This is a genomic window from Dyella lipolytica, from assembly GCF_030160075.1.
In the GTDB taxonomy this organism is placed as follows: Bacteria; Pseudomonadota; Gammaproteobacteria; order Xanthomonadales; family Rhodanobacteraceae; genus Dyella_B; species Dyella_B lipolytica.
Genome location: NZ_BSNQ01000001.1, coordinates 57,379 through 115,049, shown reverse-complemented (window position 1 = coordinate 115,049; position 57,671 = coordinate 57,379). Strand labels below are relative to the sequence as shown.

Below are 57,671 nucleotides of genomic sequence, written 5' to 3'. Positions count from 1 at the left end.
TAAGAAGGTCGCGGCCTAGCCGCGCGCGGTCAGCTGCGTGGCCCGAGGCGGTCGCAAAGCAGCAGGAAGCCAAGCGTCGCCGCGGCCAGCACGAAGCCGAAAATTAGATAGATAACGTCCATGGAGGCACTCAATGTCGTACAGGTGCGCACTTTAAGGACACGGACATAAGAAGCGGGTAGCGAAAATGCCGCTCCGCGTATAGAACGCGTAAAATTTTTACGGGTGGGCGGAACTTAGTGGTTGGCGTGGCGCATGCGACGGCGTAGGGGCTCAGGAATCCAACGTGGAATCACCCAGCAGGCGCGCTTCCAGCCAATGCGCCAACCGGGTCACTAGCAGCGCACTGGCAATGCCCAGCGTGACTTCACCCAGGCGAGTGAGAGCGATGGTCCAGAAGGGGCCCGCGTGGGGCACGAGCATCACGATGGTGACAGTGGTGGCGCTGAGCTTGCCGGCGCTGCCGACGTTGAAGCACCAGCACAGCACGATCGCCACGGCCATCGTCAGCGCGTAGACGGGGTAATTATCCTGCGCCAGGTAAGCACCGGTCAGTGCGACGGTGGCGCCGATCGCTGCGCCGATCACCTGATCGAGCGAGGATTTGCGCGTGTCCACATACGTCTGTTGCGTCACGGCGATGGCGGTGAGCGCACCCCAGAACGCCTGCTGGGTGTGCAACAGCAAACCCAGGCCATAGCCGAGACTGCCTGCGGCTAGTGCTTGTGCAGCCATGAACAGGCCGTCTGCCAGACGATGCCCCCAGGGCAGTCGCTGATACATCAGGTCCAGATGGCGATGGACGTAGCCCAGCTCGCGTCGGTTGTCGCGAATGCGTTGTTCTACCATCGGCGCAACCTCCCTAGAGCGGCGTGAGATTGGCGTAGGCCGCCACCAACCACTTGCTGCCGGCGCCTTCGAAATTCACTTGCAGCCGCGTATGCGCGCCGCTGCCTTCGGCGCTCACCACCACACCTTCGCCGAAGCTCGGGTGATTGACGCGTTGGCCTAGCTTCACCGGCAAGTCTTCTTTCAGCGACGGCGGCGGTTCGGCGAAGCGGCCGGCATATAACGGACGGCTTACCTGTACCCGCGGCCGCACCTCGTCGATCAATGAAGGCGGTACTTCGCCAAGAAAGCGCGATGGCCGCGCCAGCATCTCGCTGCCATGCATCCGGCGCGATTCGGCGTGCGTGATGACCAGGCGTTCGCGCGCACGGGTGATGCCGACGTAGGCGAGGCGGCGTTCCTCTTCCAGCCGCCCTTCGTCTTCGACGGAGCGCTGGCTGGGAAACAGGCCTTCTTCCAGGCCGACCAGAAAGACCAGCGGAAACTCAAGACCTTTGGCCGAATGCAACGTCATCAGCTGTACGCAGTCGTCCCATGATTCTCCCTGACCCTCGCCCGCTTCCAGTGCGGCATGCGAGAGAAACGCGGGCAGTTCGCTCAATCCTGCTTCGATGTCGTCGGGTGTCAGTTCGAAACGGCTAGCCACATTGACCAGCTCGTCGAGGTTTTCCACGCGCGATTCGGCATTGCCGCGGCTGTCTTTCTCATAGAAGTCGCGCAGGCCCGATTGCACGATGGCGTGGTCGATCTGTTCGGCCAGGGGCAGTGCGGATGTAGCCCTCTCCCCTTCGGGGAGAGGGTTGGGTGAGGGGCTGTTCGGAGCGGAGGTTTCCAGCGAGCCCGGCCCCTCACCCCAGCCCTCTCCTCGCTCCTCAAAGCCGAGCACATCCATGTGCTCTCCCCGCGTGCCCCGAAGGGGAGAGGAGGTAAAGGCGCGGGTCATTTCGTCGATCATGACGAGGAAACTCTTCACCGCATTTTTCGCCCGCCCTGCGAGCTCACTGCCGCCGCTGAGTTCGTTCAACGCGGCTTCCCACATCGACGTGTTTTCGCCACGTGCACGGCGACGCAGTGCATCCAGCGTGCGATCGCCAATACCGCGCGGCGGCGTATTCACTGCACGCTCGAACGCTGCATCGTCGTGGCGATTGGCGGTGAGGCGCAGATAGGCCAGCGCGTCCTTGATTTCCGCGCGCTCGAAGAAGCGCTGGCCGCCATACACGCGATACGGAATATCGTGTTGGATCAGTTGTTCTTCGAAGTTGCGCGATTGCGCGTTGGAGCGATACAGAATCGCGCAATCCTTCGCGTCGCCATGCTCGGCGATGTATTCGCGGATGCGCTCGATCACGAAGCGTGCTTCGTCCTGTTCGTTATAGGCGGCGTACACGGCAATGCGTTCGCCTTCTTCGCCCGCCGTCCACAGTTGCTTGCCGAGCCGGCTGCCGTTGCGTTCGATGACGCTGTTGGCGGCTTTCAGGATGTTCGACGTGGAACGGTAGTTCTGTTCCAGCTTGATTGTGCGGGCGCCGGGAAAATCGCGCAGGAACTGTTGCACATTCTCTACCTTGGCACCGCGCCAGCCATAGATCGCCTGGTCGTCGTCGCCCACCACGAACACTTGCCCGGTCTGACCGGCCAGCACGCGGATCCACGCGTATTGCAGCGCATTGGTGTCCTGGAATTCGTCGATCAGCAGATAGCGCCAACGTTGCTGGTAGTGCTCCAGGATCGCCGGTTGCTTGAGCCACAGCTCGTGCGCGCGCAGCAGCAGTTCGGCGAAGTCCACCAGCCCGGCGCGGCGACAGGCATCCTCATACGCTTGATAGATCTGCACCAGCGTGCGCGTCACCGGGTGTTGTCCGTGCTCGATGTTCTCCGCGCGCTTGCCTTCGTCTTTCCAGCTATTGATCTGCCACGCGGCCTGACGCGGCGGAAAGCGCGCTTCGTCCAGGCCAAGGCCGGCGACCACGCGCTTCACCAAACGCTGCTGATCGTCAGCGTCGAGAATCTGGAAACTTTCCGGCAACTCCGCTTCGCGCCAATGACGGCGCAACAGGCGATGGGCGATGCCATGGAAGGTACCGACCGTCAGGCCTTGTGTGCCGCCGGGGATCAGGTGGTCGAGGCGCGCACGCATTTCGCCGGCGGCCTTGTTAGTGAACGTAACGGCGAGAATCGCCCATGGCGGCACGCGTTCGACCTGCGTAAGCCAGCCGATGCGATGGGTGAGTACGCGCGTCTTGCCGGAGCCGGCGCCAGCGAGGACCAAATAGTGGCCGGGCGGTGCGCAGACGGCTTCGCGTTGCGCGTCGTTGAGCGAATCGATCAGGTGCGAGACATCCATCGCGCCATTGTAACCGCCCTTGCGAAAACCGCCGCGAACGCGGCGGTTTATGCGGTCGAAAGACAGCGGACTCAGCCCTTCTTGATCAGTCCGCCCAAGGCAAGCAACGCACCGACCACGATGCCGGAGATGCCCAGCCATGATGGGATGGCCTTTTCGTGGGTCGCCGTCAGCTTGGCCGAGCCTAGCTGCACCAAGGTCTCGGTCTGCGTATAGCTGCCGTGACCGAACACGGCCCATAGGCCGCCGATCAACAACACGATACCGATGATGATCAGGATGGCTCGCATGATTCGCTCCGCATGGATGACCGGCCGATCATAGGTGGCGCGCGAGTGCGAAGGAAGTCGACGCGCCGCGTATTCGTCGCCGGCGCGTCAGCGTCGTTTCATGAAACGTCTGCGATCAGAATTTGTAGTCGATCATCAGGCGGTTGTAGACGAACGTCTGGTTGGTCGGATTGAGGTTGTCGATGCCGCCGTTGGACAGTTCCCAACGGTCACGCAGGGTCAGTCCGCGCAGGTAGCCGTCCAGGTGATAGATCACGTCGAAGTAAAGATCGTGGCTTTTGCCACGAAAATCGGTCATGTATTTGGCGTAGGCCGCGGTGAGTTCCAACTTTTTGTCGAACAGGTCGTAGGTGAACTTGCCTTTCCAGGCACGACCGGGACCGGCTTCGACCAGACCACGGATCATCGAGGTGGTGAACAGCGGATCCGTGCCGTAGTTCGTCGTGTAGGGCGAAATCAGCGCGCCGCCTCCCACCGCGCCGTCCTCGCGCGCCACCTTGTTGTAGAAAATATCGAAGCGGCCGTCAGGTATCACGACACCGATATCGCCGCCGATAGCCTGGCTTTTGACGCGATCACCGGCGACACCGAACAATTTAGTGTCGTTCTCCGTGAAGCGGTTGTCCGAGCCGTCGTTCTGCGTGAGGTACTGAGCGCCGATGACGGGATTAAAACCCGTATCGGTGTCGATAACGTAGCTACCCGCTGCATAAACAGTGCGCGCAAAGTTCAGGAAATCGTAATACCGCAGCTGTGCGTTGAGTCCGCCTTTGACATAGGTGGTACCGCCCTCCCAGGTGCCGGGCGCGGATCGCGAATGGAGCGGCAGCGAACCATTGTTACCGTACATCGAATCGCCGTCGTACTTGGACGGGTAGTACAGGTTGTCCGAATACATGCCAAATGACGTGCGGCTCTTCCAGCTGTACTCGCGAATCCCAAAGAGATTCCATCCGGTCAGCGGTGTGACTTGCACCAGCAGTGCGTTGTACGACGACGGGATGATGCGCGAATCGTTGTTACCCATCCACGGATCGTTGGCGAGATATTGATAACCGCCGCGAAACAGGAACATGTTGTTCTGGTATTGCAGATACGCTTGGCTGAATGTACCGATGGAGTTGGTCGGCCCGGCGAGCGTGGTGTCGATTTTCGTCAGCGTATCGGAATGCGTACCGAACGAGTTGGCGGTCGCGAACGACCCGCCGATGCTGAAGCCGCCGAAGAACGTTCCCGTTTGCGCATTGATCAGCGCCGCGACGGAAAACGCGCTCGCGTTAGGTGTGGTCTTGCTCTCGTAAAGGCGATTGAAGTTGTAGAGGCGAAGATCGCCATCCACGTGACCGTTCGTGAAGATGTCATTCAAGCCATAGTCGTCCGCTTGCGCGGCAACGCTGGCTACGGCGAGCCCCAGTGTCGCGGCGGCCATCATGCATTTCTTCATCATGCGGATTTTTCCCCGTGAGTGAACCCCGTGCGCCGCTTCCGAAAAGCAGCGGATCCAGCAACGCCCACGTCTGTTCTGAGCGTTATAAGTTCGAGTATATGACGGTTTGCCGCGAAGAATAGGGCCGAGGCCGTTTCCAAAGGTAGGTTTGCCCGCGATGCTTTAGCGGGTCGTGCCGAGGATGACGCTGGACGCCTTGACGATCGCGACGACCGCCACCCCTTCCTCCAACCCCAGCGAGGACGCGCTTTCCACCGTCACGATGGCGGTCATCACGCTGCCGCCCGCAAGGCGGATACGCACATCCGCATTCACCGCTCCCAGTGTCACCTGGGTCACCGTGCCGGCAAACTGGTTACGTGCTGACAGCCGCATGCCGTTGTCGGGAAGACCTACCAGTACCGACGAGGCTTTGATCAGCGCAATGGCCTCGGTGCCGACTTCCAGCCCCAGATCTTGCGTGCTTTCGCTGGTGAGCATGGCGACCACGCGCTCGCCGCCGGGCAGTTCCAGCTCGACGGTGTCGTTGACGGCGCCCTTGTGAATCACGACCACGCGGCCGGAGAGCTGATTGCGTGCACTGGTTCGGAACATAAGGCTCCTTAACAGTTTGATGTCGGTGGCCGAGGCATCGGCCAAGGTCTCGAATTGTTCGAGGAAACGCAGCTGAATATCTTCCAGTGCGGCAAACGCTTCGACCAGGCGTTGACCGCGTTCGGTCAGATGCGTGCCGCCACCGCCTTTGCCGCCGGTCACGCGCGTCACCAAGGGTTCGTCCGCCAAGTTATTCATGGCGTCGATAGCATCCCATGCGCCCTTGTAACTCATGCCCATGGCACGCGCGGCGGCGGTAATCGATCCCGTTTCACCGATCTTGGACAGCAGCGCGATGCGATCCGCGCCGCCTAGTGCGTGGCCATCGGCTTGAAGCGAAAGGACACCCTTGAGCTTGAACATGGTCGCCGCCGCCCCGTGGTTTTGCCATCACGACGGGACGAGTCTAGCGAGTGCCGGCGTCAAAGTGTCTGGCGGCACGATGGAGGCAACGCAAGGCTGCCCCATCGCCCCTGGATCAACCTACGAAGTCGTAGTAATCGACACCGAGATCCTGGAAGCTCACCTCATACGTGCTGCCGGTGCGTGCGATGACGAACTGGTCGCGCGGCGGGCAGTCGAGTTCGATGTGCTTGCCGTCGTGCAGGGCTTCGTATTGCTGGCGGGAGAGGTCGGTCGAGGCGGCGAGCGCATCGCGGAAGCCGATCTTGCCGGCCGCTTCGCGCCATTCAGGCACTACCTTGAGCGGAATGGCTTCGGCGGCGTCGCCGCTGCCATAGCCGATGGCGACCAGTGTGGCATTCGACAGCTCGGTGCCCTGGTCCAGCGCCTGTTCGAAGCCGGCGGCAATCCACGCCGGCAACGCGGCGGTGTACAGGTTGCCCAGTTCCATCGCCCAATCGGTGCCCAGCTTCACGCGAGTGGACAGCAGGGTCTGGAACGCGGGGCTCTTGCGCACGATGCCGGCGAGCTTGGTGGTGAGCGGATGCGGTTCTTGCGCGGCATCGGCGTTGCTGCCGAGGCGGATGAATTCGCCGAACAAATCCGGCTCGTTGCGGCACTCTTCGATGACGCCTTCCGCCGAGATGCCGGCCTGTTCGCACAGCGCCTGGAATTCGGCATTCGGTTGCGGTGCGTGCGCCAGTGCGCGCGCATAGATAAAGGCCAGCGCTTGCAGCGGCATCATGTGGTACGGGCGATGGAAGAACATGCCATCCACAGAGGCAAGGAAGTCGCTACCGGAGACGCCGAGGCGTTCGAGCATCGCCTCGAAAGCCTGCCCTGTTTCGTCGAGGTAGGCGAAGGTGGAGTACTTGCCGCTGAAGATCGGAAAGTCGTGCAGGCGCTTGCCGCGCTCGGCGTATTCCTGATCGAAATGGCGCGCGAAGGGTTTGCGGAAATCCGGGCCGCGATAGTCGGACGCGCTACCGGCGTGGGCCAGATCCACTTCGAACAGTTTCGGATCGGCGTCCACCAGCATGGCGACGGCGCCGGCGCCTTGGGTCTGCTCACCGGTGGAGCCGCGTTCGTATTCGGCGATATCGCTGCACACCACGATGGCCTGCCGGCCCTGGGCGTCGAAGGCGACATAGCGCAGCGCGCTCTTCAGCGCGTAGACGCCGCCGAGGCAGGCGTGCTTGAACTCCGGCACTTCGAGCTGGCGAGAGAGGCGCGGCAGCCCCAGTCGTTCCAGCTCGCGGTCGACCATGCCGCGCACTATCACGGCGCCGGCGGAATTGTCCTTGCTGCTCTCGGTGCCGAGCGCGAGCTGGCCGATCTGGCGCGGGTCGATGTTGTAGTTACGGATCAGCCGCAGCACCGCGGTGGCGGCCATGGTGTAGACGTCTTCATACGGCGCGGGGCGACGGAAGCTGCGGCCGACGACGGCTTGGACTTTGTCCCAGGAGTTGCCGGTCCACTCGCACCAGTCGCGCAGTGGCACGCGGGGCTGGGGTACGTACAGGCTCATGCCGCTCACGCCAGGGTTACGCCGCTGTGCTGCCGTCTCGTTCGCTGTCTTCAAAACAAGTATTCCTCGGTCAATTCGGGGCCCATGCCGACGCGATATTCATTCACGTACTAAGCGCAAGGGAATGCCGCCTGCGTCGCGACGGGGCGTGGTACGTGTGGGGGTGCACAGTACATGGACAGGGCGGGCGCGTCATTATCGCGCAGATTTCGGCCTTGTTCTCGGGCCTGGAGCATGACTTACGCCATGCGGGCCGTTTTTTGCTGCTAAAACGAGGGGTTGTCGGAGGAGACCGGACGCGTCGCCAGGGACTTTTGATCAGTCAACAAGCCGTGCAAACAGCACGCTATGGCCGGGCATGCTTAGTCGATGGCCATCGATCGAGCCCTGCAGCAGGCCGTGGCTAGCGAGCGGACGCGCGGCGTCGAGCTTCGGCAGCGCCAGGTCGAGATCGATCGCGTGCTTGCCTAGGTTGAACACGGCCAACACTTTTTCGCCCTCGTGGCTGCGGACGAAGGCGAGCACTGGCTCGGGCGTGTCGAGGAAACGGATATCGCCCCAGCGCAATGCCGGCTGCGCAGAGCGCCATTGCATGAAGCGGCGAAAGCCTTGCAGCACGGAATCCGGGTTGGCTTCCTGATGGGCGACCGCGCGCGCCTTGTGCGTCTCGTCGATCGGCAGCCACGGATCGGCCTGGCTGAAACCGGCGAATGTGCCATCGTCCCACGGCATGGGTGTGCGGCATCCGTCGCGTCCCTTGAAATTCGGCCAGAACGCGATGCCGTAGGGATCGCGCAGCGATTCGAAAGGCACCTCGGCTTCGGTCAGTCCCAGTTCTTCGCCCTGGTACACACACACCGAGCCGCGCAGCGAGCACACCATGGCAGTCAGCAGGTTTGCGAGGTGCGGCGAGGCGTTGCCGTTACCCCAGCGGGTGAGTACGCGCTCCACGTCGTGATTGGAAATGGCCCAGCATGGCCACCCTTCGTGCATCTGCGTTTCGAGCTGTTCCACCGTGTGACGGATGTACGCGGCGCTGAAATCGCTGCTGAGCAATTCGAAGCTGTAGCCCATGTGCAAACGATGGCTGCGCGTGTACTCGGCCATCGTTGCCAGCGAATCCTCCGAGGAGATTTCGCCCAGCGTTACGGCTGTCGGATAGCGATCGAGCAGATGGCGTAATTCGCCGAGAAAATCCAGGTTTTCCGGCTGCGTGTTGTTGTACAGGTGGTACTGAAATGCGTACGGATTGTCGGCGCTGAAGCCGCGGCCAACGCGTTTTTCCTTCGGTTTGGGCGGGTTGTCGCGCAGCTGCCGATCGTGGAAGCAGAAGTTGATCGCATCCAGGCGCAAGCCATCCACGCCTTTCTCCAACCAGAAGCGCACGTTATCGAGCACCGCCGCGCGTACGTCCGGGTTGTGGAAATTGAGATCCGGTTGCGAGGAAAGAAAATTGTGCAGGTAGTACTGGCCGCGACGCGGCTCCCATTTCCAGGCCGAGCCGCCGAAGATCGACAGCCAGTTGTTCGGTGCGCTGCCATCGGGTTTGGCATCGGCCCATACGTACCAGTCGGACTTGGCGTTGTCCTGACTCTCGCGGCTGGCCTTGAACCAGGCGTGCTGGTCGGAGGTGTGGCTGAGCACCTGATCGATCATTACCTTCAGGCCCAGGCTGTGCGCCTTGGCGAGCAGTCGGTCGAAGTCCTCGAGCGTGCCGAACAGCGGGTCCACGTCGCGGTAATCGGCGATGTCGTAGCCGAAATCCGCCATCGGCGAGCGGAAGAACGGCGCAATCCAGATCGCGTCCACGCCCAGGCTCGCCACGTAGTCCAGGCGCTGGATGATGCCCGGCAGATCGCCCACCCCGTCGCCGTTGGTGTCGAGAAAGCTACGTGGATAGATCTGGTAGATGACGGCGCCGCGCCACCAGGATGCATCGATCATCGAAAACCCCACTGTAAGCGGACAGCTTCCATAGCCCTCCGCAGCGAACGGTGTGCAGCTTAGCCGTAGGCTTGCGCCGGATCGCAGGGGTTTGCATACGTATTCATTCGTGCTGCGGTTGCGTCATAAGAAATTCATTTGCCGATTTGCTGCGCTGTGTTTGCAGCGACGCGCCTACGGGAAAAATGCGATAATTGAGCGTTTTCCCCCTGGGTTTTCGGGTGTGCGGCGATGTCGCGTGAACATCATGCTGCACTGCGATGCATGCGCCAGGGGGGTTGTTATGAATACGTATGCAAGATGTGGTCTGCTTTGAAAAACGCGCCCTACCATCCGCTCACGCCGCCGGCCTTAATCCGTCCGCGTGCGAAGTTGCCAGGTTCTGTCGAACGACCGTCCCATGGCGACCAGCGATGAAAAACGACGCGACTACAAAAATTTTTGGGGGAGGGGAACACGTGATACTCAAGCGCAATCTGCTGGTGATGGCTCTGGCTTCGACCGGTCTGTGCATGGCCTTTGGCGTGCAAGCTCAGACAACAACGACGAGCGCTGCGCCGTCGAGCGGTCCGAGCAGTTCCAGCACATCGACGGCTGATACCGGCCAGACAGGCAATCAGAAAAACGAAAAACAGCTCGCCAAGAGCCTGTCGGCAATCACGGTGACCGGCTACAACGCGACGGTGGAGAAGTCCATCGACTATCAGCGTTACGCCGACACCATCCAGAACGTGATCACGTCGGACGATATCGGCGGTCTGCCGGATCAGTCGATCGCTGACTCGCTGACTCGTCTTCCCGGTGTTTCCGCCGAGCGCATTGCGGGCCAGGCATCGCAGATCAACATCCGCGGTCTTTCCGGCAACTTCATCCAGACCACGTTGGATGGTCGCGAACAGCCGTCGACCAGCGGCAGCAACTACATTCAGTTCGATCAGTATCCGTCCGAGCTGATCAACATGGCGACGGTATACAAGTCTTCGCAGGCGTCGCTGATCGAAGGCGGCGTGGCCGGCACCATCGCGATGGAAACGGCGAATCCGCTGGAGGCCACCAAAGACACGACGCTCAATGTCGACATGCGCGGCAGCTATGACGGCCAGGCGCACGATGTGTCGGGCGCCAATGCGATGGGCTATCGCCTGAGCGCCGCTTACCAGGGCAAGTTCCTCGACAACACGTTGGGCGTTGGTCTTGGCTTTGCGGATATGTATCAGCCGCACGTGGCCGAGCAGTTCGTGGGCGAAGCGTCCGACGGCAGTCTGTACCAGTTGAATCAAAACACTACGCAGAAAGCCTATCTGCCGGAGGGCGTCCAGCTGCAGCAGAACGGCGGTGAAGAACGTCGTCGCGGCTATCTGGGCACGGTGGTGTGGCGTCCTACCGATGAGCTGCAGCTTACGGCGGACAGCTTCTTCTCCAAGTTCAACAATTCCTCGTTCGGTTATGGTTTCCGTTCGCAGAACTTCTACGGCAACAACGCGCAGATCACCAATCCGGTGCTCAGCTCGCTGGGCACGGTGATCGGTGGCACGGCGAGCAGCAATCCGGCTGGCGTTGGCGGTAATCAGTTCTCCAACGAAACCACCGCCGACAACTACACGACGAACACCAACGTGTTCTCGGGTGGCTTGAATATGAAGTGGAACCACGACAACTGGCACGTCGAAACCGATGTGTCGCTGTCGCACGCTTCGAGCAACGAGATCAACGTCGACACTACGGCCGATGCGTACACCGGTCTGGGCACGAACAACCCGCAGCTGATACCGCAGTCCTCGACCTTCCTGCTCAAGGGCACCAACATCGGCAACTTCTCCGTCGCCAACCCGGGCCTCTATACCAATCTCAACGACATGGGCCTGTCGCGCTACGGTGTGTATCCGTATATCTATCACGACAAGAACAAAGCCTTCCGTACCAGCGTGAAGTACGACCTGCCGAACAATCCCGTGCTGTCGGGGCTGGAAGCGGGCGTGTATGTCAATAACCACAACTACAACGCAGATCGCGAGGTCTACGTCTACGGTTCGGAGTGGAACACGTCGCCCATTCCAGGCCAGCCGCCGTTGAGCATTCCGGCGGCCGACGCGAAGGTCACCTGCTGGAAGGGCAACTTCAGTGGCTTCCCCTGCTTCCTCACCCTCAATGGTCCGGGGATCCTTGCCGCGCACGGCATCGTGGCGAACCCGGTCAAGAACATCAACGATCAGAGTTGGTCGGAAATCCAGAGCGGCTCCGTCAACGAAAAGACCCGCGACCTGTTCGTCATGGCCGACATCGATTCGCAGCTGTTCGGCCATGAGCTGACCGGCAATGCGGGCATCCGCGTGTCGCGCCAATCGCAGTACAGCTATGGTCTGCAGGAAGTGGGCAACAATGCCGGCGTTCCGATCACCGACGGCAACGGCTTCACCAGCTACAACTACGCCCCGATCAAGCTCGGTAAGACGTATACCGACTACTTGCCCTCGATGAACCTGATCTACCACTGGACCGATCAAGATCAGACCCGTTTGTCGGCATCGAAGGTGCTGTCGCGCCCGCCGATCGACACCATGCTCGCAGGCGCCGGTTCGTGGGTTTCCAGCGGCCAGTACAACGTGTGGGGCAGCACGAGCCCGCTGCTGAATCCGCTGCGTGCGCAGCAGTACGATCTGGACTACGAGCACTACTTCGACGATTCCACCGGTGCGGTGACCGCCGGCGTCTTCTTCAAGCACGTAGACTCGTTCGTTCAGCAGGTGACCTACAACAACTTCGACTTCGCCTCCGTCGGCATCGTGGTGCCGACCAATCCGGCGACCGGCGTGCCGTATCAGAACGGTGAATACCAGACCGCCTACAACGCCAAGGGTGGCGACATCCGCGGTTTCGAAGCGTCGTTCACCAAGACCCACTTCCTGCCGGGTATCTGGTCGGGTATCGGTTTCGATGCCAACGTGGCTGTGACGTCGAGCACGGTGCGCAACCCGACCAACCTCGGTGGCCCGACGACCTATGTCGGTCTGCCTGGACTCTCGCGTCGTGTGGCAAGTGCGGCGGTGTTCTACGACAACGGTACGTTCTCGGCGCGCTTCTCCGCGAACCATCGCTCGTCGTTCCTCTCCGATACGCAGATCGCGGTGAACAACCAGTTGGTGACGTTCGCTTCCGAGACCGTGTATGACTTCCAGGCCTCGTACAACATCACCAGTCAGTTCAGCGTCGTTTATCAGATGCTGAACATGAACAATGAGCCGACCCGTACCTACTTCGGCGGCAACCCTCAGCAGACCGGTACGATCCAGTACTTCGGACGCACCAACTATCTGGGCTTCAACTTCAAGCTCTAAACCAACCGCGCCGGGCATCGCTGTCGCGATGTCCGGCCGGGTCCCCCCAGCCCGGTTCTATTTGACGATTGTGGAACCGGGTCTTTTTTCGAGGCGATGCCCGGTTCGCCATAGTCGCTACGCGTTCTGCGCCGTGACATCGTTGCGCAGCCGACGCCATGACGACGATATTCTTGACCCGGGAGATCACCATGCCAAGGTTCTATGCGGTCGTTCGCACCGTCGTGATTGCTGCGATGGTGTTTTTGTCGACCATTCCCGCTTATGCCGGGCAAGCCGCTTCGGCGACGCAAGCTGCCGTGCAACCATCCGGCGTTTACTACGAGATCTTCGTCCGTGCCTTCTACGACAGCAAAGGCAACGGTGTAGGAGATCTCAACGGCATCACCGCCAAGCTCGATTACATCAAGTCGCTGGGCGTCAGCGGCATCTGGCTGATGCCGATCAACCCCTCGCCGAGTTATCACGGCTACGACATCACCGATTACGAAGGCATCAATCCGCAATACGGCACGATGCAGGATTTCAAAAAGCTGGTCGATGAAGCGCACAAGCGCGGCATCAAGGTGGTGATCGACATGGTGATCAACCACACCAGCGATCGGCATCCGTGGTTCAAGGCCGCACTGAATCCCAAGGATCCGCATCACGACTGGTATGTGTGGGCCAAGCCCGATAGCGATCTGCAGGCGATCAGCGCCACTGGCGGCCCCGCCTGGCATCGTGCACCGAACGGTCAGTACTACGTGGGCGTGTTTACCAGCGCCATGCCGGATCTCAACTACGACAACCCGGACGTGCGCAAAGCCATGATCGATGTGGGCACGTTCTGGTTGCATCAGGGCGTCGATGGTTTCCGGCTCGACGCTGCGCAGCATATCTACGACGATCTGCGCTCCGACATGGACAGCCCTGTCGCGCTAAAGAAGAACGTGGTGTGGTGGGCCGAATACCGCCATGCGCTCCAAGCGGTGGATCCGAACGTTTGGCTGGTCGGCGAAGTGGCGCGGCAGAATCCGGACGATTTGACGCCGTACATGGGCCCCTTGAACACGGTGTTCAATTTCCCGCTCGCCACGCAGCTGATCGATAGCGTGAGGCAAGAGCGCAATCTCGGTATCGGCCGCGGGCTCGAATATACGTATGTCGCATATCGCACCCATGCCGACGGCCAATTTGACGATGCCCCCTTCCTGAGCAACCACGATCAGGAGCGCGTGATGAGTCAGCTCGACGGCGATATGTCGCATATGCGCCTCGCCGCCGCGCTGCTGCTTACCCTGCCGGGCCACCCCTTCATCTACTACGGCGAAGAGCTGGGCATGCAGGGCACCAAGCCCGACGAAAACATCCGCGAGCCGATGCGCTGGTACCGCCATGGTGCCGGTCCCGGCGTCGCCAGCTGGAAATCGTGGAGTACCAGCGATGGCCCGCAGGTCTCCGTCGAGGCCGAGCAGGCCGATCCGAATTCGCTGCTCAACCTTTACCGCAAGCTGATCGGCTGGCGCGAGCGAGTCAGCGCGCTGCGTGATGGCGCATTGCACAATGTGCCGGTTGCCGATCCCCATGTGCTGGCCTATACGCTGCAGGACGCGCAATCTCACGTGCTGGTAGTGCACAACCTATCGCGCGAGACACGGACCGTGGCGCTGGACAGCGGAGCCGGCTCGAAGGTCGCCGCCGTCCTCTTGCAAAGCAAACCGGGTATCTTGTTCGCCCACGGGCAGTTGAGCTTGCCGCCCTACGCCACAGCGATCCTGCGTTGACGCTTCTGCCTGAAGGGATGGTTGGATGACAACACTGCGTAATCTGGCCCTGTGCGGCCTGCTACTGACGGTCGCATTACCCATCCACGCGGCACCCGCCAATCCTGGCGGCTCCTCATTCCAGCTAGAGGATGCAGGCCCTCAAGGCATCGATCTGGTGCGCGGTAAGGATCGCATCACTTTGCGCTTTGTGGCGCCGAATGTGCTGCAGGTTCACGCGATGCCCGCCGGCCTGAACACGCCACCGGGCATCGTGATCGATCCGCCCGGTATCCACGGGACGTTATCGAACCTGCGAGTCAGCACTACCGCAGACAGCGCGGCGGTGTCGACCAGCGACGTAGTTGTCACGTGGGACAAACACGCGAAAACGCTGACGATTGCCGATGCGCAAGGGCATACCTTGTTGCAGACCGACCCCTCCGCCCTGATGGACGGCCATATCGATCTGCAGCACGACGCGGCCGATACGTTGTACGGCATCGGCAGCTACGACGCCTTCGAGCCCGCCAAAAACGGGATGATGCGCAGCGGTGTGCAGATTGCCAAGGCAGGCGAGCAGGGTTATGCCGGCGCGCCCTTCGTGTGGAGCACCCGTGGTTACGGCGTGCTGGTGGATGCCGTGGGCGCCAAATTCGATCTGCTGGCCGGAAATATCCAGATCAGCGGGATCACGCGCGACGACGTCAGCTATGACGTGATGGTGGGAACGCCGCCGCAAATCTTCGCCGCGCTTGCCGATCTCAGCGGCCCACCGCCGATGTTCCCGAAGTGGGCGATGGGCTTTACCAACAGCCAGTGGGGTATCGATCAGCCGGAATTCGAAGCCATCGTCCATGGCTATCGCAGCCGGCATATTCCGATCGACAACTTCACCTTCGACTTCGACTGGAAAGCCTGGGGCGATGACAACTACGGCGAGTTTCGCTGGAACGCCACGAAATTTCCGGATGGTCCGAGCGGCGCGCTGAAAGCCGCGATGAGCCAACTCGGCATGCATATGACCGGCATCATGAAACCGCGCATCCATGTCGATACTGTCGAAGGCCGTTATGCCCAGGAGCACGGTTTCTGGATGACCAGCCGGCCGCAGAGCATGGACTACTTCTCGCTCAAGACGGTGGGTGAGCTGGATTTCGATCAGGCGCGTGTACGCAGATGGTTCTTCACGCCGGCCCTGAAGCAAGCCTTCGACACCGGCATCGTTGGCTGGTGGAACGACGAAGCGGACGATACGAACAGCAACACCCAGTTTCTCAACATGCAGCGTGCCCTGTACGACGGGCAGCGTGCGTTCACACCGATCCGCGTGTGGTCGATCAATCGCGATTTCTATCTCGGCGCGCAGCGCTATGCCTATGGTTTGTGGTCGGGCGATATCGATACCGGTTTCGATAGCATGGCGTCGCAACGCCAACGCATGCTCAGCGCCATCAATGTCGGTGAAATGAAATGGGGCATGGATGGCGGCGGCTTCAAAGGCCATCCGGACGATGAGAACTACGCGCGCTGGATCGAATTCGGTGCATTCGTGCCGATTTTCCGCGTGCACGGTGCCCTGGGTGAAAAGCGTCAACCGTGGCTGTATGGGCCGGTGGCCGAGCAGGCTGCGGTCAATGCGATTCGCCTGCGCTATGCGTTGATTCCCTACATCTACAGCTACGAGCGTGCGGCGACCGCCGAAGGCGTGGGACTGGTGCGCCCCTTGCTGTTCGATTATCCCGGCGATCCACAAGTGCGCGATGACGTCGACGCCTGGATGTTCGGCGATAGCTTGCTGGTAGCGCCGATTGTCGCCAAAGGACAAACGTCAAAGGACATCTATCTGCCGGCAGGGCAGTGGATCGATTATTTCAAAGGCACGGTGTATCAGGGTGGACAGACCATCCACTACGGCGTCGATAGCAAAACGTGGAGCGACATACCGCTATTCATTCGTGAAGGGGCGATCATCCCTACGCAGCCGGTCATGGACTACGTCGGCGAGCATCCGGTGACCGAGTTGTCGGTCGATGTATTCCCTGCAGCGCAAGCCAGCCATTTCGACTATTACGATGATGACGGCAAAACCTATGCCTACGAGCACGGCGCTTTCTTTTCGCAGCGATTGACCGCGCAGCGCAGCAGTGACGGCGTTGTGTTCGGCATCGATGCGCCGCATGGCACATTCAAACCGGCATTGAAGTACTACCTGGTGAAAGTTCATGGCGACACACCGCGCACCGTCGGCACCAATGGCGGCACGCTGAAGCACTATGCCGATCTGGCCGAGTTGCACGCTGCCAAGACAGGCGAGGGATGGGCGACCGGCAGCGACCGCTACGGTCCGGTTACCTGGCTAAAGCTCGCCGCCGGCAAGGTGAGGCAGGTGACACTTGGTCGATAGCCATCCGATTCGACGGTACGTGGAACGCACATGCTGAGTGTAGTAATGACGGTGGCGTTGGCTGCGGCAGGCAGCGCAGACGCATGGCACGACGAGATTCTCTGGCGTGGCGCGCAAGTGCGCATGAATGCCACTACCCATGAAAGCTACACGTTGACCGGGCCCTTCGGACGGCGCGATATCGAAGGCCAGCCCCTGCGCGTAGATACGGCCAGCGCCATGTTCAACGGACTCTTTGCCATGGCGCAGGACGAGTTGAAGCAGGACTCCGTCAGCGCGATCCGCGATGGCGCGTTCGATCATGGCCAACCCATTCCGTGCACCTGTTTCGAGACCGGTGCCAAATGGCCGTATGTCTGGACGCGGGATCTGTCTTATTCGATCGACCTGGGCTTGTGGGCATTCGACCCTTTGCGTGCGCGCAACGGCTTGCATTTCAAGTTGTCGGACGTGCGCGATTCCTCGCTGCGGCAAGGCCTATATGTGATGCAGGATACCGGCTCGGGCGGCAGCTGGCCGATCAGTACCGACCGTATCGTGTGGTTCCTTGGCGCGCAGCATCTGCTCGATGACAAGGCATTTGCCGACGATGTGTATCGCGCTTTGGGCGATACGTTGGCGCAGGATCGTCAATACGTCTTCGATGCGAATGTTGGTTTATATCGCGGCGAGACATCCTTCCTCGACTGGCGCGAGCAAACCTATCCGGCCTGGACGGCCAACAATGTCATGTTCATCGCGCAGTCGTACGCGCTGTCGACTAACGTGCTGCATTACCAGGCGTTACAGCTAGCGGCGCATCTGGCGGATGCGCGCGGCGATACCCTCAAGGCAACGGACTACAGGGAACAGGCCGCCGCCTTGAAGACTGCAATCAATGCGCGCTTCTGGCGTGCGGATCGCGGCATGTACATGAGCTACATCGGCGGCGACGGTACGCCTTATGACACCTACGACCTGCTCGGTACCGCGCTGACCATTACCAGTGGCGTAGCCGAAGGCGATCGTGCGCGACAGGCGCTTGCTCACTATCCGACGTGGCCGGCGGGCAGTCCGGTGATCTGGCCGGAGCGTGCCGACCAGCCGATCTATCACAACCGGGCGATCTGGCCATTCGTCAGCGCGTATGCATTGCGCGCCGCGCGAGCGGTGGACGATTCCGAGCGCATCGCACACGAGTTGCGCTCGATCGTGCGTGGTGCAGCGTTGTCCGGTTCGAACATGGAGAACTACGAGCTGACGACGCAATCGACGCATGTCGACGAAGGCAAGCTCAGCGGTCCGGTGGTCGATTCGCCGCGTCAGTTGTGGTCGGTTGCTGCCTACCTCGACATGGTGAGCGAAGGCGTGTTCGGCCTCACGCAAGATGGCCGCGTGGAACCCAAGCTGCCGGTATCGCTGGTGCCGATGCTGTTCGGCGATCGCGACCGTATCAGCCTGAAGACGGCCGATCGCACGATCACGTTGCGTCGTCCGCGCGCGTTGCACGGCAATCTTTTGGTGGCGGATGGGGTGACCCAGCATGGTACTGAGACAGTGGTCATGCTGAAGGCCATCAACGCGCCCTCGATGCCGTTGCGACTCGATGCGCCACTTTATGCGCCTGCATCGCCCGCTACGCCGACGGTGACAGCCGACAACAAGGGTTGGCGCGTGCAGGTGGATGACAAGGTAGTGCTCTATGCCGATGGGCAGCGCATCGGCGCTGTCGATGGCAGCACGTACATCGCTCAAGTTGCGACGCCACCTTGTGTCAGCGCTACGCGCATCGCTCCAAATGGCCTCGAATCGTTGCACAGTCCGACGATCTGCGCAGGCGAACCTACGCGTCTTGCAGAAAATTGGCCGCGACAATGGACTCCACCGGTTTCCGGCCGTTATCGCGTAGCGCTCAGTTACGCGAACAATCATGGTCCGATCAACACCGGCATTACCGCGGCGGTGAAAATACTAGTGATGGACTGCGATGGCAGTGCAGCGCAACGGGTTCCCATCGTGATGCCGCACAGCCTTGGCGAGCAACGGTCCACTTACGGCGTCGTAACAGCCAAGGCCGGCAAGGTATGTCGCTTCGAGCTGGAGCAGGGATTCAATATGAGCGATCTCAGCCACTTTGCGCACTACACCGGTGGCAAAGGCGGTGTCGACGGCCCGCTCAACGATGCGCGCATCGGCGATCTGCTGATTGAACCGACAGCAGGTGCGCCATGAATCGCAAACCCGACATGTCGTTCTGGCAGATCTGGAACATGTGCTTTGGCTTTCTAGGCATCCAGTTTGCGTTCGCCTTGCAGAATGCCAATGTCAGTCGCATTTTCCAGACACTCGGTGCGAGCGTGGCGGATATTCCGGTGCTGTGGATTGCCGCGCCGCTGACCGGACTGATCGTGCAGCCTTTAATCGGCTATGCCTCCGATCGTACCTGGGGACGGTTGGGGCGTCGTCGCCCTTACTTTCTGGCAGGTGCAGTGCTCACCACACTGGCACTGTTGTGGATGCCCAATTCAGGTGCGCTGTGGATCGCCGCGACGCTGCTGTGGATGATGGACGCGTCGATCAACGTGTCGATGGAGCCCTTCCGCGCGTTCGTCGGCGATCAATTGCCGACCGGCCAGCGGCCGTTGGGTTACGCCATGCAGAGTTTCTTCATCGGCGTAGGCGCCGTCGTCGCGTCGTCGCTGCCGTATCTTCTGGCGCGTTGCGGCGTGAGTAACGTGGCAGGGCCGAGCGGCATTCCTGCCACGGTGCGCGATGCGTTCTATATCGGTGGTGCGGTATTGCTCGCTTCGGTGTTGTGGACGGTGTTTTCTACCCGGGAATATCCGCCAGAACAGCTGCGCGACTTTGCCGACGAGCCTGCGCCGACGCACGCGACCGTGGATCGAACGAGCGCATTGCGCTATGGCCTGCTGTGGTTAGCCGTCGGCATCGTCGGTGCGTGGCTGGTGCATACCTACCATCTGGAGCATGAGCTGTATCTGCTGGCGGGCGGTGTCATAGCCTTCGGGTTGTCCCAGCTGTGGCTCTGCGTGACACATGGTGACGGCGTGTTCACGCAAGTGATGACCGATCTGCACACCATGCCCGATGCGATGCGTCGCCTGGCGGTGGTGCAGTTTTTCTCCTGGTTCGCGATGTTCGCGATGTGGATCTACACCACCGCCGGTGTGGCCCAGGTGCACTTCGGTAGCACCGATCCGCATTCGGAGGCCTACAACAATGGCGCCAATTGGGTAGGCGTGTTGTTTGCCGCTTACAACGGTTTTGCCGCGCTGGCAGCGCTGGTGATTCCGTTGATGGTGCGCCGTTGGGGATTGCGGATGAGCCATCTGATCAATCTGTGGCTCGGCGGCGCGGGTCTGGTCGCTTTTCTGCTGATTCGCGATCCGCATTGGCTGCTGTTACCGATGGTTGGCGTGGGCATTGCGTGGGCATCGATTCTTTCATTGCCCTACGCGTTGCTGTCGGACAATCTGCCGGCGGAGAAGATGGGCGTGTACATGGGCATCTTCAATTTCTTCGTGGTGATTCCACAACTCCTCGCCGCCAGCGTGCTGGGCGTACTGTTGCGCGTGTTCTTTCACGGTCAGCCGATCTGGGCGCTTGTGCTCGGCGGCGCGAGCCTGCTGGTGGCGGGATTGTGCGTGTTGTGGGTAAGTGAGCCGGTGGTCGCTGCGGGTGCTGCTCAGGCTTGAGACCGCGCGGCATCGGCGCAGGCGGCGGCGCGTTGTTGCAAAAAGCTGCGCTCGCGTGTGTTACGCGCCAGCGATGCGGCACGCTCGAACTCATCGCGTGCTTCGTCATGGCGTTGCAGGCGACTAAGCAGATCGCCACGCACGCTAGGTAATAAATGATAGTTGCGCAGCAGTGGTTCGTCGGCCAGCGCGTCGACCAGTGCGAGGCCGGCTTCAGGGCCGGATGCCATGGCCACGGCGACGGCGCGATTGAGTTCGACGACCGGCGAGGGCATCACAAGCGCTAGTGCGGCATAGAGCGCGGCAATGCGCGGCCAGTCGGTGGCATCGGCGGTGCGCGCGCGCGCGTGGCAGGCGGCGATGGCGGCTTGTAGTGCGTAAGGGCCGGTGGTGCCACCGAGTTTTTCGATGCGTTCCAACGCGGCCAATCCGCGCCGGATCAGCAGAGGATCCCAGCGACTGCGGTCCTGGTCCGGCAGCAGAATAGGCTCGCCGTTGGATGTGGTGCGCGCGCGCAAACGTGAGGCCTGTATTTCCATCAATGCCAGCAGGCCCAGCACCTCCGGTTCTTGCGGCGCGAGGCCGGTGAGTACGCGGCCCAGGCGCATGGCTTCGCTGCAGAGTTCCGGGCGCATCCAGTCGTCGCCGGACGTGGCGGCGTAGCCTTCGTTGAAGATCAGGTACAGCACTTCCAGGACGGAGGCGAGTCGTTCGTCGCGCTCTTCGCCGCGCGGCACTTCGAACGGAATCTGCTTGTCGGCAAGCGTGCGCTTGGCACGCACAATGCGTTGCGCGATGGTGGGTTCGGGCACCAGAAAAGCACGTGCGATTTCGTCGGTCGTCAAGCCACCCATCAGTCGCAGCGTGAGCGCGGCGCGGGATTCGGCGGATAGCACCGGGTGGCAGGCGGTGAAGATCAACCGCAGCAGGTCGTCGCCAATGTCGTCATCGAGCATGGCTTCCAACTCCAGCCCTCCGTCCGCGGGTGCGAACTCTGGTTCGTGAGCGAGCGCTTCGTGCTTGCGTTCGATCAGTTTTTTGCGACGCAGCTGATCGATGGCTCGATGCTTGGCGGTGGTCATCAACCACGCACCGGGGTTGTCCGGTACGCCGCTCTCCGGCCAACGCTCGAGTGCAGCGACCAATGCATCCTGCGCCAGTTCCTCGGCCAGTCCGACGTCGCGCACCATACGCGCGAGACCGGCGATAAGCCGCGGCGATTCGATGCGCCATACCGCTTCGACCGTGCGATGGATGTCGGTGGCCATCATGGCCGCCGATCACAGCACTTGCATCGATGCGGTGCAAACGGAGCGCAACGCATCATGCCGCGGTTTGTCGCGGATCTTGGAAACCGTCGGCTGCTTTCTGCACTTCCGCCGGGAAATCCGCCATTTCGAAAACCTGACGGATTTCGATGGTGTCGCCGGCAGCCAGTGGACAGCGCGACGCCCATGCAATCGCCTCGTCGCGCGAGCTCACGTCGATCATCCAATAACCGCCAACGACTTCCTTGGCTTCGGCGAAGGGGCCATCGTTGACTTTTACCTTGCCGTCGACGGTGGTCACACGCGCACCGGCCGATGCGGGATGCAAACCATCCAGCGCAAGCAACACACCAGCCTGCTGCAGCGACTTGTTGTACACCATCATTTTTGCAACGGCGTCGGGATCGGGTCGGGTATCCGGCGTGGCCTTGGCGTAGCCGGCGGGAAGCATCAGCATCATGAAACGCATTGTGGTGTCTCCTGAATATCGATAACGGTTACTGCTGAGGAATGATCACCATCCAGCTCATGCCGAAGCGATCGACCACCATGCCGAAATAGGGGGAGAAGAAGGTCTTGCTCAGCGGTACACACGCTTTGCCGCCATCGGCAAGCGCGGCGTACACACGGTCGGCTTCTGCGGTATCGCTCACCGAGAGCGACAGCGAAAAGCCTTGGAACTTGGTATCCGAATTGACGCAATCATCGGAAGCCATCAGCACGGAATCGCCGATGGTGATGTTGCTGTACATGATTTTTTCGCCGTCGTAGTTTGCGGCCGGACCATCGCCAGGAGGCGCTTCCTTGTAGCGCATCTGCATGTTGACCTTGGCGCCGAGGTGCTTCTGGTAATACTGGATGGCTTCCTCGCAACGACCACCGAAAAACAGATAGGGCTGGGTGTACATGTGAATTCTCCGTGACGAATAAAAGCTAAGGAGGCCCGGTGTACGGCTTAGTTTTCCGGGTCACTGGAATGGAGACGAACCAGGAATGCCGGAATCGACATGAGATCACGATTTTTAGGGACGTAAGTTTAGCGCTGCGTAGAGCGACGTACGACCAGCTTCACTGGCAGCAGCTGCGTCTCGACCGGTTCGCGGCGGATCAGTTGCAGCAGATTATCGACCAGCGTCTCGCCGGCGAGCTTGGTGTCCTGCAGCACGGTAGTCAGCGGCGGGTTGAGGAAGCGCGCCATCGGAATATCATCGAAGCCCGCAACGGCGACCTGCTCAGGCACCTTGATGCCGTGGTTGGCGAGCGCGCGCATGGCGCCGATGGCGATAAGGTCGCTGGCGGCAAATACGGCATCGAACGGCACGTCGCGTTCGAGCAGCGTCTCCATGGCGGCATAGCCGGATTGTTCGGTGCTTTCTGCAGCATCGACCTGCAAAGCCGAGTCGGCTGCTAAACCCACTTCCTGCAAGGCAGCGGCATAACCGCGGTAGCGTTCGAAGAATTCCGGATAGTGGCTGGATGCGTCGCCGAGGAAGGCGATGCGCCGACAACCCTGTTCGAATAGATGCGTGGCCACCGCGTGGCCGCCCTGGAAATTGTCGCAGCCGATGGAGACATCCGGCTGATCCGGCAACACGGCGCCCCAGCGCACGGAGCGGGTGCCCTGGGCGGCCAGCTTCTGCAGCTTGTCGATATAGGCGAGGTAGTCGCCGTAGCCGAGCAGGATGATGCCGTCGGCCTTTTTGGTATCGGCGTAGTCGGCATGCCAGTCATAGGACAGCTGCTGAAAGGAAATCAGCAGATCGTAACCGCGCAAGGCGCAGGCGCGGGTGATCGACCCGAGCATGGAAAGAAAGAACGGGTTGATGTGCGAGTCGTCTGCGGTGGGATCTTCGAACAACAGCAACGCCAGCGTGCCCGAATGCTGCGAGCGCAGGTTCGAGGCGTTCTTGTCCACCTTGTAATTGAGCTGATCCGCCGCCGCTTTGATGCGTTGGCGTGTTTCCTCGCTGACCAACGGGCTGCCACGCAACGCACGCGAGACCGTGGATTGCGAAACCCCGGTCAGGTGGGCGATGTCGAAAGAGGTGGCTTTCCCTTTGATTTGCACTGCTGGGCAACTCTTTGCTTGGACGGCTGGCGAGCGGCAGCTGTCCCATAACGCCATCCTAACGGTTGGCCTGTCATCTGTCCTGACGCGGAGCAAGAAAAAGCCCCGAGAACTTAGGGGGAGTCCTCGGGGCCGGTGGAATCGGAACCCAGGGGAGAGGTCCGATTCCGGATGGCTACCCAGGGAGGTGGGCGCCACGGGGATGCCGTTGCGTGCATCCGTAGTCTTGGAACACGGCTTAGCGCGAAAGTTGCATGTGACAGGCCGAAACGCCGGGTTTGGTCAGCCGCGATTCATGTGCAAATCACCGATGACGATCCTTTGCCTAGGTATTCAGCCGGCAAGATCAGCCATCCCGTCAGTGCGCCTCGTCCCAATTTTGGCCCACTCCCACATCCACGATCAGCGGCACGCGTAATTCCGCGGCGCCGGACATGCGTGCCCGGACCGCTTCGCGCACCTCGTCGACGGCATCGGCGCGAACTTCGAACACCAGTTCGTCGTGCACCTGCATCAGCATGTGGGCATCGTCGCGATCCTTCAGCCACGCGGCGACGGTGATCATGGCGCGCTTGATGATATCGGCGGCGGTGCCCTGCATCGGCGCGTTGACGGCGGCGCGTTCGGCACCGGCGCGCAGGGCCTGATTGCGGGAGCTGAGGTTCTCCAGATACAGGCGGCGGCCGAACAGGGTTTCGACATAACCGTCGCGGTGCGCACGTTCGCGCGTGGCTTCCATGAAGGCGTGCACACCGGGATAGCGCGAGAAATAGCGTGCCATGTAGTCGCTGGCTTCGCCGCGGTCCACGCCAAGCTGACGAGCGAGGCCAAAGGCGCTCATGCCGTACATCAGGCCGAAGTTGATCGCCTTGGCCGCGCGGCGTTGGTTGCTGGTTACCGCCTCGGGTTCGAGACCGAATACTTCGGCCGCGGTGGCGCGGTGAATATCGCCGCCTTCCTGAAACGCGCGTACCAGACCCTCGTCTCCGGAGAGGTGCGCCATGATGCGCAGCTCGATCTGCGAGTAGTCCGCCGCCATCACCAGCCAGCCCTTTGGCGCGATAAAGGCCTGGCGGATGCGCCGGCCTTCTTCGGTGCGCACGGGGATGTTCTGCAAGTTCGGATCGTTGGAGGAGATGCGCCCCGTGGCCACCGCGCCCTGGTGGTAGCTGGTATGCACGCGTCCCGTGCGCGGATTGACGATCTCGGCGAGCTTCTCGGTATACGTCGAGCGTAACTTGGCCAGCCCGCGGTATTCGAGAATCAGGCGCGGCAGTGCGTGATCGTCGGCGATGGCTTCCAGCGCTTCCTCGTTGGTGGAGGGCTGCCCGGTGGGTGTTTTCAGTTTTGCCGGCAGGCCGAGTTCGTCGAACAGAATCGCTTGCAGCTGCTTGGGCGAATCGAGGTTGAATTCCCGACCGGCCGATTGCCATGCTTCCTTCTGCAATTCATGCATGCGCTTGCCGAGTTGCTGGCTCTGCATACGTAGTTCGTTGACGTCGATCAGCACGCCACGCTGCTCCATGGCAGCCAGCACCGGAACCAGCGGTATCTCGATATCTTCGTAGACTTTCAGCAGCTTCGGCTCGCCTTCCAGCAACGGCCACAGTGCGTGATGCAAGCGCAGAGTGACATCGGCATCTTCGGCGGCGTAGCGGCAGGCGGTGTCCAGGTCCACTTGCGAGAACGAAATCTGCTTCGCACCCTTGCCGGCGACTTCTTCGTATTTCACGGTGTCGTAGTCGAGGTATTTCTTCGCCAGCGAATCCATGTCGTGACGCGTGGCGGTGGCGTTCCACACGTACGATTCGAGCATGGTGTCGTGCTTGAGACCCTGCACTGCGATGCCGTAGTGCGACAGGATGTTCATGTCGTACTTGGCGTGTTGTCCCACTTTGGGTCGGCGGGTGTCTTCCAGTATCGGCTTGAGCGCGGCGAGTACCTGGTCGCGCGGCAATTGCGCAGGTGCGCCGGGATAATCGTGCGCTAGCGGGATGTAACAAGCGTGACCGGGCTGAATGGAAAGACTTAGGCCCACGATATCCGCGCGCATCGCATCGAGACTGGTGGTTTCCGTATCGAACGCGATCAAAGGAGCGTTTTGCAGACGCGACATCCAATTGTCGAATTGTGCCTGCGTAGTGACCAGCTCGTAGTGACCCTGGCCGCTGAGTTCCACGGGCGGTGACGTTTCGATGCGAGCAGGCGCGGCGGGAGCCGGACTGGCGACATTCGCTTGCGGCGGCGCCTCTGCGGCGGCGTTGTCCAGGTCTTTGAGCGCAGCCTTGAATTCGTAGCGGGTGAACAATTCGCGCAGCGCGTCGGTGTCGCGGTCGCGCAAGTTGAGCTGCTTGACCGTGGTATCCAGCGGCACATCGGTCTTGATGGTGACCAGCTCGCGTGACAAAGGCAGCGACGGCAGCGCTTCGCGCAGATACTCGCCGATCTTGCCGCCGATGTGGTCGGCATGGGCGATCACGCCATCGAGCGAACCGTATTCGGCCAACCACTTCGCGGCGGTTTTCGGGCCGCACTTGGTAACGCCGGGCACGTTGTCGACGGTGTCGCCGGTGAGGCTGAGGAAGTCGACGATCTGTTCGGGTTTCACGCCGAATTTGTCCACCACGCCGGCGCTGTCCATCGTGGTGTTGGTCATCGTGTTGATCAGCGTGATGCCGGGGCGCACCAGCTGCGCGAGGTCCTTGTCGCCGGTGGAAATCAGCACGTCGATGCCGTGTTTGTGCGCCTCGGTGGCGAGAGTGCCGATCACATCGTCCGCTTCCACGCCGCTCACGCGAAGGATCGGGAAACCCAGCGCACTGACGATCGCCAGCATCGGTTCGATCTGCGCGCGCAGCTCGTCGGGCATGGGCGGACGGTTTGCCTTGTACTTGTCGTAAAGCACGTTGCGGAACGTCGGCCCCGAGGCGTCGCTGACGAAGGCCACGTAATCGGGCTTGGCCTTGAGCGTGGTGCGCAGCATGTTGACCACGCCGAACAGGGCGCCGGTGGGTTCGCCCTTGGCGTTGCTCAGTGGCGGCAGCGCATGGAAGGCCCGGTAAAGGTACGAGGAGCCGTCTATCAGCGTAAGGTTTGGCATGGGTGGCATTCTCGCACGGGGCTTAAAGGGACGGTTCACGGGGGCTGAGCCGCGCGCTGTTATGATCCGATCCCCTATCGAGGTGCTTGTCATGAAACACGCTGCCTGCTTGTTCGCTCTTGCTGTCCTGGCCGCGTCGCCGGCTTTTGCTCAGACATCCTCGTCCACCGCGGCTCCGCATTTTGCGCCTGCGCCGCCTCCGCCGGGCATGAACGATCCGGGAGTGAATCCCTCGAGGCAGCCGATCTCCTCCAGCACGTCTGCGGCGCCGGCGTCCACGCCCGCCGAGCTCGAACCGAGCCACATGCCGAGCAAGCCGATCCCGATGCCGAAGATGCCGGGTGCACCGTCAGGCCACGACGCCAACGGTCAGCCGCCGCCGGAAGTGACCGTGCACCAGGAAGGCGAAAACACGGTCCAGGAATATCGCCAGAACGGTCACGTCTACATGGTGGTGGTCACGCCGAAGCACGGGCCGCAGCAGGTCTATACGGTCGACCCAGATGGCCACATGCTCGATCCGCACGGCCAGCCGCCGGTGAAGCCGGTGATGTACAGGATCATGCAATGGGGTACCAGCAAGCCGGCCACGGCTTCGTCGTCGGAAGACAACGGGTCCTGAGTTCGTTTCGTTTCCTCGCCCTGGAGCGTGCATGAATCTGCGCGAGAGCTGGCTACTGTTCGCCCTAGGGTCGGCGTTTTTTGCCGCACTCACGGCGCTGTTCGGCAAGCTGGGCGTCGCGGGCATCAACTCCAACCTCGCGACGTTTATCCGCACGCTGGTGATACTTGCGGTGACCGCAGGCATTCTCAGTTTGCGTGCGGAGTGGGCGAAGCCTTCGGGCTTGCCGTGGCATAGCTGGCTGTTTCTGGTGTTGTCCGGCATTGCCACCGGGCTTTCGTGGCTGTGTTACTACCGCGCGCTGCAACTGGGACCGATCAGCAAGGTAGCGCCGATCGACAAGCTCAGCGTGGCCATCGCCATCGTGCTTGGCTTGGTGGTGTTGGGCGAACGGCCTAGTTGGCCGATGCTGGTGGGCGGTGTACTGATCGTGGCGGGATCGCTGGTCATCGCTTTGTTTTAGGCGGCGGACTCAGCGTTTCGGGTCCAGTTCGGGATAGTGGCGGAAGACGCCGTCTTCGTTGAACGGGATGCGCCGAGGCGATTGCAGATAGGCGGCAATGTTGGGACGTTCGGCGATGCGTTCGGCCAGTGCGCGCAAACGCGGGATTCGCTTTTGCATGCGGCGCATCGCATGCGGAAACGCGTAATCGAGCCCGCTAACGACTTGGAACAGTGACAGATCGACATACGAGTGGCGACTCAACGCCTGTCTCCCGTTGCCGCGTTCGATGACAGTTTCGAAGTAGTCGAGGAATTTGGGCAGGCGTTCGTCGCGAAACGCCTTGGCACGTTTGCGCGCTGCTGCGCGTTGTTGCTCGTAGTACTGGCTCGACGCGATGGGATGATGCGTGTCGTGGGTTTCCACCACGAAATCGGTGATGGTCTGTTGCAGTTGCTGCGCGTAGATCTCGGCGGACTGTCCCCCAGGAACGAGACCCAGACGTGGCCCGAGATAGGCAAGAATGGTTGCTGTCTGTGCGATGACCAGGCGTCCTGCCTTGAGGAAGGGTGGTGCAAACGGCAGCGCACCGTCGTGTTTGCCATGCAGGAAGGGCATCATCGCGTTGTCACCGCGCTGGCGTGCCACATCGACATAATCGGCACCTGCATCCTCCAGCGCTAGACGCACGAATTCGCCGCGGCCCTGGATGCCGGTCCAGTAGTACAGCTCATAACGCATGACGGATCCTCCGAATGGCGTAGCGCGGCTGGAAAGGCGTGTAACGGTCCAGCCTGATATTCATATGCATAGCGAATCGTTAGATACGTTAAAACGATTTGATTTATCCGTGGGCAGACGGTGAAATGGCAACCTCTCTCCCTGCCTGTCGCCGGGCTCCAGGCGTCTCCCAGTTATGTTCTTGCGCCGTGTCCTGCCGGACAACTTCACGCTATGCCTGATCGTGACGGTCATTGCAGCCAGCCTGCTGCCTTGCCGTGGCACCACGGCGAACGTATTCGAAATACTGACCGACATGGCCATCGCTCTGCTGTTTTTCATGCATGGCGCAAAGTTGTCGCGTGAGGCTGTGATATCGGGGCTGACCAACTGGCGGCTGCATCTGACCGTGCTGGCGAGCACCTTCGTGCTGTTTCCGCTACTGGGTCTGCTGCTGAAGCCCGTACTGTCGCCGCTGGTCACGCCGGCGCTCTACGCGGGTATCTTGTTTTTGTGTACGTTGCCGTCGACGGTGCAGTCATCGATCGCGTTTACCTCCATCGCACACGGCAATATCTCCGCGGCGGTCTGCGCCGCATCGGCATCGAGCCTGATCGGTATCGTGATCACGCCATTGGTGGTCGGGTTGCTGCTAGAGGTGCACGGGCAGGGCGGGATGTCATGGCATGCGGTGGGCGATATCGTGCTGCAGCTATTCGTGCCGTTCGTGGCCGGGCAGGTGGCGCAACGCTGGATCGGCGGTTGGGTGCAGCGTCATCGTCCGTTGGTCGGGCTGATCGATCAAGGTTCGATCCTGCTGGTGGTGTACACCGCTTTCAGTGCCGCGGTTCTGCAAGGTTTGTGGAAGCAGTTGCCATTGCCGGTGATGGGCGGCCTGCTGATCGTCAATGCAGTACTGCTCGCTATTGCGTTGCTGGCGACGCGTTATGGCGCCCGCGCACTGGGCTTCGATCGCGAGGATGAGATCACCATCGTGTTCTGCGGCTCGAAGAAAAGCCTGGCCAGCGGCGTGCCGATGGCGAAGGTGCTGTTCCCGGCGCATGCGCTGGGCATGATCGTGTTGCCGCTCATGCTGTTTCATCAGATGCAACTGATGACATGCGCGGTGCTGGCGCGCCGCTATGCGGAGCGCGCGGGTGTCAAGAAGCGCGACGTGCCAGTAACAACGGAAGCCCCCGCCGACTAAGCGGCGGGGCCGGTATCAATGCCGGAAGTGACGCATGCCGGTAAACACCATCGCCATGTCGTGTTCGTCGGCGGCGGCGATGACTTCGGCATCGCGCATCGAACCGCCCGGCTGGATCACGGCGCGAATGCCCGCCACGGCAGCGGCATCGATGCCGTCGCGGAACGGGAAGAAAGCATCGGAAGCCATCACCGAGCCGCGCACTTCCAGTTTCTCATCGGCGGCCTTGATGCCGGCGATGCGTGCGCTGTAAACGCGGCTCATCTGGCCGGCACCGATGCCGATGGTCTGGCGATCGCGGGCATAGACGATGGCGTTGCTTTTGACGTATTTGGCCACTTTCCAGGCGAAAATCAGATCGTGGATCTCCGCTTCGGTCGGTGCGCGACGCGTGACGATTTTGAGATCGTCTGCCGTCACCATGCCGCGGTCGGCGGTCTGGATCAGCAAGCCCGAACCGACGCGGCGCGAGTCGTTGCCCGGATGAGCGCGTGCGAGGTCGCCATGGGGCGGTGCAGGAATCTGCAGCACGCGTACGTTGGTCTTCTTGGCAAACGCTTTCAGCGCGTCATCCGCATAGCCGGGTGCCAGCACTACTTCGACGAACTGACGTTCGACGATGGCGCGTGCCGTGGCGGCGTCCACCTCGCGGTTGAAGGCAATGATGCCGCCGAAGGCGGACGTGGGGTCGGTCTGATACGCGAGGTCGTAAGCGCGGCCGATGCCATCCAGGCTCACCGCCACGCCGCACGGATTGGCGTGTTTGACGATCACGCAAGCAGGCTTGGTGAAGCTGCGCACGCATTCCCACGCAGCGTCGGAATCGGCGATGTTGTTGAACGACAGTTCTTTGCCCTGCAACTGGCGAAACGTAGCCAGCGTGCCGGGTTCCGGATACAGGTCGCGGTAGAACGCGGCGTGCTGATGCGGGTTCTCGCCGTAGCGCAGGTCCATCAATTTCACGAAGCGGCTGTTGACCTGCGCAGGGAACGTGTCATGGCCGGCGATCGCGTCCTGCGCATCGTTGAGCTGCAGGCCCGAAAGATAGTCGCTGATCGCACCGTCATAGTTCGATACGCGATTGAACGCGGCGACGGAGAGTTTGAAGCGTGTCGCGCGGCTGAGACCACCATGCTGCTCGATCTCGGCGAGCGCTGCCTCGTATTGGTCGGGCGAGGTGAGCACGCCGACGTCGTTCCAGTTCTTCGCGGCAGAACGCAGCATGGCCGGTCCGCCGATATCGATGTTCTCGATGGCCTGTTCCAGCGTGCAATCGGCCTTGGCCACCGTGGCCTCGAACGGATAGAGATTCAGCACCAGTAGGTCGATGGGCGCAATGCCCAGCTCGGCCATCACGGCGTCATCGGTGCCGCGACGGCCCAGCAGACCGCCGTGGACCTTAGGGTGCAGGGTCTTCACGCGGCCATCCATAATTTCCGGGAAGCCTGTGATTTCACTGACATCTTTCACCGCGACACCGGCTTCGCGCAGGGCTTTGGCGCTACCGCCGGTGGAAAGTAGCTCGACCTTTGCGGCAGCCAGGCGGCGCCCCAGTTCGACCAGCCCGGTCTTGTCCGAAACGCTGATCAGGGCGCGGCGGATAGGGGTGATGGCAGGTGCGGACATGGCGGTTTCCGAAGCGGTAAAGCCATGCATTATAGCGCGACCCGGCGGGGTTGCGGCGATGGGTGCAAGTCGCGTTTGGACGGCTAAACGACGAGACGATTCAGAGCAATCCGTGAGCCGCGAGCTTCTTGCGCAGCGTGGCGCGATTGATGCCGAGCACGACTGCTGCGCGGCTCTGGTTGCCGTCGTGGAACGCCAGTACTTCACGCAGCAACGGACCTTCGACTTCGCGAATCACCAGCGCATGCAAACCTTCGTCGCACGACGTATCACCGATGTCCGCAAGGTAGCGGCGCACGGTGCGGCTGACGCATTCACTCAGTGCGCTCTGCGACGAGGATTCACGAACAGCCTCGTTGGCAGGCAGTCTGACGGCGTTCAAGGACATTTCCCCTCACGTACTCACGCAACGGCTGCATGGGCCGTCGCCATGTTTATGGCAGTTACCGCATTCGCGGCGGGTCGGCAGTCGCGCTTTCTTTTGCGCGAGGGGTCGAGTGTACTCGCGACTGGCGACAAAATTAAGGGCCTGCCGACAAGAAAAAGCATAAGCCTATGCCGGACAGGCACTAAGCGAGCCTTATTCAAATCCAAGGTCAAAGGCGACGGCTTGTCGGCCCGGATCTTCCACCTCGAAGATCAGTGCGGTGCTTGCACCGGGCGCCAGGCCGTGTCGTAACTGTTCGATGTCATCGAGGTATTCGTATGGGTTCAGGCGGCGCATGGCGAGTACTTTGCCATTGGCATCGGACAAGCGAATCATGACAACCGGCCAGGGTTGCGTGAATGCCGCGTCATTGCGCAGGGTGGCGCTAATCAGCAAGGCATTGGGAACGGTGGGATGCGTTTGCACGTCGCGTGCCAGCAGATGCAGCTTGTCCACATCGCGTACCGGCGGCAATGTGCACCGCAATATCGTGCAAGCCTGCTGCAGCAAAGGACCCGTGTTCGCATCGGCAATCAAGGTATCGCGCAAGGCCCATGCGAGCTGCGCGGCCAGGCCGAGCAGCAACAATACACAGGCCATCGTCCACGGCCAGCGACGTGGTCTTTCAATGCGCTGATCGCGCGCGAAGCGCGGTGCAACAATGAGATTTGCGAAATCGTCATGTGGCCCGGATACCGGGTTGGCAACTGCAGCTTGTGCGGTTTTCGGCTGTGGTCGATAGACTACCAAGTCGACCCGTGGCGGTTCCACGCCAGGTTCGTGCGAGGGCAATTCGGTGAACGGTTCTGGCGGCAACTGGTCGGCCAGCGTGCCGATGCAGTCGAAGCCCGCGCCGCAATGTCCGCACATGACAAAGCCATGTGCTTGCGCGAGCGTGCGCGCATCCACTGAAAACACGGACAGGCATTCAGGGCATTGCGTATACATGCGTGAGGATGGCTCTTTGCGTTCGCCTCCTCTCCCCGTTGGGGAGAGGATTGAGGTGAGGGGCCGGGGCTTGCGCTGATCTATATCGAAGCGTACTTCGAATCACCATCAACGCAAGAATGTCCCCTCACCCCAGCCCTCTCCCCATGGGGGAGAGGGAGTTAGTTGCGGCGATGGCCGCTGATGCGTACCCAATCTTCGCGTGTATCCACGCGCAACGCATCGAACCATTCGGCATAACGTGCCAGCAGATCATCCTGCTGGCCTTGCAGGATGCCGGAAATCGCAAAGGGTGCGCCGGGCTTCGCGGCTGCGGCAAACGTCGGAGCCAGTTCGCCGAGTGGGCCGGCGAGAATATTGGCGACGAAGACGTCGGCCGGCTCGCCGGCGAAATCCTCGGGCAGAAACAGGGCCAATCGATCCGCGACGTTGTTGCGTTCGGCGTTGTCTGCCGATGCCGTCAACGCCTGAGGGTCGTTGTCCACACCCACAGCCGCCGCGGCACCCAGCTTGAGTGCCGCGATGGCAAGGATGCCGGAACCGCAACCGAAGTCGATCACGCGCTTGCCGGCGAGGTCGAGGCTGTCCAGCCATTCCAGGCATAACGCGGTGGTCGGATGGGTGCCGCTGCCGAAGGCGAGGCCGGGATCCAGCCGTACGATCACGCTGTCATCTTCCGGCGGCTCGATGTTCCACGGATAGATCCACAGTCGACGCCCGAACGGCATCGGCTTGAACTGGTCCATCCAGGCGCGCTCCCAGTCTTCGTCGGCGACGTCGCGGAAGGTGAGCTGGTCGGGTTCCAGCCAGGGCAGCAGTTCGCTCAGGGCCTCGATAAGCCCCCTTCGATCGGTGCCTGCATCGAATAGCGCGTTCAAGGTAATCGTGGGCCACAGCGGCAGCTCGCCGACGCCGGGCTCGAAGATCGCCTGTTCGTCCGGTGTTTCGGCGTCGGCGTCCTGCAGCGTGATCGACAGCGCACCGAGATCGTCCAGTGCTTCTTCCACGCGGGGTTGCTGTTCGGCGCGGGCGATCAGGGAGAGTTCGAGCCAGGGCATCGTGGGTCCGTGATGAAGCGGAAGGTTGCCATGATTGTCCCTCTCCCCTTTGGGGAGAGGGTAGGGTGAGGGGACAATCTTGCGATGCGGTTCACTCGAAGCATGCTTCGATGAAGTTCAATCGCGAGCGTGGCACCTCACCTCAATCCTCTCCCCGGAGGGGAGAGGAGGCAGAATCAAAAGAGCGATGCTCAATGACCGCTATGCGGATGTTCCTTGCTTTCCGCCATACGCTTTTCCAGGTAGTGGATGTTCTGTCCACCCTGCTGGAAACCGACGTCGGCCATGATGCGTTGCTGTAGCGGGATATTGCACTTCACGCCTTCGATCACCGTCTCGGCGAGCGCCAGCCGCATGCGCGCAATCGCCGTTTCACGGTCGGGGCCGTGCACGATCAGCTTGCCGATCATCGAATCGTAGTTCGGTGGAATGCGGTAGCCGTCGTACAGGTGCGTGTCTACGCGCACACCGGGTCCGCCCGGCGCTTCGAAGCGCTTCACCGTGCCGGGCGAGGGCATGAAGGTGTCGGGATCTTCGGCGTTGATGCGACATTCGATCGCATGACCGTGAATAACGATGTCTTCCTGCTTGATCGACAGTTTTTCGCCGGACGCGATCAGCAGTTGTTCGCGCACCAGATCCACTCCGGTGATCCACTCCGTCACCGGATGCTCTACCTGGATACGCGTGTTCATTTCGATGAAGTAGAAATGGCCGTTTTCGAACAGGAACTCGAACGTGCCGGCGCCGCGATAGCCGATGCGCAAGCAGGCATCCACGCACACCTTGCCGATCTGTGCACGCAGTTCCGGCGTGATGCCCGGCGCCGGTGCTTCTTCGACGACCTTTTGATGGCGGCGCTGCATCGAGCAATCGCGTTCGCCCAGATGGATGGCATTGCCCTGACCGTCGGCCAGCACCTGGATTTCCACGTGTCGCGGATTCTCCAGGAATTTCTCCATGTACACCTGATCGTTGCCGAAGGCCGCCTTGGCCTCCTGCTTGGTCATGGTGACGGCGTTGCCAAGATGCGCCTCGGTGCGCACCACGCGCATGCCGCGACCGCCGCCGCCGCCGGCAGCCTTGATGATCACCGGGTAACCGATCTCGCGTGCAATGCGCACGTTTTCTTCGATGTTGTCGCCGAGCGGACCGCCCGAACCGGGCACGCACGGCACGCCGGCGGATTTCATCGCGCGGATCGCCTCGACTTTGTCGCCCATCAGGCGAATCACGCTGGCCGTCGGCCCGATAAAGATGAAGCCGGATTGCTCCACTTGCTCGGCGAAATCCGCGCGCTCGGACAGGAAGCCGTAGCCGGGGTGGATCGCATTCGCGTCGGTGATCTCGGCCGCTGCAATGATGCGCGGAATATTGAGATAACTATCGACCGATGGCGCGGGGCCGATGCAGATCGCTTCGTCCGCCAGACCCACGTGCTTGAGGTTGCGATCTGCGGTGGAGTGCACGGCCACGGTCTTGATGCCAAGACTGTGGCAGGCACGCAGCACACGCAGCGCGATTTCGCCGCGGTTGGCGATAACGACCTTTTCGAGCTTTTGCATAATCGTCAGGTCGCTCAGGCGATCACGAACATGGGTTGATCGAATTCGACCGGCTGGCCGTTATCGACCAGGATGGCTTGCACGGTGCCGGCGACATCGGCTTCGATCTGATTGAACATCTTCATCGCCTCGATGATGCCCAGCGTCTCGCCGGCTTTCACCTGTTGGCCCACCTTTACGAACGCCGGAGCGCCCGGCGTGGACGAGGCGTAGAACGTGCCCACCATCGGCGCCTTGACCACGTGGCCGGCCGGGAGAGCGTTGGCGGCAGCTTCTGCGGTGGCGGCCTGGGCGACCGGTGCGGCAGCGACCGGGGCCGGTGCGTGCATGACGGGCGCAGCGGCGACTGCAACGCCACCCTTGGGGACGCGCGACAGGCGGACGACTTCCTCGCCCTCTTTGATTTCCAGTTCGGCGAGGTTGGACTCCTCGAGCAGGTCGATCAGTTTTTTGATCTTGCGCAGATCCATCGGGCTTGCCTTCTTAGGGTCTGGGGGCCGCAGTTTGGCGGCCTGAAAATGAATGGAATGACGTGAAAGGAAACGGTATGTGGGCCTAGCCGGCAGGCTTCGCCTCGAGCTTGGCTGCCGCGGCATCCAGTGCCAGGCGGTAGCTGTCGCTGCCGAAACCGCAGATCACGCCTACCGCCAGGTCCGACAGGTAGGAGTGGTGCCGGAACGGCTCGCGGGCGTGCACGTTGCTCATGTGCACCTCGATAAACGGGATCGCCACCGCGGCCAGGGCGTCGCGCAAAGCCACGCTGGTGTGTGTGAATGCGCCGGGGTTGATCAGGATGAAGGCGATCTGTTCGTCGCGAGCCTGGTGGATGCGACCGATCAGTTCGTGCTCGGCATTGGACTGGTACCAGGCCAGCTCATGCCCCACGGCCTGCGCACGCTGCGCCAGCCGGTTGTTGATATCGGCCAGCGTCTCCCGGCCATAGATGTCCGGTTCGCGCGCGCCGAGCAGGTTGAGGTTGGGTCCATGCAGGACCAGCAGCTTCGCCATGTAGGCCCCAGGCAGCCCCCGGTTGCTCCGGAATCCGCGCAGTGTGCGCGTTGCCGAGAATGTTGTCTAGTTCGGCGCAGATCGGCGATGTTTGAAGGAGAAGTGCGCGTCAAACCGTGCGTGATCGTATGTTGACTAGAAACCGCATCAGGGCGCGGTTGTCGGCGACAGCCAGTTAGCCAGCTGACCGGCGTCGAGCGGCCCGCGGTGAATCGCCATGACGCGGCCACTACCGTCCAGCAGCACGCTAAAGGGAAGCACCTCGTCGATATCGCCGAAACGCAGCGAGGTGCTGGGGGAGGCCAGCTGGCCGATCAGGATCGGGTAATCGATCGGGTGGGCAGTGAGGAAGGCATGCACGCGGGCAGGCTCGTCCATCGCTATACCCAGCACGATCGCCCCCTGATCGCCGAACTTATGCTGCGCGGCATTTAAAACCGGCATCTCGGCCAGGCAGGGTACGCACCAGCTGGCCCAGAAGTTGAGCAGGACGCGCTTGCCGTGGAAGTCAGATAGCCGATGTTCCCGGCCATTGAGATCAATCAGGGCCAGATCCGGGGAAAGATCGCCGACGTTCGCTACATGGACGCCCGCAGGCACATGCGCCACCTGGCTTTCGTGCTGCAGCCAACCGCCAGCGACAGCGGCTGCGACAGCCAGGCCAAGAATGACCACATTGCTTCGGCTCAGCATGCCTCTTCCCGAACCGTCACTTCGCCGCCTCGGTCAGCGCCTGCGCTACCAGCGAGGAGGTCAGTACCGTCGGCAGCTGACGCCCGGGTCCACCGTCTTTCGGGAACACTACATATAAAGGTACGCCCGGCGAATGATATTGCTGCAGGAAGGCGGAGATGGTGGGGTTCACGTCGGTCCAATCGCCTTTCATATAGACCGTGCCGGTGCGCTTGAGCAGGGCCTGGAAATCCTCGCCATCGAGCACTGCATGCTCGTTCGCCTTGCAGGTCACGCACCAGTCGGCGGTCATGTCCACGAACACCGGCGTGCCGGCCTGGCGCAGCTCGGCGAGTTTTTCCGGTGAATACGCGACGGTGCCATCGATGTTGCCAGCGACCTGTGCAGCAGCTGGCAGGGTAGCGAGGTAATAGAGAGGCACTGCGGTAATCAGCGCCAGCAATGCGACCAGCACATGAGCGAATGGTCCGCGCCCGCGACTGCGTTCAAACCACCACAGCGTCATCGCTAACAACACGGCGGCCACTAACAGTAAGCCAACGGCATCGGCGCCGCGCTGATGGGCAAGCACCCATGCCAGCCACACGGCGGTCAGATACATCGGGAATGCCAGCACCTCTTTCAGCGTTTCCATCCAGCGACCGGGCCGCGGCAACCAGCGCGACAGCGCCGGCACAAAGCCGATGGCAAGAAACGGCAAGGCCAGACCCAACCCCAGCGCCACGAATACCGACATAGCGCTCAACGTCGGAGCGACCAATGCGTAGGCCAGCGCGCTGCCCATAAACGGCGCAGTGCACGGACTGGCTACCACTACGGCAAGCACGCCGGTGAAGAAATCGCCGGCAGCGCCGGAGCGATTCGCCAGCGAGCTGCCGGTGTTGCCCAGCGATGCGCCGAACTGCACGACACCCGACATCGACAGAGCCACAGCGAGCATGACCAACGACAAACCAGCTACGACCAGTGGGTTTTGCAGCTGCGCGCCCCACGCGGTCTTCAAGGCGATGATCGCCAAACCTAACGCGACGAAGCTCACCAGCACGCCGGCGGTGTACATCACCGCGTGCGACCGACGGCGCGCGGGATTCTCACCGCTTTCCAGCACGCTGACTGCTTTGATCGACAGCACCGGCAATACGCATGGCATCAGGTTCAACACAAGGCCGCCGCCCAAGGCGAGCAACAGCGCGTACCAAAGGCTCACATGGGGCGAGCTGCTCTTGGCATCAGCCGGCGGCATTTGCGGAGCGGGGTCTTGAGTGACCTCACCTATAGCGGCACTGCCACCGGACAACGCGATGCTCGCTTCGCGCGTCATCAGCGGATAACACAGGCCGCCGTCCTGGCACCCCTGAAAGCTGGCGACGAGGTCGAGCGACTTCAGAGCAGACACGTCGCCGTTCACCGTCACCGGCAAGGTCAGCTCGTCGAAGTACACCGTCGTGTTGCCGAAATGTGCATCGCGATGCATCGTGCCCGCCGGCCATGCCGGCGTCAGCGAGAGTGATGGCGCATCCTTTAGCGATAGCGTGGTCTGGTCGCGATAGAGGTAGTAGCCCTCGGGCATCGTCCAGCGTAGCAACAGGTGGTGCGGATCTTGGGCAATGGCATCGAAATGGAACGCCTGCTCCGCAGGCAGCGCCGCCGCGTTGCTGCCGGCCAGTGCCATGTGCGGACCCGCGTCGAGCAACGTACTTAGCTTGTTGGTCGGGTTGGAGGCCGTGGGCACCGGCAGATCCAGCTGCTCGGTATGCGGCGGATAGCAGATCTTCGGATCGGTTTCGTGGCAACCCTGATAGCGCACGCTCAACGTAAGCCGCGCCGCGCCGGGCGCCAGCGTGTAGGGAATGGTGGCGTCCACGCCGTGGTGATATGTCTCGACCGGGCCGAGGTATTGATCGACGTGCTTCTCGCCATCGGGGAGCTGCGCCGTGCCCAAGGTGACGCCGTCGCCGCCCTTGAAGTTCATGCGCCCGCGATAAAGGTAATAGTCCTGCGCAATCGTCCAGTGCAGTTTCACCACGCCGGGCGTGCTGGCGTCGGCGGTAAGTTTGTAGGCTTCGGTGACCGGCAGGAGGTTGCTGTCATCCTGCGCAAATGCGGAGAAGGCGGATCCAAGTAGTAGCGCGGCAAGGATCAACAGGCGCGTGGCTACGCGGACGTGAAAGATCGAACGCATTGGAACTCCAACATCTTGAATCGCGCCATGGCGCGAATAGTGAAGATTATGACTCAGCTTTCAGTCGGGGCCCGAAAAATGCGTTCTTATGCGTTTTCCGGTTGTTCAAGGGGCTCGGTTGGGGTCGATGATCCGGGCCGCAGCATGCCAGTCGTCAGTGCAATTCCCAGCAGGATGACCACACAGCCACCCGCCATCGCGAGCGTAATCGCCTCGCTCAGGAACAGCGCGCCCCATAGCACGCCGAACACCGGGATGAGGTACAGCACTGCCATCGCCCGCGCCGAGCCGATGCGCGCCAACAGCCCATAGAACAGCACGTAGGCGAGCGTCGTGCAGGCCGCCGCCAAACCGAACATGGCGACCCAGGCCTGGGTGCCCGGCATCCTTGCCGGCCACAGCCACACCGTGAAAGGAAGCAACATCACGGCGGCGGCCACCTGACTGCCGATGGCTACCGTCAGCGGCGAGATGCTCCGCATGCGTCGATGGCTGTAATGCGCGCCGAAGGTGTAGCAGACGTTGGCACCGACGCAGGCTGCCATCGCCCAACCGGTCGATGTGCCGGCATGGCCAAAGCCCATGGTTCCGCCGATCAACCACACGACGCCGGCGAGGCCGATGATCAGGCCGCTGGTGCGTGGCGCGTCGAGTTTCTCGCCCAGCCACAACCAGCCGGATGCGGCCACAAGCAAAGGCGCGATCGCGTCGAAGATCGCCGACAGACCGGCCGGCAGACTCTGCGCCGCATAGGAAAACAGCACGAACGGCAGCGCTGAATTGGCGAGGCCGATCACGGAGACAGCCAGCCAGTTCGCCTTGAGTTCCGCCAGACGTTCGCGCGAAGCGAGCAAAGGGATCGAGCAGATCGCCGCGCCAATCGCCCGCATACCGGCCAGCGCCATGCCACCGAACTCGTTGGCGCCCATGCGCATAAAGAGGAACGACGCGCCCCATATAGCACCCAGCAACAGCAGCGCGGCGATGTCGGACTTTTTCATGACGATGAGCTCATTGGCATGGGGTAAATCAACATAATCTCGTGTGGTGTCAGAACGTGTCAGCAGTCTCGGGGCGTCGGTTCAACGCGTGACGGGGTTGGCGCCTTGCCCAAACAGCACGCGCCGTTCTTCCTCGGAAAGGGGTGAGTGCTTCTTCGGCGCATATACGTTGTCCACGCCTTCGTACGTGCGCACGGTGGCGGGGCGGGCGGCGATGGCATCGAACCAGCGCTTCAGGTTCGGAAAATCGTCCAGATTCTGACCATGTGCTTCGTGCGGCACGATCCACGGATAACAAGCGATGTCTGCAATCGAGAACTCGCCTGCGATAAAGGAACGATCGGCCAGTCGGCGGTCGAGCACGCCGTACAAGCGATGAGTTTCCCGCGTGTAGCGCTCGATCGCATAAGGCACTTGCTCCGGCGCATACACATTGAAGTGGCCGATTTGTCCGGCCATCGGACCAAGCCCCGACATCTGCCAGAACAGCCATTGCAGTACTTCGGTGCGACCGTGTATCTCGGTCGGGATGAAGCGACTGATCTTCTCGGCGAGATAGAGCAGAATCGCGCCCGATTCGAACAACGCCACCGGCGCACCGCCGCCCAGTGGCTGATGGTCGACTATCGCTGGAATTTTGTTGTTCGGCGAAATGGCAAGGAAGTCCGGTTGAAATTGCTCGCCTTTGCTCAAGCTCACCGGCATGAGGCGATAAGGAAGCTGCGCTTCTTCGAAAAAGAGCTTGGCCTTGAGGCCGTTCGGGGTGGCGGCGAAATACAGGTCGATCATGACGTGGCATCTCGTATTCGGTGTGTCGGGTACCAAGGTTTCATTGTCTTGGCGCTGATGACAGCCTAGGGTGTGCTCTGGTCTTGCAAAAGAACCACATTGGGGCAAATCTATAGGTCCAGTTTTCGGCAGAGCGACGCATGGATCACCCATTCGAGTTCCCGCTGGATCTGCCCGAACGCGGCTCCCGCCAACGGCTGGCGGCGCTGCATGGCCAATTGCATGCGGCCATCCTGGATGGGCGGCTCAAGGCCGGCCTGCGGCTGCCGGCAACGCGAGCATTGGCGGATGCCCTGGGCGTATCTCGTAACACCGTCGTGGCGGCCTACGATTTGTTGCTCAGCGAGGGCTACATCGAGGCCCGTCGCGGTGCCGGCAATTTCGTGGCCGATCTCGCCTCGCGGCGGCAGATCGTTCCGACGAAGACAGCGGCGGATCGTGACGAACGTCGACTGGCGCTGTACTGGCGTCAGGTCGACGCCATGCCGGAGGCGATGCAGCTCGGCGTGTTTACGTACGATTTTCGCCTTGGCATTCCCGATAGCCGTCCGTTTCCTTACGACGTGTGGCGACGCCTCTCGGCACGCGCATTGCGCAACTTCTCCAAGGCGGCTCCGCTGTACGGCCACCCGCAAGGCAGTCCTGCGCTGCGCGAAGCCATCGCCAGCCACATTTCGTTTGCACGAGCCGTGGCGTGCGAGCGGGATGACGTGATCGTCACCAATGGCGCGCAGCAGGCATTCGATTTGTTGGCGCGTGTGCTGGTAACGCCCGGTCGCACCGTGCTCGCGGTGGAGGATCCGGGATATCCGCCGTTGCAGGAAGTCTTCAGAGCCGCCGGTGCCCACGTGGTTGGTGTGCCGGTGGACGAAGAAGGGCTGGTCGTGGACAAGCTGCCCGATAACGCGAATGTCATCTACGTCACGCCATCGCATCAATTTCCGCTCGGCGTCGTGATGTCACCGCGCCGACGCATCGCATTGCTGGACTTTGCCCGATCGCGAGGCGCGGTGATCATCGAAGACGATTACGACAGCGAATTTCGTTACAGCGGCAGGCCGTTGGATGCGCTGCAGACGTTGGATCGCGATAGCACCGTTTGCTATATCGGTACGTTTTCCAAATGTCTGTTTCCGGCGTTGCGCATTGGCTATGCGGTCGTGCCCTCGTGGCTGCGCGTGGCGCTCGCGAACGCGAAGTATCAGACGGATTGGCATGGCAACGTGATGGCACAGGACGCGCTTGCGGCGTTCATCGCCGAGGGTCATCTGGTGCGCCATGTGCGCCACATGCGGAAGATCTACGCAGAGCGGCGCGATGCCTTGCTCGATGCGCTGAAGCGGCACGGCGACGGACGATGGCATGTGCACCCCTCGGACGCCGGTCTGCATCTGGCGGTGAGTCTGTCCGGTTCCGTAGATGCCGTAGAGCTGACGACTCGCGCGGCAACGGCGGGCATCCGGCTGGAAGCCTTGACCAGCTGTGCCTTGGACCCTTCTGCATCGAACGGCGTGGCGTTTGGTCTGGGCATGATCGACGTGGGACGCATCGATGAGGGCATTTATCGACTAGCCCGGCTTTTGGATCGGTAGCTCGTGGTGCGGTGGCCCCCTGCATTTACCGCAAAGTGGCCCTTATGGCAGCTGTACCGAATCGCGAGCATGTAGGAGTCACAGCCAAGGAGATTGTCGTGCGTGTCGTGGCTCTACTTACGTTGATGTTGTTGGGCGTTTTCAGTGCATCCCTGCGTGCTGAAACAGGTGATCAGCATGCGCAGGCGGCGGCGCGCGGTCTGGTCGGTACGACGGCGCCAAGATTGGTACTCAAGACGATCGATGGACAAACCATCGACCTCGCCAGCTTGTATGGCAAGAAAGCCGTGTATCTGGAATTCTGGGCGACTTGGTGCGTGCCTTGTCGCCAGCAGATGCCGCATTTGAAGCAGGTTTACGAGCAGGCAGGTCCGGATCTGGCGGTGATCGCCGTCGACGTCGGTTTCGACGACACCGTGCAAGATGTACGCAACTATCGACGCGATATGGGACTGAAGATGCCGATCGTGTTCGACGATGGTTCCATCGGCGAGGCGTTCCATTTGCGCGTCACACCGCAGCACGTCGTGATCGGGCGTGACGGACGCATTCTTTTTATCGGGCATGAGGCGAACGCGAAGCTCGAAGCCGCCTTGCTCGCGGCACGCACGTCGACGGCATCGTCGGGCACGTTGGCGGCGATGCCCAGCGAGGAACCTCACTACGACGTGGGCGATCGACTGCCCGATCTCGCCGTGCCGACGTTGAGTGGCGAAGCGTTCCATCTGCCATCCCAAACCGGCAAAAATCAACCTACCGTGCTGGTATTCCTGTCACCGTGGTGCGAGACATATCTGGCCGGCAGCCGCCCGGCGCTCGCTGCCAGCTGTCGCGCGGTGCGCGAACAGGTCGCCGCGCTGTCGCGCGATACACATGTACGTTGGCTTGGTATCGCCTCCGGTTTGTGGGCCGGCAAGGACGATCTGCTTGCGTATCAGAAGGATCATCATCTGACGATGCCGCTGGCGCTGGATGCATCCGGCACGCTCTTCCGCAGTTTCCGCGTGATGCACGTTCCGACGTTGTTGGTAGTCGATGCGCAGGGGCGAATCGTGCGTCGCATCGAGGGCGTCGATCCGCAGCTGGGCGGCGAGTTGAAGGTGTTGGCATCGCGTTGAGCGATGTCCTCAATGCTGCAATGTGTTCTTTCGGCGGAGATGTTGTCTTATGAATCGTATGGCAGCTATTGCTTTATTGTGTGCCGTCGCTGCAGTCGGCTTTTCATCCTGTCTCTTCGCTGCCGAAGAACACGCGCTGCTATCCGCGCCGCTCACGCAGGCGGTGGGAAAACAGTTGAGTGCCGTCACGGTGAGGTATGCACCGGGCCAATCCACGCCGCCGCATCGGCACGGCGGCGATATCTATGTCTACGTACTGACGGGCCATATCCGCAGTCAGCTCGCAGGCGGCCCGTTGCACGTCTACGGTCCTGGCGAAAGCTGGTTCGAGCCGGCCGGCGCACATCATGTGGTGGCCGGTAACGCTAGTACTACCGAGCCGGCAACGATGTTGGTGGTCTTTATTGCGACATCGAAGGCGGCGTTGACTACGCTCGATGCGACGGCATTTCAGCCATCGACGCTGTCGCGTACCCAGTCCAGGTAAGCGGCATGGCCGCGTTCCACGGGAATAGCGATGAGTTCCGGCAGCTCATACGGGTGCAGTGTCAGCACGCGCGCCTTCATGGCTTCGAAACGTTCGGCGGTGGTCTTGATCAGCAGTAGTTCCTCGCCTTCCGTGACGATCTTGCCCTGCCAACGATAGGTCGATTGAATGCCGGGCACGCGATTCACGCAGGCCGCCAGTGCTTCGCGCACCAATGTTTCGGCCAAACTCTGCGCGCTGGCGGCGTCGGGGCAAGTGCAGTAGCAAAGTAGGACCTGATCTGACATGAGCGCTAGGTCGAAGGGGAAGATTCTTTTTTCGACATCAGTCCATAGTTGCCGAACTTTTCCAGTACCTGCGTGACTTCGTCATCGCGCAGCATCACGGGTTTGCCGATTTGCAGCGCCAAGGTGTATTGCCTGGCCAGCGTTTCCACTTCGATGGCTCGCCACATCGCTTGTTCCATGGTGGCGCCGGTCGCGATCATGCCGTGATTGGCCAGCAGGCAGGCCAGGCGTCCTTCGAGCGCCTGCAAGACCGCATCCGACAGCGCTTGCGTGCCATAGGTGTAATAGCCTGCGCAGCGGATCGAATCACCGCCGCTGACCGCGATCATGTAGTGCGCTGCCGGGATCTCCATGCGGCACATCGCCAGCGCGGTGCTGTACGGCGGATGGGCATGAACTACGGCGTGGACGTCGGGGCGGGCGGCATAGATGTCGCGGTGAAATCGCCATTCGCTCGACGGGCGCAGCCGGTGTTCGTGGCGGCCGTCCATGTCCACGGGGACGACATCGGCCGGGGCAATCTGCTCGTAGGGCGTGCCGCTGGGTGTGATCAGGAAGCCTTTGCCATACCGGATGCTCAGGTTTCCCGAGGTGCCCTGGCTCAAGCCGGAGGGCGTCAGTTTCAATCCGTGGGCGACGATTTCCTCGCGTAGCGCCTGTTCCGTACTCACAGCCTTATCGCCTTGATGGTGGTGCAGTACGCCATCGTTATCGTTCCGGGCGCCGGTGTCGATAGGGCCGGAAGCCGGCTCTCAGGGTCGCGGGCCCCGATCTGCCGGCCGAACCCTTGAAAGCCCGCGCCGCTCCCCCATGTCAGCCTCTACGACCCGTCCGCCCCCTGTTGCAGGGGTTTTTTTGGCGGCTAAAATTGGCACTCACGTATCCCGAGTGCTAACAAGGCGCCTCCCGAGGGCCGGACCGGGGTCCCAACTTTCTTAACCTCAAGCCATAGCTGGAGTTCGTCCCATGAGCAAACTGCGTCCGCTGCACGATCGCGTCATCGTCAAGCGCCTGGAAGAGGAGCGTGTCTCCGCCGGCGGTATCGTCATTCCCGATAGCGCCACCGAGAAGCAGACCCGCGGCAAGGTCATCGCTGCCGGTGAAGGCCGCATCCTGGAAGACGGCAAGGTTCGTCCGATGTCCCTGAAGGTCGGCGAAGTCGTGCTGTTCGGCAAGTACGCCGGCCAGGAAATCAAGATCGACGGCGAAGAGCTGGTCTTCCTGAAGGAAGACGACATCGTCGCGGTGATCGAAGGCTGATCGGCCTCTCCCGCATCTCCTCGCATCCCAACTATTGAATTTCAAGGAATACGCAAATGGCAGCTAAAGAAGTCCGCTTCGGCGAAGACGCCCGCGCCCGCATTCTCAAGGGTGTGAACACCCTGGCGAACGCCGTCAAAGTCACCCTCGGCCCGAAGGGTCGTAACGTCTTGCTCCAGAAGAGCTTCGGCGCCCCGACGATCACCAAGGACGGCGTCTCCGTCGCCAAGGAAATCGAACTGGCCGATGCCTACGAGAACATGGGCGCGCAGATCGTCAAGGAAGTCGCTTCCAAGACATCCGACGTCGCCGGCGACGGCACCACCACCGCCACCGTGCTGGCGCAAGCGTTCATCCGCGAAGGTCTGAAGGCTGTTGCCGCCGGCATCAACCCGATGGATCTGAAGCGCGGTATCGACAAGGCTGTGACCGCCGCTGTCGAAGAGCTGAAGAAGCTCTCCAAGCCCACCGCTGACGACAAGGCCATCGCCCAGGTCGGCACCATCTCCGCCAACTCCGATTCCGCCATCGGCGACATCATCGCCACCGCGATGAAGAAGGTCGGCAAGGAAGGCGTGATCACGGTGGAAGAAGGTTCGGGTCTGGAGAACGAACTCGACGTCGTCGAAGGCATGCAGTTCGACCGCGGCTACCTGTCGCCGTACTTCATCAACAACCAGCAGTCGCAGCAGGTCGAGCTGGATGATCCTTACATCCTGATCCACGACAAGAAGATCTCGAACGTGCGCGAAATGCTGCCGGTGCTCGAGGCTGTCGCCAAGGCCGGCAAGCCGCTGCTGATCGTCGCCGAAGAAGTGGAAGGCGAAGCGCTGGCTACCCTCGTGGTCAACACCATCCGTGGCATCGTCAAGGTTGCCGCCGTGAAGGCGCCGGGCTTCGGCGACCGTCGCAAGGCCATCCTGGAAGACATCGCCATCCTCACCAATGGCCAGGTCATCTCCGAGGAAGTGGGTCTGCAGCTTGAGAAGGCCACGATCACCGATCTGGGCCGCGCCAAGCGCGTCGTCATCACCAAGGAAAACACCACGATCATCGACGGTGCCGGTGAAGCCGCACGCATCCAGTCGCGCATCGGCCAGATCAAGGCGCAGATCGAAGAGACCTCGTCCGACTACGATCGCGAGAAGCTGCAAGAGCGCGTGGCCAAGCTGGCCGGCGGCGTTGCGGTGATCAAGGTCGGTGCCGCCACCGAAGTCGAAATGAAGGAAAAGAAGGCCCGCGTCGAAGACGCCCTGCACGCCACGCGCGCAGCCGTTGAAGAAGGCGTGGTGCCCGGCGGTGGCGTTGCGCTGATCCGCGCGCTGAAGGCTGTCGAAGGCCTGAAGGGCGATAACCACGAGCAGGATCTGGGTATCGCCATCACCCGTCGTGCGCTGGAAGCTCCGCTGCGCGAGATCGTGTTCAACGCCGGCGCCGAGCCGTCCGTGATCGTCAACCAGGTCAAGGAAGGCAAGGGTAACTTCGGTTACAACGCCGCCACCGGCGAGTTCGGCGACATGGTCGAAATGGGCATCCTGGATCCGACCAAGGTCACCCGTTCGGCACTGCAGTACGCATCCTCCGTTGCCGGCCTGGCGATCACCACCGAAGCGATGGTGGCCGAGCTGCCGAAGAAGGAAGAGCACAACCATGGCGGCCCGGGTGGCGGCATGGGTGGCATGGGCGGTATGGACTTCTAAACGTCCATTCTGCAATACGTGCTACACGAAAACCCCGCGTAAGCGGGGTTTTCTTTTTAATCGCGAGGTGAAGCACGCGCTTCGGCGAAGAGCTGCTTGTGGCACGCGTTGCAAGGTATTTCCAGCGCAGTGGCTTATGTGAGGTGGTTCACATTCCGAGCTTTTTTTGCGAAGCGCATCACACTTTATGAGTGTGAAAGGAATCATCGTAATTTTCACAATTCATCTGCCAGCATCGACTACAGGGGGAGCCTAATGATCGAGCTGGAAGTCAAGATCCTGTCGGATCGTCGCGAGGGGTTGCTTGTCGAGTTGGGTCGCCTGGTAGTTGCCAGCGGCTTCACGTTGCAACGGCAACGCGTGTACCAGGACAGCCACGGCGCATGGCTGGTGATGATCACGCGTGGTTCGCCGGAAGCGCGACTGGCATTGGAAGAACAGCTCGCCACGCATAATCGCGTGTTGAGCTTCGAGGCGTCTCTGGTCGAGGAAGGCGGTGCGACGTTCGCTGCTGCGCCACCCGCATCGACACCACGCGCTCCATTCCCTGCGTCGTCAATATCGACTAACCATGCGGCGCCCGATGTCCGTCGGGTGGAGAGCATGTTGCCGCAGATGGCCCGCGACTACCCGAAAATTTTCCCGTGGTTGCTCGCCATGGAGCACGAGGTGGCGGCAGAGGCGCGCGAGGCCTCCCTGCTGCTGGCCGGACGCCGCACCGGGCTATGGGTCTTCAAGCGCGACTACGAGATTGGCGGCAAACTCGGCCTGCCCGACACCATCAAGCGAATCGCCTTGCCTGCGATGCGGACCTTGGTGACGGTCGATCAACGTGATCGGCAACTTTTCATCCAGAACAGCCCGCTGTGTTCACCCGGTGGGCGCTCGGGCTGCAAATTCTTCAGCGGATATCTGGAAGGCATGCTCGGCGCATCCATGGCGCCGCAGACAGTATTCGTGCGCAATCTTCATTGCCGCAGCAGCGGCGTCGGCGATTGCGCGCTCGAGATCTCGCACTAACCAAGTTGTCGGGAAACACGTTGTTTGTGCAAGCCATGGATGGTTTGCCGCGAATGGGGCATCACATGTGTTCCGGTTCGCGGCGCCGAGAAAGTGCGGGGGGCATTTTCTCGACATGCTGCCAAACGTCTGCAAGCTCATTGCAGGCTGATGCTGTATCCAGGCGCGGTGGGTATTTGCCCAACTGCAAACGTCGGCACGACTGACATTCACGCTTTCCGAGGGGGAACGCCATGCTTGCCCATCAGAGCTACAACATGCTTCTGGTTGCGCTGTCTTACGTGATCTCGGTATTAGGTTCATTCACTGCTTTGCAATTAGCGGTAGTCATTCCTCTCGCAAGAACGGCGCGCGAGCGCACCGCCGCCGTGTTTGCGGCGGGCGCTGCGATGGGTGTGGGCGCGATCTGGGCCATGCACTTCATTGCCATGCTGGCTTGCGATATGGGCATGCCAGTGAGTTATGACCCGATGCTCACCGCGCTGTCCGCGATCATCGCTTTTGGCGCTTGTTCGCTGGGCTTGGCGATTGCCAGCAGCGGTGCGTTCAGTTGGCCCAAGCTGGCGGCCGCCGGCATCTGCATGGGCTTGGGAGTGACCGGCATGCACTACCTAGGCATGGCGGCGGTCATGATGGGGGCGTACACCAGCTACGACATGAATCTGGTGGCGACCTCGCTGATCATTGCCATCGTGGCATCGATCGTTGCGTTGTGGCTCGCTTTCAACTTGCGTGGACCGTTGCAGATGATCGGCAGCGCGCTTGTCATGGGTATTGCGGTGTGTGGCATGCACTACACCGGCATGGCTGCCTTCAAAGTCGATGAAAATGGAGGGCAGATGCCGGCGGGTTTCTCCGGTGGCCTGCGTGGCGAAAATCTTGGCACGAGCATTTTCGCGGTGACGCTCGTCTTGTTGGTCGCGGTGCTGCTTATTCACTACAAGCGCCAGCAACGACGCGCCACGATCAGCATTTGATGCGTGTCATGCCGATCTACGGCTTCGCCCGTATGGGAAACCCCGCTTAAGCGGGGTTTTCTTTAATCCGACCTTTCGCGGAGCTAGGCGGACCCGAACCTGCTACTGCACGCGGATGACGCGGGTTTATCAGCGATGCATGCCCATGGCGGCACCCGCCGGCACGGCTTCGGCGTCATCGCGTTTTGCTACCGCAGTGTTGGTGGGCAGCAAGCTCGCCGGCAATAACCTGTCCAGCTTGCCCTTCATGCGCAGCACGGCCACGCTGGCCATATCGCTGTCGAACTGCTGTTGCTGCGCATCGATGGGCGGCGGTGTTGCGCCGGGCGCGCGGGTGAGTTTGGCGAGCGACGGTGCAAGCACCTGGGTCAACGCGTAATACGCATCATCGTGGATGCCCGCGCGCTCGAGCAGCAGGCCGGGCAGCATCCACGATGCCATGTCGATGCGTTGCGGGTTGCCTGGGTTGCGCGGATCGATCAGCAGCCAGGTGCCGGGTTGACCGAGCATGTTCTGGTCGTCGACGAAACCGGTCGTGCGATACGCATCGGTGAGGCCGGGCAAATGGTCGCCGTAGAACAGCAGCAACGTGGGGCGGCTGCGCTTGGCAAGCAGAGCGGCGAGCCGGCCGAGTTCTTCGTCGGCATGCTGCATGTGATAGATGTAGTTCTGTACTTCGACCTTGTCCTTGGCATCGACGGCCGACGGCACCGGAATCGCGTCACGCGCTACGGAATCTTTCGGTGGCACATCGTACGGGCCGTGCGCTTCCAAGCTGATCGCAAACAGAAATTGCGGCGCCCCGGCATCCTTCAGCTGCGACATGATCTCGTCGGTCATCGCGCTGTCGGCCATGTACTTGCCGTCCATCGCTGCATTCGCCGGGAAGCCCGATTGCGAAACGAAGCGATCGAAGCCCAGCGCCGTGAACGCGGTATTGCGGTTCCAAAACGTCGGATCGTTGCCGTGGATCGCCACCGTTTCATAGCCATGGGCACGCAGGGTGCGCACCATGCTCGGTACCACTTTGTCGTTCAACTGCAGATAGGGAAACTGCATATTGTTGAAGTAACGCAGCGACAAGCCGGTGAGCACTTCGAACTCGGTGCGAATAGTACCGCCGCCGTAAGTTGGCACATGTAGCGGACCGCTCATGCCACCCGCAGCGAGGCGTGCCAGGTTGGGCGTGAGATGAGCATTCTCGTAACCGCGCACGATGCTGGGGTCGAAGAACGATTCGCTCTGCACGACGACGATGTCGGGAAGCGCCGTGCCCTGATCGACGGGTGCATACATGCGTGCGCGCACCGCGTTGCCGGTCGTCTGCAGAAGTTTGCCCACCGCAGCCGGGTCGGCCTTCTGCTGAGTGCGACGATCTTGCAGATGGAACATCACCAGCGAGCTGACCAGGCCGGAATGACTGGTGGTCGCGGCGGCCGACCATGGCTCAAGCCACAGCTTGTGCCCGTTATAGACATTGCGCCAACCGGGCACACCGATCAGCAGCGTCGCCAGCGTGGCGGCGAGCACACTGCCGGAGACTAGGCGCTTGCCGCCTGTGCGGCTAGCGAAAAGCGGCGGCTCGTAGCGCCACATCGCAGCGATCAGTGCAGCGCCGGCAAGCATCGCGAGATACGGCCATGGGCTATGCGGCAGGTAGCTTCCCAATACGTGCATGCCGCCCTTGCGCAACTGGCCCACCATGCGGAAATCCGCCGGCAATAGCGGCGTACCAAGGTTGGCCACCTTCAGTGCATTGACGCCGTACATCATGGCCTGCACCAGGTACGCCAAGCCGAACGAAAGAAACGTGCGACGCGTTAGCGCCAATATCAGCAGGGCTAACATCACGCCGGGCATGGCGTTGGCCAGCGGGAACGTGGGCTGTGCAAGGAGCTGTGACGCCGCTACTCCATCGTTGCCGTCCAGCAAGCCAGTCAGCAGAACGAACGCGACCGCCATCGCCAAAACCAGGGCGATCCGCTCCGCAGCGCTGCGTCGTAAAAATAGGCTTGTGTAAACGGGGGGCATGCAGTCCGGCGCCTGTCTTGGCAGGGGATGCGGACTGTAACGCGACTGACATTAATCCGTTGTCCGACATCCCGTTCGCGTTAAGGCGGGTTCAGGCCATGCTTCGCCTAACTCCCGGACATTTAACGGAAAAACGGGCGGATGCGCGCGGCTTCTGGCCCGTTCTGCCGAGCATGGCGTCAATGCCGTCAATGCTGTGTATGACTGAACCGTAATAAACGGAGGTACGGTTTCAAGGTGCGCCAGCCCTCCGGGAACAACTGTTTGGCGTCTTCGTTGGAGACCGACGGTGCGATGATCACCTCGTCGCCCGGCCGCCAGTCGACCGGTGTGGTTAGCTTGCGGCCATCGGTCAGCTGCAGCGAGTCGAGCACGCGCAGAATCTCGTCCAGGTTGCGGCCGGCGCTCGGCGGATAGGTGAGGGTAAGGCGTACTTTCTTCTGCGGATCGACGATGAACACCGAGCGCACCGTGACCTTGGGATCGGCCTTCGGGTGGAACATGCCGTAGAGCTTGGCCACCGCCAGCTCCGGATCGGCGAGGATCGGATAGTTCACCGCCGTGCCGCCGACGTCTTCGACATCCTTGATCCATGCCTGGTGCTCACTGACCGGATCGACCGACAGACCGAGCAGTCGCGTCTTGCGTTGGTCGAACTCCGCCTTGCGACGAGCGAACGCGCCCAACTCGGTAGTGCAGACCGGCGTGAAATCCTTGGGATGCGAGAAGAACACCAGCCAGTGATCGCCAATGTAATCGTGCAGCTGGATCGGGCCTTGGGTGGAATCGAGAGTGAAGTCGGGGGCGATTTCGCCCAATTGCAAGCTCATGGTGGTCTCCGTCAACGGGTGGAGCGGGTCATGCCGCGTCGGCCAGGGCGTTTGCTGTGACCGGGTGGCGTGTAGGGAGGTCGAGCAGTTCGCCATACCAATGCGAGGCGGCAGCCGATGCGGCCACTTCGCCCAGAATGAGTAGCGCTGGAGCACGAATCGCATGTTGTGCGGCGAGGGCCGGCAGATCGCCAAGCGTGCCGGTAAGCGTGCGCTGACTGGGTAGCGAACCGTTCTCGATCAATGCAAAAGGTGTGTCGGCCGCGCGTCCGTGTGCCAGCAGCTGCCGGGTCAGTTCGTCGAGTTTGCTCACGCCCATATAGACGGCCAAAGTTTGCCGCTCGCGTGCCAGCTCGGCCCAGTCCAGCGTGTTGAACGAATGCTGGCAGTGTGCAGTGACCAGCCGCACCGACTGTGCATGATCGCGATGCGTCAGCGGCACGCCGCTGTACGCGGCACAGGCGAGAGCAGCGGTAATGCCAGGCACGACTTCGTAGGCGATGCCGTGCGCGCGTAGATACTCGAGTTCCTCGCCGCCGCGACCGAACACGAACGGATCGCCGCCTTTGAGGCGCACCACGCATCGTCCGGCTTGCGCATGTTCGAGCAGCAAGAGATGGATCGTATCCTGCGCCGTGTGAATACCACCGCCACGCTTGCCTACGGCGATCTGCACAGCATCGCGGCGTGCAAGGTCGAGCACCTGTGGACTGATTAGTTCGTCGTGCAAGATCACATCGGCTTCGTTGAGCGCGCGCAAAGCGCGCAGCGTCAGCAAGCCTGGATCGCCAGGACCGGCGCCGACCAGCACCACTGAGCCCTGCGACGTCGGTTCGCTGTTCTCCGACAGCGCAGCGATCAATTGCTTTTCCGCGCGCAATGGATGCGACGCACGAAGTAGTGCAGTCACCGGGCCGTCATGCAGCCAGTCATAGAAGCGGCGACGTGAACCGAGATCCGCATAACGGGCACGGATGCGAGCCCGGTAACGCTGTGCCAATTGCAGCAAGGGCGCCAGCGCGGGATCGATGAGACTCTCGATCCGTTCACGTAGGCGACGCGCCAGCACAGGCGCCGCACCGCTGCTGGAAATTGCGACCAGCAAGGGCGAGCGGTCGATGACTGCGGGAACCTGAAAGCTCGAAAGCGCGGGGTCGTCTACGACATTCACCAGGCGCTGCCGAACATGGCCATCCGCGGCGATGCGGGCATTCAGCGGGCGCGAACGGGTCGCGGCAATCACCAGCCAGACACCATCGAGCCAGCTGGATTGATACGCACCGGCGCGATAAGCGACGCGGCCTCGCCGCGCGATCTCGCGCAGCTCCGGCCCCAGCATCGGCGCACCCACCGTTACCTTGGCGCCGGCCCGCAACAACATCGCGACTTTCCGGGCTGCGACGTCGCCGCCGCCCACCACCAGCACGGGGCGGTCGGTCAGATCGGCGAAAAGCGGGTACAGCTGCATGATGTCGGATCCGCGCTACGGAAGTGGTCAATCACGCTAACGCCGGCTGGCATAGCGCGGAAATGGCTGCTTGGACCGACGATATGCCTGGATGGCATAGCCATGACATCAGAAATTCAGAGACTGATAGATGTATAGACGTCCAAATAACGCTGTGTTAATGTCGATCGACATCCGGTATAGGGCCGGAGTGGAGACCGTGATGAAACGCCATCCAGGGTGGTCCGTGAGCTGTATGTGCTGTGCCATGCGCAACGCACAGCCCTGCACGCGATCCATCCTGGAGCCGATCTCATGACCCTCACGCAGCTTCGCTACATCGTCGCCATCGCCGACGCCGGCCTCAACATCACCTTGGCCGCCGACAACGTGCACGCCACCCAGTCCGGTATCAGCAAGCAGCTCAAGCAGCTGGAGGGCGAGTTGGGGTTCCAGGTGTTCACCCGTCGCGGCAAGAGCCTGGACGCCGTCACGCCAGCCGGCGGACAGGTGCTGGAGCGGGCACGAAGCATCCTGCACGAGGCGCGCAACATCCGTGCCCTGGCCGCCAACCTGCGTGAAGAAGCACACGGCGAACTGTCGCTGGCCACCACGCATACCCAGGCGCGCTTCGTGCTGCCGGAAGCGATCGCGCGGTTGAAGCAGCAATACCCGGATCTCGGTGTGCACATTCGTCCGCAGGGCGAGGGGCGCATCATCAGCCTGTTCGAGAGTGGCGAAGTGGACCTGGTTATCGTCAGCACCAGCGGTCAGCCGCCGGAGGGTGGCATCGCGGTGCCACTGTTCCGCTGGTTCCGTCGCGCGGTCGTGCCGCATGGCCATCCGCTGGCGAAGCTCGGCCGCCCCCTGCGTATCCATGATCTGGCCGACTATCCCTTGGTCAGCTACGAGTCTTCGCTGCAGCCTGAGTCGTCATTGCGTCGTGCCTTCGCCACAGCCGAACTCACGCCGCGCATCGCCTGCACCTCCGCCGATGCGGATCTGATCAAGACCTATGTGCTGGCCGGTCTTGGTGTGGGCATCCTGGCCGAGATGGCTATCGGTGCGACCGATTCGCGCGAGCTGGTCACCCTCGATATCGACGATTTGCTGCCTGTGTGCACCAGCTGGCTGGTGCTGCGCCGCGATCACGTATTGCGCAGTTACGTGGCGCAATTCGCGCGGCTGGTGGCGCCGCAGATCGATGAGGCGGAACTACGTCGCGTCGTTGCAGGACATGCCGAGGCACATTGGCCTGCGCCGCCGTTGTGGAGCGAGTTGCAGCAGCGCGGGCTTCGCCGCGCGGCCACGCGCGCAGCGTAGCTGTCCGAAATCTTTAAGTTGTCCTTGCAGTTGCGCAGTAAAACCCTTCTCCCTCCGGGAGAAGGTGCCGACAGGCGGATGAGGGTTCGGACGGAGCGGCTTATTGGATTTTTACGCAAGTCCCGCACCCTCACCCCAACCCCTCTTCCTCGCTCCTCAAAGCGGGGCCATCCATGGCCCCTCCCCGCGTCCGAAGGGAGAGGGGCTGAAGAAGTGTCAGGCCAAACCCTCGTTGCGAAGCCACGCGAACACACGATCCGCCGCCTCACTCACCGTGACTTGGCTCGTATCGACACGCAATTCGGGAGATGCGGGTATTTCGTATGGATCGTCGATGCCGGTAAAGCCTTTGATCTTGCCCGCGCGTGCCGCGGCATAAAGCCCTTTGCGGTCGCGCGACTCACACACTTCCAGTGGCGTGGAAACATGGATCTCTACAAAGCGCCCATGCGCCTGCACCAGCTGGCGCGCTTCGGCGCGCGCACCTGCGTAGGGCGCGATCGGCGCGCAGATTGCAATGCCGCCATGACGGATGACTTCACTGGCGACATAACCAATGCGCGTGATGTTGGCGTCGCGATCCTCGCGTGAAAAACCCAGTCCTTTGGATAGATGCCGCCTGACTTCATCGCCATCCAGTACTGTCACTGGCCGGCTGCCCGTTTCCAGCAGTCGCGCCAGCACGGCTTGCGCAAGCGTGGATTTGCCCGACCCAGAGAGGCCAGTGAAAAACAGCGCATAACCTTGCGGCGCGTTTGCCGGGTGCCGTTCGCGCAGAATCTTTACCACTTCGGGAAAGGTGAACCATTCCGGGATCGCTTCACCGTTGTGCAGTCGACGCCTCAGCTCGGTACCGGAGATATCGCGCACTTCGTCCTGCGCAGCCACTTCGGTCTGCGGCAAATAGGTATCGCGATTCGCCGCGTAGACCATGGCGGGAAATGGCACGATCTGAATGCCCAATTCTTGTTCGTGCTCGGCCAACAGATGCTGCGCGGCATACGGGTCGTAGAAGGGCTTGCCCTCCGCGTCCTTGCCGGGACCGGCATGATCGCGGCCGACAATGAAATGACTGGCACCATAGTTCTTGCGGATGATCGCGTGCCAGAGCGCTTCGCGCGGACCGCCCATGCGCATCGCCAGCGGCAACAGCGAAAGCGTGGCGTGATCCGGCGGGTAATGTGCAAGCAACTCGCGGTAGCAGCGCACGCGCGTATAGTGATCGACGTCGCCAGGCTTGGTGCGTCCGACCGAGGGTTGGATCAGCAACTTCGCGCCGACCTTTTCGGCGGCTCGCAAGGTCAGTTCGCGGTGTGCACGATGCATCGGATTGCGGGTCTGGAACGCCACGATGCGATGCCACCCGTGCTGGCGAAACCATTCGCGCAAGTGACGCGGACTATGGCGTAGAGCGGTGAAGTCATAGTGCGACGGTTGCTGGATACCCTGCAGGCGCCCGCCGAGATACACCGGTCCGGTGCGGTCCAGCAGTTCAGCGACGCCGGGATGGGTGCGGTCGGTCGTGCCGAACACCGATCGCGCTTCCGCAATGCGGTCGGGAAAATAGACGTCCTCCACCGTGAGCACCGCCAACGGTGTGCCCTGAATGTCGTTGAGGCTGATCTGCGCGCCGTCGGCAAGGCTTGCCGCGAAAGCTTCATCCACGTCCAGCGTGATCGGTATCGGCCACAAAGTACCGTCGGCGAGCCGCATCTCCGACACGACACGATCGTAATCGGTACGGCCTAGGAAACCTTGTAAAGGGGAGAAACCGCCGTTGAGCAGCAGTTCCAGATCGCATAGCTGGCGTTGATTGAGTGTCCACTGCGGAAGCGAGGCACTACGGCGCTTGAGCGCCTCGGCTTCCGCGGATGGCAGGTAAAGTTCGCGCAGCACGCCGCCATGGGGCGGCACCAGTGCATCGAGTTCGGCCGAGGCGATCTCGGCGGCAACGGCTTTCATGGTTTTTCCTTATCGGGGCTTTCTTATTTGGATGTTGTCAACGGCGGGTGTTCAGACGTCCAAGTGCAATCCGCATTCGCGCTTGATGCCGAAAAAGCGGGTGTCCTCTTCGCGCATGCCGGGTTCCCAGCGGCGCGTGGTATGCGTGTCGCCGATCGAGACATAGCCCTGTTCCCATAGCGGGTGGTAAGGCAGGTCGTGGCGGCGCAGATAAAGACCGACGTCGCGATCGGTCCAGTCGATGATGGGGTGCACTTTCCAGCGCCCATGACGATGGTCCATCACCGGTGTCGCTGCGCGACTGAGCGATTGCTGACGGCGCAACCCCGC

General features: G+C 61.6%; 46 protein-coding genes and 2 pseudogenes (1 of these 48 running past the window's edge). 16 read left to right on the top strand and 32 right to left on the bottom strand.

Translation table 11 applies throughout. The features are described from left to right. Positions 1–273: 273 nt before the first annotated feature. The 8 genes and pseudogenes from QQL64_RS00485 to QQL64_RS00455 form a co-directional block, all read right to left on the bottom strand. Positions 274–849, bottom strand: coding sequence for an FUSC family protein (locus QQL64_RS00485; protein ID WP_284394993.1), 576 nt, complete (start codon positions 847–849; stop codon positions 274–276). Positions 850–862: 13 nt separating this feature from the next. Further along, positions 863–1,633 (bottom strand): annotated as a pseudogene (locus tag QQL64_RS18295) (3'-5' exonuclease); the annotation flags it as partial. 156 nt (positions 1,634–1,789) lie between these two features. Then, a pseudogene (locus tag QQL64_RS18290) lies at positions 1,790–3,196 on the bottom strand (UvrD-helicase domain-containing protein); the annotation flags it as partial. Between the two features lie 71 nt (positions 3,197–3,267). After that, the gene (locus QQL64_RS00475) at positions 3,268–3,486 is read right to left on the bottom strand and encodes a hypothetical protein (protein WP_284394990.1); all 219 of its coding nucleotides are present in this window, start codon (positions 3,484–3,486) and stop codon (positions 3,268–3,270) included. 115 nt (positions 3,487–3,601) lie between these two features. Further along, positions 3,602–4,933, bottom strand: a complete 1,332-nt coding sequence (locus QQL64_RS00470; protein WP_284394988.1) for a hypothetical protein — start codon at positions 4,931–4,933, stop codon at positions 3,602–3,604. A 162-nt stretch (positions 4,934–5,095) separates the two neighbouring features. Further along, a complete protein-coding gene (locus tag QQL64_RS00465) occupies positions 5,096–5,890 on the bottom strand; it encodes a TOBE domain-containing protein (RefSeq protein WP_284394986.1) in 795 nt (264 codons plus the stop codon). A gap of 115 nt (positions 5,891–6,005) precedes the next feature. Further along, positions 6,006–7,511: a hypothetical protein gene (locus QQL64_RS00460; RefSeq protein ID WP_284394984.1), complete on the bottom strand. Its 1,506-nt coding sequence runs from the start codon at positions 7,509–7,511 to the stop codon at positions 6,006–6,008. Positions 7,512–7,775: 264 nt separating this feature from the next. Beyond that, on the bottom strand, positions 7,776–9,401 hold the full coding sequence (locus QQL64_RS00455) for an alpha-glucosidase family protein (protein WP_284394982.1): 1,626 nt from the start codon (positions 9,399–9,401) through the stop codon (positions 7,776–7,778). 458 nt (positions 9,402–9,859) lie between these two features. Here QQL64_RS00455 and QQL64_RS00450 point away from each other — a divergent pair, with 458 nt between their 5' ends. The 5 genes from QQL64_RS00450 (at position 9,860) to QQL64_RS00430 (ending at position 20,583) form a co-directional block, all read left to right on the top strand. Continuing rightward, positions 9,860–12,736, top strand: a complete 2,877-nt coding sequence (locus QQL64_RS00450) for a TonB-dependent receptor (RefSeq protein ID WP_284394980.1) — start codon at positions 9,860–9,862, stop codon at positions 12,734–12,736. 191 nt (positions 12,737–12,927) lie between these two features. Next, entirely contained in the window at positions 12,928–14,502 is a 1,575-nt protein-coding gene (locus QQL64_RS00445) for an alpha-amylase family glycosyl hydrolase (RefSeq protein WP_284394979.1), read from the top strand. A 25-nt stretch (positions 14,503–14,527) separates the two neighbouring features. Further along, positions 14,528–16,888 (top strand): TIM-barrel domain-containing protein, encoded by a 2,361-nt coding sequence (locus tag QQL64_RS00440; RefSeq protein WP_284394978.1) that lies wholly within the window; start codon positions 14,528–14,530, stop codon positions 16,886–16,888. A gap of 30 nt (positions 16,889–16,918) precedes the next feature. Continuing rightward, positions 16,919–19,099: an MGH1-like glycoside hydrolase domain-containing protein gene (locus QQL64_RS00435; protein ID WP_284394977.1), complete on the top strand. Its 2,181-nt coding sequence runs from the start codon at positions 16,919–16,921 to the stop codon at positions 19,097–19,099. After that, positions 19,096–20,583: an MFS transporter gene (locus tag QQL64_RS00430; protein WP_284394975.1), complete on the top strand. Its 1,488-nt coding sequence runs from the start codon at positions 19,096–19,098 to the stop codon at positions 20,581–20,583. The genes QQL64_RS00435 and QQL64_RS00430 overlap by 4 nt, the downstream gene beginning before the upstream one ends. On the opposite strand, the gene QQL64_RS00425 is transcribed toward QQL64_RS00430, so the two are convergent. From QQL64_RS00425 to polA, 5 genes are all read right to left on the bottom strand, one after another. Next, entirely contained in the window at positions 20,574–21,854 is a 1,281-nt protein-coding gene (locus tag QQL64_RS00425; protein ID WP_284394973.1) for an RNA polymerase sigma factor, read from the bottom strand. The two genes, QQL64_RS00430 and QQL64_RS00425, sit on opposite strands and share 10 nt — an antisense overlap. Before the next feature lie 52 nt (positions 21,855–21,906). Then, on the bottom strand, positions 21,907–22,320 hold the full coding sequence (locus QQL64_RS00420) for a YciI family protein (protein ID WP_284394971.1): 414 nt from the start codon (positions 22,318–22,320) through the stop codon (positions 21,907–21,909). 28 nt (positions 22,321–22,348) lie between these two features. Continuing rightward, a complete protein-coding gene (locus QQL64_RS00415; protein WP_284394969.1) occupies positions 22,349–22,759 on the bottom strand; it encodes a VOC family protein in 411 nt (136 codons plus the stop codon). A 128-nt stretch (positions 22,760–22,887) separates the two neighbouring features. Then, positions 22,888–23,913: a LacI family DNA-binding transcriptional regulator gene (locus QQL64_RS00410; protein ID WP_284395051.1), complete on the bottom strand. Its 1,026-nt coding sequence runs from the start codon at positions 23,911–23,913 to the stop codon at positions 22,888–22,890. 364 nt (positions 23,914–24,277) lie between these two features. Beyond that, positions 24,278–27,019: a DNA polymerase I gene (gene polA, locus QQL64_RS00405; protein WP_284394967.1), complete on the bottom strand. Its 2,742-nt coding sequence runs from the start codon at positions 27,017–27,019 to the stop codon at positions 24,278–24,280. Between the two features lie 91 nt (positions 27,020–27,110). Between polA and QQL64_RS00400 the strand changes: the two genes are divergently transcribed. Next, on the top strand, positions 27,111–27,641 hold the full coding sequence (locus QQL64_RS00400; RefSeq protein ID WP_284394965.1) for a DUF2782 domain-containing protein: 531 nt from the start codon (positions 27,111–27,113) through the stop codon (positions 27,639–27,641). 31 nt (positions 27,642–27,672) lie between these two features. Continuing rightward, positions 27,673–28,104: an EamA family transporter gene (locus QQL64_RS00395; RefSeq protein WP_284394964.1), complete on the top strand. Its 432-nt coding sequence runs from the start codon at positions 27,673–27,675 to the stop codon at positions 28,102–28,104. Between the two features lie 9 nt (positions 28,105–28,113). On the opposite strand, the gene QQL64_RS00390 is transcribed toward QQL64_RS00395, so the two are convergent. Continuing rightward, positions 28,114–28,824, bottom strand: coding sequence for a glutathione S-transferase (locus QQL64_RS00390; protein ID WP_284394961.1), 711 nt, complete (start codon positions 28,822–28,824; stop codon positions 28,114–28,116). A gap of 175 nt (positions 28,825–28,999) precedes the next feature. Between QQL64_RS00390 and QQL64_RS00385 the strand changes: the two genes are divergently transcribed. Further along, positions 29,000–30,010, top strand: a complete 1,011-nt coding sequence (locus QQL64_RS00385) for a bile acid:sodium symporter family protein (protein ID WP_284394959.1) — start codon at positions 29,000–29,002, stop codon at positions 30,008–30,010. Positions 30,011–30,025: 15 nt separating this feature from the next. Here the strand turns inward: QQL64_RS00385 and purH are convergent, their stop codons facing one another. The 11 genes from purH to QQL64_RS00330 form a co-directional block, all read right to left on the bottom strand. Next, complete coding sequence (purH, locus tag QQL64_RS00380) at positions 30,026–31,636, bottom strand: bifunctional phosphoribosylaminoimidazolecarboxamide formyltransferase/IMP cyclohydrolase (RefSeq protein WP_284394957.1); 1,611 nt, start codon at positions 31,634–31,636, stop codon at positions 30,026–30,028. A gap of 100 nt (positions 31,637–31,736) precedes the next feature. Then, positions 31,737–32,024: a helix-turn-helix domain-containing protein gene (locus QQL64_RS00375; protein ID WP_284394956.1), complete on the bottom strand. Its 288-nt coding sequence runs from the start codon at positions 32,022–32,024 to the stop codon at positions 31,737–31,739. A gap of 192 nt (positions 32,025–32,216) precedes the next feature. Further along, positions 32,217–33,011 (bottom strand): zinc-ribbon and DUF3426 domain-containing protein, encoded by a 795-nt coding sequence (locus tag QQL64_RS00370; protein WP_284394955.1) that lies wholly within the window; start codon positions 33,009–33,011, stop codon positions 32,217–32,219. A gap of 161 nt (positions 33,012–33,172) precedes the next feature. Beyond that, complete coding sequence (gene prmA, locus QQL64_RS00365; RefSeq protein ID WP_284394954.1) at positions 33,173–34,069, bottom strand: 50S ribosomal protein L11 methyltransferase; 897 nt, start codon at positions 34,067–34,069, stop codon at positions 33,173–33,175. 191 nt (positions 34,070–34,260) lie between these two features. Next, positions 34,261–35,634 carry an acetyl-CoA carboxylase biotin carboxylase subunit gene (gene accC, locus QQL64_RS00360; protein ID WP_284394952.1) on the bottom strand — a complete coding sequence of 458 codons (1,374 nt, stop codon included), beginning with the start codon at positions 35,632–35,634 and terminating at the stop codon, positions 34,261–34,263. Positions 35,635–35,648: 14 nt separating this feature from the next. Then, complete coding sequence (gene accB / locus QQL64_RS00355) at positions 35,649–36,104, bottom strand: acetyl-CoA carboxylase biotin carboxyl carrier protein (RefSeq protein WP_284394950.1); 456 nt, start codon at positions 36,102–36,104, stop codon at positions 35,649–35,651. Between the two features lie 85 nt (positions 36,105–36,189). After that, a complete protein-coding gene (aroQ, locus tag QQL64_RS00350) occupies positions 36,190–36,642 on the bottom strand; it encodes a type II 3-dehydroquinate dehydratase (RefSeq protein ID WP_284394946.1) in 453 nt (150 codons plus the stop codon). Between the two features lie 147 nt (positions 36,643–36,789). Then, entirely contained in the window at positions 36,790–37,335 is a 546-nt protein-coding gene (locus QQL64_RS00345) for a TlpA disulfide reductase family protein (RefSeq protein WP_284394944.1), read from the bottom strand. A gap of 16 nt (positions 37,336–37,351) precedes the next feature. Continuing rightward, positions 37,352–39,517 carry a protein-disulfide reductase DsbD family protein gene (locus QQL64_RS00340; protein WP_284394942.1) on the bottom strand — a complete coding sequence of 722 codons (2,166 nt, stop codon included), beginning with the start codon at positions 39,515–39,517 and terminating at the stop codon, positions 37,352–37,354. Positions 39,518–39,603: 86 nt separating this feature from the next. Further along, entirely contained in the window at positions 39,604–40,518 is a 915-nt protein-coding gene (locus tag QQL64_RS00335) for a DMT family transporter (RefSeq protein ID WP_284394941.1), read from the bottom strand. A gap of 81 nt (positions 40,519–40,599) precedes the next feature. Continuing rightward, the gene (locus QQL64_RS00330) at positions 40,600–41,307 is read right to left on the bottom strand and encodes a glutathione binding-like protein (RefSeq protein WP_284394940.1); all 708 of its coding nucleotides are present in this window, start codon (positions 41,305–41,307) and stop codon (positions 40,600–40,602) included. Between the two features lie 140 nt (positions 41,308–41,447). Here QQL64_RS00330 and pdxR point away from each other — a divergent pair, with 140 nt between their 5' ends. From pdxR to QQL64_RS00315, 3 genes are read left to right on the top strand one after another with little or no spacing between them, the layout of a single operon-like run. Further along, a complete protein-coding gene (gene pdxR, locus QQL64_RS00325; RefSeq protein WP_284394938.1) occupies positions 41,448–42,899 on the top strand; it encodes a MocR-like pyridoxine biosynthesis transcription factor PdxR in 1,452 nt (483 codons plus the stop codon). A gap of 44 nt (positions 42,900–42,943) precedes the next feature. Next, positions 42,944–44,017, top strand: coding sequence for a TlpA family protein disulfide reductase (locus QQL64_RS00320; RefSeq protein ID WP_284394936.1), 1,074 nt, complete (start codon positions 42,944–42,946; stop codon positions 44,015–44,017). Positions 44,018–44,066: 49 nt separating this feature from the next. Further along, the gene (locus QQL64_RS00315; protein WP_284394935.1) at positions 44,067–44,504 is read left to right on the top strand and encodes a cupin domain-containing protein; all 438 of its coding nucleotides are present in this window, start codon (positions 44,067–44,069) and stop codon (positions 44,502–44,504) included. Here the strand turns inward: QQL64_RS00315 and cutA are convergent. Next, the gene (gene cutA, locus QQL64_RS00310) at positions 44,468–44,791 is read right to left on the bottom strand and encodes a divalent-cation tolerance protein CutA (protein ID WP_284394932.1); all 324 of its coding nucleotides are present in this window, start codon (positions 44,789–44,791) and stop codon (positions 44,468–44,470) included. The genes QQL64_RS00315 and cutA overlap by 37 nt on opposite strands. 5 nt (positions 44,792–44,796) lie before the next feature. Further along, positions 44,797–45,462 carry a class II aldolase/adducin family protein gene (locus tag QQL64_RS00305; RefSeq protein WP_284394927.1) on the bottom strand — a complete coding sequence of 222 codons (666 nt, stop codon included), beginning with the start codon at positions 45,460–45,462 and terminating at the stop codon, positions 44,797–44,799. A 295-nt stretch (positions 45,463–45,757) separates the two neighbouring features. Between QQL64_RS00305 and QQL64_RS00300 the strand changes: the two genes are divergently transcribed. From QQL64_RS00300 to QQL64_RS00285, 4 genes are all read left to right on the top strand, one after another. Next, on the top strand, positions 45,758–46,051 hold the full coding sequence (locus QQL64_RS00300) for a co-chaperone GroES (protein ID WP_284394926.1): 294 nt from the start codon (positions 45,758–45,760) through the stop codon (positions 46,049–46,051). A gap of 56 nt (positions 46,052–46,107) precedes the next feature. Next, positions 46,108–47,751, top strand: a complete 1,644-nt coding sequence (gene groL, locus QQL64_RS00295) for a chaperonin GroEL (RefSeq protein ID WP_284394924.1) — start codon at positions 46,108–46,110, stop codon at positions 47,749–47,751. Positions 47,752–48,006: 255 nt separating this feature from the next. After that, complete coding sequence (locus tag QQL64_RS00290) at positions 48,007–48,771, top strand: hypothetical protein (RefSeq protein ID WP_284394923.1); 765 nt, start codon at positions 48,007–48,009, stop codon at positions 48,769–48,771. A gap of 233 nt (positions 48,772–49,004) precedes the next feature. Next, positions 49,005–49,748, top strand: coding sequence for an MHYT domain-containing protein (locus QQL64_RS00285; protein WP_284394922.1), 744 nt, complete (start codon positions 49,005–49,007; stop codon positions 49,746–49,748). A gap of 129 nt (positions 49,749–49,877) precedes the next feature. Here QQL64_RS00285 and QQL64_RS00280 read toward each other — a convergent pair whose 3' ends face one another. The 3 genes from QQL64_RS00280 to cysG all read right to left on the bottom strand — a co-directional run bounded on the left by QQL64_RS00280 (position 49,878) and on the right by cysG (position 54,077). Then, positions 49,878–51,710, bottom strand: a complete 1,833-nt coding sequence (locus QQL64_RS00280) for an LTA synthase family protein (RefSeq protein WP_284394921.1) — start codon at positions 51,708–51,710, stop codon at positions 49,878–49,880. Positions 51,711–51,967: 257 nt separating this feature from the next. Beyond that, positions 51,968–52,609 carry a peroxiredoxin gene (locus QQL64_RS00275; RefSeq protein WP_284394920.1) on the bottom strand — a complete coding sequence of 214 codons (642 nt, stop codon included), beginning with the start codon at positions 52,607–52,609 and terminating at the stop codon, positions 51,968–51,970. 28 nt (positions 52,610–52,637) lie between these two features. Beyond that, on the bottom strand, positions 52,638–54,077 hold the full coding sequence (gene cysG, locus QQL64_RS00270) for a siroheme synthase CysG (protein ID WP_284394919.1): 1,440 nt from the start codon (positions 54,075–54,077) through the stop codon (positions 52,638–52,640). Positions 54,078–54,371: 294 nt separating this feature from the next. Between cysG and QQL64_RS00265 the strand changes: the two genes are divergently transcribed. Then, the gene (locus QQL64_RS00265) at positions 54,372–55,379 is read left to right on the top strand and encodes a LysR substrate-binding domain-containing protein (protein WP_284394918.1); all 1,008 of its coding nucleotides are present in this window, start codon (positions 54,372–54,374) and stop codon (positions 55,377–55,379) included. A 216-nt stretch (positions 55,380–55,595) separates the two neighbouring features. Here QQL64_RS00265 and QQL64_RS00260 read toward each other — a convergent pair whose 3' ends face one another. Both QQL64_RS00260 and QQL64_RS00255 read right to left on the bottom strand, forming a co-directional pair. Further along, positions 55,596–57,341, bottom strand: coding sequence for a bifunctional sulfate adenylyltransferase/adenylylsulfate kinase (locus QQL64_RS00260; protein ID WP_284394916.1), 1,746 nt, complete (start codon positions 57,339–57,341; stop codon positions 55,596–55,598). Between the two features lie 51 nt (positions 57,342–57,392). Further along, positions 57,393–57,671 carry the 3' end of a phosphoadenylyl-sulfate reductase gene (locus tag QQL64_RS00255; RefSeq protein ID WP_284394914.1) on the bottom strand. Its footprint extends 444 nt past the window's final position, so 279 of the gene's 723 nt are visible here — the last part of the coding sequence; its start codon lies off the right edge, out of view; the stop codon is at positions 57,393–57,395.

Coding starts and splice junctions, on each gene's coding strand:
- QQL64_RS00395 (WP_284394964.1), top strand. CDS start 27,673: ATGAATCTGCGCGAGAGCTGGCTACTGTTCGCCCTAGGGTCGGCGTTT.
- purH (WP_284394957.1), bottom strand. CDS start 31,636: ATGTCCGCACCTGCCATCACCCCTATCCGCCGCGCCCTGATCAGCGTT.
- QQL64_RS00340 (WP_284394942.1), bottom strand. CDS start 39,517: ATGCGTTCGATCTTTCACGTCCGCGTAGCCACGCGCCTGTTGATCCTT.
- cysG (WP_284394919.1), bottom strand. CDS start 54,077: ATGCAGCTGTACCCGCTTTTCGCCGATCTGACCGACCGCCCCGTGCTG.
- QQL64_RS00430 (WP_284394975.1), top strand. CDS start 19,096: ATGAATCGCAAACCCGACATGTCGTTCTGGCAGATCTGGAACATGTGC.
- QQL64_RS00425 (WP_284394973.1), bottom strand. CDS start 21,854: ATGATGGCCACCGACATCCATCGCACGGTCGAAGCGGTATGGCGCATC.
- QQL64_RS00330 (WP_284394940.1), bottom strand. CDS start 41,307: ATGATCGACCTGTATTTCGCCGCCACCCCGAACGGCCTCAAGGCCAAG.
- groL (WP_284394924.1), top strand. CDS start 46,108: ATGGCAGCTAAAGAAGTCCGCTTCGGCGAAGACGCCCGCGCCCGCATT.
- QQL64_RS00470 (WP_284394988.1), bottom strand. CDS start 4,933: ATGATGAAGAAATGCATGATGGCCGCCGCGACACTGGGGCTCGCCGTA.
- QQL64_RS00335 (WP_284394941.1), bottom strand. CDS start 40,518: ATGAAAAAGTCCGACATCGCCGCGCTGCTGTTGCTGGGTGCTATATGG.
- QQL64_RS00285 (WP_284394922.1), top strand. CDS start 49,005: ATGCTTGCCCATCAGAGCTACAACATGCTTCTGGTTGCGCTGTCTTAC.
- prmA (WP_284394954.1), bottom strand. CDS start 34,069: ATGCCCTGGCTCGAACTCTCCCTGATCGCCCGCGCCGAACAGCAACCC.
- QQL64_RS00400 (WP_284394965.1), top strand. CDS start 27,111: ATGAAACACGCTGCCTGCTTGTTCGCTCTTGCTGTCCTGGCCGCGTCG.
- QQL64_RS00415 (WP_284394969.1), bottom strand. CDS start 22,759: ATGTACACCCAGCCCTATCTGTTTTTCGGTGGTCGTTGCGAGGAAGCC.
- QQL64_RS00280 (WP_284394921.1), bottom strand. CDS start 51,710: ATGGCGGTCGCGTTCGTTCTGCTGACTGGCTTGCTGGACGGCAACGAT.
- QQL64_RS00385 (WP_284394959.1), top strand. CDS start 29,000: ATGTTCTTGCGCCGTGTCCTGCCGGACAACTTCACGCTATGCCTGATC.
- QQL64_RS00275 (WP_284394920.1), bottom strand. CDS start 52,609: ATGAGCTTGCAATTGGGCGAAATCGCCCCCGACTTCACTCTCGATTCC.
- accB (WP_284394950.1), bottom strand. CDS start 36,104: ATGGATCTGCGCAAGATCAAAAAACTGATCGACCTGCTCGAGGAGTCC.
- QQL64_RS00370 (WP_284394955.1), bottom strand. CDS start 33,011: ATGTATACGCAATGCCCTGAATGCCTGTCCGTGTTTTCAGTGGATGCG.
- pdxR (WP_284394938.1), top strand. CDS start 41,448: ATGGATCACCCATTCGAGTTCCCGCTGGATCTGCCCGAACGCGGCTCC.
- QQL64_RS00290 (WP_284394923.1), top strand. CDS start 48,007: ATGATCGAGCTGGAAGTCAAGATCCTGTCGGATCGTCGCGAGGGGTTG.
- polA (WP_284394967.1), bottom strand. CDS start 27,019: ATGCCAAACCTTACGCTGATAGACGGCTCCTCGTACCTTTACCGGGCC.
- QQL64_RS00345 (WP_284394944.1), bottom strand. CDS start 37,335: ATGCTGAGCCGAAGCAATGTGGTCATTCTTGGCCTGGCTGTCGCAGCC.
- QQL64_RS00315 (WP_284394935.1), top strand. CDS start 44,067: ATGAATCGTATGGCAGCTATTGCTTTATTGTGTGCCGTCGCTGCAGTC.
- QQL64_RS00485 (WP_284394993.1), bottom strand. CDS start 849: ATGGTAGAACAACGCATTCGCGACAACCGACGCGAGCTGGGCTACGTC.
- QQL64_RS00320 (WP_284394936.1), top strand. CDS start 42,944: ATGGCAGCTGTACCGAATCGCGAGCATGTAGGAGTCACAGCCAAGGAG.
- accC (WP_284394952.1), bottom strand. CDS start 35,634: ATGCAAAAGCTCGAAAAGGTCGTTATCGCCAACCGCGGCGAAATCGCG.
- QQL64_RS00260 (WP_284394916.1), bottom strand. CDS start 57,341: ATGAAAGCCGTTGCCGCCGAGATCGCCTCGGCCGAACTCGATGCACTG.
- QQL64_RS00300 (WP_284394926.1), top strand. CDS start 45,758: ATGAGCAAACTGCGTCCGCTGCACGATCGCGTCATCGTCAAGCGCCTG.
- QQL64_RS00420 (WP_284394971.1), bottom strand. CDS start 22,320: ATGCGTTTCATGATGCTGATGCTTCCCGCCGGCTACGCCAAGGCCACG.
- QQL64_RS00435 (WP_284394977.1), top strand. CDS start 16,919: ATGCTGAGTGTAGTAATGACGGTGGCGTTGGCTGCGGCAGGCAGCGCA.
- QQL64_RS00390 (WP_284394961.1), bottom strand. CDS start 28,824: ATGCGTTATGAGCTGTACTACTGGACCGGCATCCAGGGCCGCGGCGAA.
- cutA (WP_284394932.1), bottom strand. CDS start 44,791: ATGTCAGATCAGGTCCTACTTTGCTACTGCACTTGCCCCGACGCCGCC.
- QQL64_RS00440 (WP_284394978.1), top strand. CDS start 14,528: ATGACAACACTGCGTAATCTGGCCCTGTGCGGCCTGCTACTGACGGTC.
- QQL64_RS00465 (WP_284394986.1), bottom strand. CDS start 5,890: ATGTTCAAGCTCAAGGGTGTCCTTTCGCTTCAAGCCGATGGCCACGCA.
- QQL64_RS00375 (WP_284394956.1), bottom strand. CDS start 32,024: ATGTCCTTGAACGCCGTCAGACTGCCTGCCAACGAGGCTGTTCGTGAA.
- QQL64_RS00445 (WP_284394979.1), top strand. CDS start 12,928: ATGCCAAGGTTCTATGCGGTCGTTCGCACCGTCGTGATTGCTGCGATG.
- QQL64_RS00475 (WP_284394990.1), bottom strand. CDS start 3,486: ATGCGAGCCATCCTGATCATCATCGGTATCGTGTTGTTGATCGGCGGC.
- QQL64_RS00455 (WP_284394982.1), bottom strand. CDS start 9,401: ATGATCGATGCATCCTGGTGGCGCGGCGCCGTCATCTACCAGATCTAT.
- QQL64_RS00265 (WP_284394918.1), top strand. CDS start 54,372: ATGACCCTCACGCAGCTTCGCTACATCGTCGCCATCGCCGACGCCGGC.
- aroQ (WP_284394946.1), bottom strand. CDS start 36,642: ATGGCGAAGCTGCTGGTCCTGCATGGACCCAACCTCAACCTGCTCGGC.